This is a genomic window from Xanthobacter oligotrophicus, assembly GCF_008364685.1.
In the GTDB taxonomy this organism is placed as follows: Bacteria; Pseudomonadota; Alphaproteobacteria; order Rhizobiales; family Xanthobacteraceae; genus Xanthobacter; species Xanthobacter oligotrophicus.
Genome location: NZ_VTTL01000014.1, coordinates 1 through 57,671, shown reverse-complemented (window position 1 = coordinate 57,671; position 57,671 = coordinate 1). Strand labels below are relative to the sequence as shown.

General features: G+C 70.6%; 24 protein-coding genes. 15 read left to right on the top strand and 9 right to left on the bottom strand.

All coding sequences use genetic code 11. The features are described 5' to 3' along the window. Positions 1–449 precede the first annotated feature (449 nt). Positions 450–1,061 (top strand): hypothetical protein, encoded by a 612-nt coding sequence (locus FZ033_RS21445; RefSeq protein ID WP_149578106.1) that lies wholly within the window; start codon positions 450–452, stop codon positions 1,059–1,061. A gap of 73 nt (positions 1,062–1,134) precedes the next feature. Here the strand turns inward: FZ033_RS21445 and FZ033_RS21440 are convergent, their stop codons facing one another. The 4 genes from FZ033_RS21440 to FZ033_RS21425 form a co-directional block, all read right to left on the bottom strand. Continuing rightward, positions 1,135–2,880, bottom strand: a complete 1,746-nt coding sequence (locus tag FZ033_RS21440; RefSeq protein ID WP_149578105.1) for a serine/threonine-protein kinase — start codon at positions 2,878–2,880, stop codon at positions 1,135–1,137. A gap of 7 nt (positions 2,881–2,887) precedes the next feature. After that, complete coding sequence (locus tag FZ033_RS21435) at positions 2,888–3,790, bottom strand: protein phosphatase 2C domain-containing protein (RefSeq protein WP_149578104.1); 903 nt, start codon at positions 3,788–3,790, stop codon at positions 2,888–2,890. Between the two features lie 13 nt (positions 3,791–3,803). Continuing rightward, on the bottom strand, positions 3,804–5,615 hold the full coding sequence (locus FZ033_RS21430) for a trypsin-like peptidase domain-containing protein (protein WP_149578103.1): 1,812 nt from the start codon (positions 5,613–5,615) through the stop codon (positions 3,804–3,806). Positions 5,616–6,016: 401 nt separating this feature from the next. Next, positions 6,017–6,388 carry an STAS domain-containing protein gene (locus tag FZ033_RS21425; RefSeq protein WP_149578102.1) on the bottom strand — a complete coding sequence of 124 codons (372 nt, stop codon included), beginning with the start codon at positions 6,386–6,388 and terminating at the stop codon, positions 6,017–6,019. A 246-nt stretch (positions 6,389–6,634) separates the two neighbouring features. Between FZ033_RS21425 and FZ033_RS21420 the strand changes: the two genes are divergently transcribed. Then, the gene (locus tag FZ033_RS21420) at positions 6,635–7,639 is read left to right on the top strand and encodes a patatin-like phospholipase family protein (RefSeq protein ID WP_149578101.1); all 1,005 of its coding nucleotides are present in this window, start codon (positions 6,635–6,637) and stop codon (positions 7,637–7,639) included. Here FZ033_RS21420 and FZ033_RS21415 read toward each other — a convergent pair. Together FZ033_RS21415 and FZ033_RS21410 are read right to left on the bottom strand one after the other, a co-directional pair. Beyond that, on the bottom strand, positions 7,634–9,178 hold the full coding sequence (locus tag FZ033_RS21415) for an MDR family MFS transporter (protein ID WP_188079618.1): 1,545 nt from the start codon (positions 9,176–9,178) through the stop codon (positions 7,634–7,636). The genes FZ033_RS21420 and FZ033_RS21415 overlap by 6 nt on opposite strands. Further along, on the bottom strand, positions 9,175–9,996 hold the full coding sequence (locus FZ033_RS21410; RefSeq protein ID WP_149578099.1) for an alpha/beta fold hydrolase: 822 nt from the start codon (positions 9,994–9,996) through the stop codon (positions 9,175–9,177). The genes FZ033_RS21415 and FZ033_RS21410 overlap by 4 nt, the downstream gene beginning before the upstream one ends. Before the next feature lie 142 nt (positions 9,997–10,138). Here FZ033_RS21410 and FZ033_RS21405 point away from each other — a divergent pair, with 142 nt between their 5' ends. Beyond that, positions 10,139–11,431 carry a nucleotide disphospho-sugar-binding domain-containing protein gene (locus tag FZ033_RS21405; RefSeq protein ID WP_149578098.1) on the top strand — a complete coding sequence of 431 codons (1,293 nt, stop codon included), beginning with the start codon at positions 10,139–10,141 and terminating at the stop codon, positions 11,429–11,431. A 17-nt stretch (positions 11,432–11,448) separates the two neighbouring features. Here FZ033_RS21405 and FZ033_RS21400 read toward each other — a convergent pair whose 3' ends face one another. Together FZ033_RS21400 and FZ033_RS21395 are read right to left on the bottom strand one after the other, a co-directional pair. After that, complete coding sequence (locus tag FZ033_RS21400; RefSeq protein ID WP_149578097.1) at positions 11,449–13,191, bottom strand: ABC1 kinase family protein; 1,743 nt, start codon at positions 13,189–13,191, stop codon at positions 11,449–11,451. Further along, positions 13,191–14,726: an HAL/PAL/TAL family ammonia-lyase gene (locus FZ033_RS21395; RefSeq protein ID WP_149578096.1), complete on the bottom strand. Its 1,536-nt coding sequence runs from the start codon at positions 14,724–14,726 to the stop codon at positions 13,191–13,193. The genes FZ033_RS21400 and FZ033_RS21395 overlap by 1 nt, the downstream gene beginning before the upstream one ends. 302 nt (positions 14,727–15,028) lie before the next feature. Between FZ033_RS21395 and FZ033_RS21390 the strand changes: the two genes are divergently transcribed. The 10 genes from FZ033_RS21390 to FZ033_RS21345 all read left to right on the top strand — a co-directional run bounded on the left by FZ033_RS21390 (position 15,029) and on the right by FZ033_RS21345 (position 53,962). Further along, on the top strand, positions 15,029–15,805 hold the full coding sequence (locus FZ033_RS21390) for a thioesterase II family protein (protein WP_149578095.1): 777 nt from the start codon (positions 15,029–15,031) through the stop codon (positions 15,803–15,805). Positions 15,806–16,042: 237 nt separating this feature from the next. Beyond that, positions 16,043–17,788 (top strand): AMP-binding protein, encoded by a 1,746-nt coding sequence (locus tag FZ033_RS21385; RefSeq protein WP_149578094.1) that lies wholly within the window; start codon positions 16,043–16,045, stop codon positions 17,786–17,788. A gap of 7 nt (positions 17,789–17,795) precedes the next feature. Continuing rightward, on the top strand, positions 17,796–23,639 hold the full coding sequence (locus FZ033_RS21380) for a type I polyketide synthase (RefSeq protein ID WP_149578093.1): 5,844 nt from the start codon (positions 17,796–17,798) through the stop codon (positions 23,637–23,639). A gap of 10 nt (positions 23,640–23,649) precedes the next feature. Next, positions 23,650–29,145, top strand: a complete 5,496-nt coding sequence (locus FZ033_RS21375) for a type I polyketide synthase (RefSeq protein ID WP_149578092.1) — start codon at positions 23,650–23,652, stop codon at positions 29,143–29,145. 3 nt (positions 29,146–29,148) lie between these two features. Then, positions 29,149–37,302: a non-ribosomal peptide synthetase gene (locus tag FZ033_RS21370; protein WP_149578091.1), complete on the top strand. Its 8,154-nt coding sequence runs from the start codon at positions 29,149–29,151 to the stop codon at positions 37,300–37,302. Beyond that, entirely contained in the window at positions 37,299–45,101 is a 7,803-nt protein-coding gene (locus tag FZ033_RS21365; protein ID WP_149578090.1) for a type I polyketide synthase, read from the top strand. The genes FZ033_RS21370 and FZ033_RS21365 overlap by 4 nt, the downstream gene beginning before the upstream one ends. A 38-nt stretch (positions 45,102–45,139) precedes the next feature. Then, entirely contained in the window at positions 45,140–51,121 is a 5,982-nt protein-coding gene (locus tag FZ033_RS21360; protein WP_149578089.1) for an SDR family NAD(P)-dependent oxidoreductase, read from the top strand. Next, complete coding sequence (locus FZ033_RS21355; protein WP_149578088.1) at positions 51,118–52,104, top strand: patatin-like phospholipase family protein; 987 nt, start codon at positions 51,118–51,120, stop codon at positions 52,102–52,104. Before FZ033_RS21360 ends, FZ033_RS21355 begins: the two co-directional genes overlap by 4 nt. Positions 52,105–52,208: 104 nt before the next feature. Further along, the gene (locus FZ033_RS21350) at positions 52,209–53,132 is read left to right on the top strand and encodes an alpha/beta fold hydrolase (RefSeq protein WP_149578087.1); all 924 of its coding nucleotides are present in this window, start codon (positions 52,209–52,211) and stop codon (positions 53,130–53,132) included. A 32-nt stretch (positions 53,133–53,164) separates the two neighbouring features. Further along, on the top strand, positions 53,165–53,962 hold the full coding sequence (locus tag FZ033_RS21345; protein WP_149578086.1) for a 4'-phosphopantetheinyl transferase family protein: 798 nt from the start codon (positions 53,165–53,167) through the stop codon (positions 53,960–53,962). On the opposite strand, the gene FZ033_RS21340 is transcribed toward FZ033_RS21345, so the two are convergent. Continuing rightward, positions 53,934–54,836, bottom strand: a complete 903-nt coding sequence (locus tag FZ033_RS21340) for a LysR family transcriptional regulator (RefSeq protein WP_149578085.1) — start codon at positions 54,834–54,836, stop codon at positions 53,934–53,936. The two genes, FZ033_RS21345 and FZ033_RS21340, sit on opposite strands and share 29 nt — an antisense overlap. A gap of 115 nt (positions 54,837–54,951) precedes the next feature. Between FZ033_RS21340 and FZ033_RS21335 the strand changes: the two genes are divergently transcribed. Both FZ033_RS21335 and zwf read left to right on the top strand, forming a co-directional pair. Then, on the top strand, positions 54,952–55,692 hold the full coding sequence (locus FZ033_RS21335) for an SDR family oxidoreductase (protein ID WP_149578084.1): 741 nt from the start codon (positions 54,952–54,954) through the stop codon (positions 55,690–55,692). A gap of 220 nt (positions 55,693–55,912) precedes the next feature. Beyond that, a complete protein-coding gene (gene zwf, locus FZ033_RS21330; protein ID WP_149578083.1) occupies positions 55,913–57,388 on the top strand; it encodes a glucose-6-phosphate dehydrogenase in 1,476 nt (491 codons plus the stop codon). Positions 57,389–57,671 lie beyond the last annotated feature (283 nt).

The following is a 57,671-nucleotide window of genomic DNA, read 5'->3' as shown; positions in this document are numbered from 1 at the left end:
TGCCGTTTATAGCACACATGCATCAAGTAAAGGATCAGTGCTGCGCGTACTGGATGAATAATCGTGATGGATCGGGGCGAATCATCGTCTGAAAACGAACGCCATCGCGAAAATAGAGGCACCATAATACGGTGCTCTATTCGCTTTCGGCCGGGCCGATGGTTTCAGCATGGAAGGTCATAGGACAGGTCGTAGGACGATCGGGCGGATTGCTGCCGGCGCGTCAAGGTCTACTCTATGCGCGCGAACGGTGCAGGAGGCGCTGCCGCCGGCGCGGATGTCGACGGAAGTCAGCCCGAGCGGGTGGCGACCGGTTTCGTGGCTCTCATCTCGAACGCTCCTTTCTCAAACGCTCCCTTGTCAGCCGCAAGAGGCACAAGCCGGTTCCCGGGTGGGCTTCCCTCAAGTCAGGGCCCGACACCCCAGGCAAGGTCGCATCGAGGATGAACATGACCGACCACACCCCCGGCCCGGCGCCACAATCGCCTCCTTCCGCTGAAGAAGAGCTGCTTCAGGAGAGCTTGCGGCCGGTCTCCCGGCGGGCCCTGCTGGGCGGTGGGGTGGTTCTCGCGCTGGCGGCTCTTGTCCCAGAGACGGCGCAGGCCCTGCGCATTCCGCGTGGCCTGATGATGGTGCCGGGCATGCTGCGCATTCCCGCGCCCTCGCGCCGCGCGCCCTCGGGCGGATCGAGTTCCGGGCGCAGCCGGTCGAGCGGCGGATCGGGGAGCGCGTCGAAGAAATCGGGCTCGGGCTCGCGCAAGAACAGGAAGGATCAGGACGCCCCCAGCGATACGGCGGCGCGCGAACCCGGCGCGGGTGCTCGCGATCCCAAGGCACCGGCGGCCCGGACCACGGAGCCCGCGGCAAGCGGAGGCGCGAGTGTCTCGACCGGCCCATCGGGTCCAAGCGCGGGTCCTGGTCCCGCTGGCGGAGGATCGCCGTCCTCCGGTCCGCCGCAGATCGCCGGTGGCGGGGTCCCGGCTGCTGCCGGAGCCGGTGCGGGCGGCGCGGCAGCCGCCGCGACGGGTGGCCGCCAGGTGATCACCGACGGCGACTATTGAGCTGGATACTCGCCCTGCCTGGTGTCAGGGGTGGATGGTCTTCACCGTCATGACGGACGTGGGTCGGCCCCCATCATTTGGCGGGACCGCCCAAAGCTTCCAGCGCCTGCCGGGCGCGGGCATTGCCCTGCGCGGCAGCGAGGTCATACCAATAGCGCGCGGCGTTGCGGTCCGGATCGATGCCCTGGCCGTTCTCGAAGATCACGCCGAGATTGTATTGGGCTTCCGCGATGCCTTGCTGCGCGGCCTTGAGATACCAAGCCCGCGCCTCCTTGTAGTCGGGGGCGCCGAACCCCTTGCCCGTATAATAGAGGTTGCCGAGGCGCCACTGGGCCTTCGCCAAGTCCTTTTCCGCCGCCTGGCGATACTTGTAGGCGGCGGAAACGAAGCTCTGGCCGACGCCTTCGCCCTTCTCCAGCAGGAAGCCCAGCGTGTACAGCGCCTCCGCATTACCGGTTTCGGCGAGGCGGGAGGCGAGTTCATAGGCCCGGCCGTAGTCGCGGCGCTCCATGGCCTCGCCCATGGCGGACCGCAGGTCCGCCGGCGTCATGGCCGGTGGCGCCGTGGCGACCTTGGCCTCCGTGGTGGTGGTCGCGGCAGTGGTCGAAGATCGCGTGTTGCGATCGAAATACATGTTCTCGATCCGCGCGGCATTGCTGGCGGCGGCGCCGGTCGCGGCATTTCCCGTCGTGGCACGCCGTTCGCCGGTCGGGCGTGCCATATCGGTGCGCGGGGCGGGGACCGGCGTGGGGTCGCGGAAGATGTCCGCGACCACCACGCCCGCCACTGCGATGGCCGCCACGCCGCCGATGGCGAGCCCGCGCAGTTCGATCGGCATGGCCTTGAAGCGAAGCCATGCGGCGTTGAGCGCCGCCCGCAGGCGGCCCATGGGGCCGGGCGCGGGAAGCGGATATGGCGCGATGGTCTTGGAGGCGCCGCCAGAGGTGCTGGAGATGAGGCGCGTATAGTTCTGGATCACCCCGGTGGCTTCGGCGCGCAGGCTGGTGGCGCCTAATGCATCGCTGAACGCCCGGACGGTCGGGAAGCGCTGTTCCGGCTTCTTGGCGAGCGCCTGCAGGATGGCGCCCTCGGCCTTCACCGAAAGGCCGGGCACCTTGGGGATGAGGCGCTGCGGCTTGGTATTCACATGCGCCTGGATCAAATCGTAGTCGGTGTCCGCCGCGAACGGCGGGGCGCCGGAAAGTATTTCGTAGATCACGATGGCCAGGCTGTAGAGGTCGGAGCGCTCGTCGCCGGGGCTGCCGCGCAATTGCTCGGGCGCGATATAGGCCAGGGTGCCGATGATGGAGCCGTCGCGCGTCAGCCGCTGGCTGCCGGCCACCCGGGCGATGCCGAAATCCATGATCTTCACCCGGCCGTCATCGGTGATCATGAGGTTGGACGGCTTGATGTCGCGATGGATCACGCCCATGGAATGGGCATAGGCGAGGCCGTCCGCCACCTGCGCCACGATGGCGAGGCATTCCTGGACCGGCAGCGGACCACCGCGCTGCTGGAGCATGCTCTCCAGGGTGCGCCCGCGCACCAGCTCCATGATCATGTAGAGGTTGCTGCCCTCCGGATGGAGGGCATAGAGCGTCGCGATATTGGGGTGGTTGAGCCGGGCGAGGCTGCTGGCCTCGGCGCGGAAGCGATCGAGGAAGCTCGCGTCGTTCATCAGCTCCGGGCGCAGCGACTTGATGGCCACCTCGCGGCCCAGCATGGTGTCGCGGGCGGCATGGACGCGGCCATTGCCGCCCGATCCGAGCAGCGCGGTGATTTCGTAGTGGCCGATGTGTTCGGTGGTCGCCGTGGTCATGGTGCCCTCACAGCTTGATGCGCCGCGTGGCTCCTCGTGCGTCGCTGTCTTCCGCCAGGATCTCCTGCGGCACGATGCGCCGCGTGGTGCGGGCCGAGCCTCCGCGATCCGCACCTGCGCGATCCGACGCCGCCGGGGCCTCGATGGCGAAGACGCCGACCGAGATATTGTCGTAGCCACCCGCTGCCAGCGCCTGTTCCACCAGAGCGTCGCAGGCGTCGGTGGGGGGCAGGCGCTGCAGCACGGCGGCGATCTCGCTATCGGAGACGAGGTTCGACAGCCCGTCCGAGCACAGCAGCACCCGGTCGCCGTCCGCCAGCGGCAGCCCCTCGCTCCAGACCGCCGGATCGAGTTCCGCCCGCGAGCCGAGCGCCTTGACGATGACGTTGCCGTTGGGACTGGTCTCGGCTTCCTCCTTCGTCATCACGCCCTCGCGCACCAGCTGGGCGTTGAGGGAATGGTCCTCGCTGAGCTGGGTGAGTACGTCGCCGCGCAGGAGGTAGGCGCGGCTGTCCCCCGCATGGGCGAGGTAGAGCTTGCCGCCCACCATGGCCACGGCGGTGCAGGTGGTGCCCATGCCGCGGCATTCAGGATGGGCGTCCGCGTGCTCGATCACCGCCGTGTTGGCGGCCTCGAACGCCATGCGCAGGGTTTCCGGCACCGGCAGGCTGCTGCCGCAATAGATGCGCCGCACCACTTCGGCCGCGAGCGCGCTCGCCACCTCGCCCGCCGCATGGCCGCCCATTCCGTCGGCGACAAGGGCCAGCGTGCCCCATTGGTCCGACGAGCGCTCCTCCGGCGACGAGACGAAGACGACGCTGTCCTCGTTGCTGCTGCGCACCCGGCCCACATGGGTCAGCATGGCGCCGCGCGCGCGCAGGGCTGGGGCGGCATCGACGCGGGCAGTCATGGCGCGCCTCCCGTCACTGCGCGGCGCGCTGCGGCTGGAGCAGGTCGCGGCCATAGCGGATCGGAACGCCGAGGGTCACCCGCGCATCGCCGACCTTGCGGCCGTAGGTGTGCAGCCCGATCACCTTGCCCTCGGCATTGAACACCGGCCCGCCGCTGTTGCCGGGGCCGCTGGTGTTGATGCTCATCTGGAACACGTCGCCGCCGCTGGAGCGCGTGGTCTGGTCGCCCTCCCGCCGCGAGGCGCTGCCGAGGGCGGAGATGATGCCCTCGTTCACGCTGGGCTGCGGCACCAACTCGTCATGGACCCGCGAGGGCCCGCCGGCTTCGCGGGTGGTGAACTGGGTGTAGGTCTCCACCGACACCGCCGGATAGCCGAGGTCGATCACCTTCTGGCCCACCCGCAGCTCGTCGTTGGCGGAGATGTCGATCTTGTTCAGGGGCTGCGGGGAATCGATCTTGATGAGCGCCGCGTCGGCGTCGGACGAGGGCCGCACCAGGCTGGCGTTGATGCTCAGCCGGCTGCCGGCGAAGCGCGCCTCCAGATACTCGTTGCGGCCGATGAACACGCGCTTGGCGATGGAATTGTCGAGGCCGTCGATGGAGCCGATGGGGATGGCCACGTTAGGGTGGAACACCACGCCTCCCGCCTCCGGCACCCAGCGCCGCAGCCGGGAGGCTTCGTCGGAGGCTCCCTCGAGATTGATCATGGTCGCCTTGTCGCGCTTCTTGAAGGCGGCCGGCTGCTTGAGGTCGAACACGATGCCGTACTGGCCGACGGAGGCGTCGTAGGGAACCATCCAGCCGGCGGCCACGTGCTTGTTGGTGAGGATGAAGCCCTGCTCGCTGACCACGAAGCCGCTGCCCTCGCCGGCCTCGCCGATGCTCGGATTGCTGCGGTTCTCGTCGTCCAGCGTCAGCCAGCGCACCACGCCGAGGTCGCCGGGGAGGCGCACATAGGCGGGATAGGTCCGCCCGTCATAGACCACCGTCTTGTGGAAGATGGGCTTGCCGGTCTCCTGGTCGAAGACGCGCCATTGCAGGTAGATCTTCAGCACGGCATCGCCATACCGGCTGACGATCTGCTGCGCCGACATGCCGAGCTGCTGGGACAGGTTGGTGGAGGCTTCGGTCGCCACGCGCGCGTTGTCGCGGGCCTGGGCCTCGCGGATTTCGCCGAGTTCGTTGAGGTGGCGCCAGTAGAAGGCGCCGCCTACCAGCGCCACGAAGGCGACCACGCCGGCGAGCGAGGCCGCCCAGACCCGGCTGGTGCTGCGCCGCTCCTCGCCGAGCATGCGCATCACCGTTTCCTTACCGACGCCGGATTTGGGCGGCTCAGCGGTCGCGGCGGTGCTCGCCGTCACCTGTCCGGTCCTGTCGCCGTCGATCTGCCCGGTGGCGCCCACCGCGTTCACCACCCGCGTCGCGGTGGTGTCAACGGCGCTGATGACACGGGTGCGCGCGCTCATGGCCGGCGGGCGGGGCTGCACGTCGAACACGAATTTCGGCCCGTTCTTGCCGAGCTCTATGGTGTCCTCGGGCAGGAGTTCGGCATCCTCCTTCACCGGCTGGCCGTTGAGGAGCGTGCCGTTGCTGGAGTTGAGATCCACCAGCCGGAACGCGCTGTCGTCGTTGGCCGGGATGCGGATAGCGGCATGGTGGCGGCTGACCACGTCGTCGCGCTTGGCGTCGAAGGCGATGGTCGAGGCCGGATCGCGCCCGATGGTCACCTCCTGAAGGTCCTGGACCGGGATCTGCTCGATCTGATTGGCCTTGGAGCCGGACAGATGCCGGATGATGATCCGGTCGATGGATGCCGCGCTCATGCTGCCCCCCTTTCCTGTATGCCGGGCCGGGCTCCGCCGAAACGGCGAGATGACACCCTCGGCCAAGGCCATTGCTTACGCAGACAAGAATGGTCCGCAGGCGCCTTGCGCACTGGCCACGGCCGCAGCCTACGAGATGCAGGGTCAAGCTTGTAAAGCTGGACTGAGACCCTAGGACTGGTCCTAGGACTGAGGTGAAATGCGGCGTTATCGGAAGAATAGGAGGCGATGGTCACTTCATCGACGCGAAAAATAGACTGTGCTACCTCTTCCATCCTGCTTGGGCGCAGTGCAATCCTCCGCACGCGGCCTTTCCGCCGTGCGCGCGGCGGCCGTCCCATCGGGAAAATTTCCCGGCGATCCGCAAAAGTGCGTGATGATGAGGACGCCCGGCGCTTGCCTTATGCGGTCTGGGCGGGTCCGTCCGCAGGCGGCGGCTGGAAGCGGCCGAGGGCTTCGTCGAAGGTGTTGGCGAACTGGAACAGGTGCGCCAGTCCGCTGATGTCGAAGACCTGAAAGATGGTGTAGTGGACGGAGGAAAATACCACCTGCCCATTCTTGCCGGTGACGAGGCTGTGGTGGCGCCACAGCAGCCTGAGGCCGGAGCTGTTGATGTAGGTGACGCCGGCAAAGTCGATCAGCGTGTTGCTTCCGCCGGTCGCGAGCCAGCCGTCGAGCACCTCGCCCAGCTGGCCGCAGCCCAGCGTGTTCAGCTGGCCAGTCAGGTTCACGGTCAGGATGTCGCCGAGGGTGGCATGCTTGATGTCGAGCATCAGGCCTGGTCCTCCTTGCCCGGATACAAGCCAAGCGAGGGCGTGGGCCGTAGCGATACACCGTTGCGCAGGCCCATCCTCATTTCGTCCCTGTCACCTTGCGCCACCTTGGAGCCATGACACCTCGCAGGATGGCCCATCCCAAATCGCTCCCGCTCCATGACATGCTAACGTGAACCGACACGGAATCGGCAGGTTCAGGCCAGCCTCCGGGGGTTGTTAGCACAGACGGGGTTTCTCGGCTCCATGGCGCCTCTCAAGATCCTTTCGCTCGATGGCGGGACCCGGCCGCTGATCACCTGCCACCTGCTGCGGCGGCTGCTGGACCAGCAGCCCGGATTGCTGGAGGACGTGGATGCCTTCGCCGGGACCTCCGCCGGCGCCGTCACCTGCGCCATCATCGGCGTGTCCGATACGGTCCGCGAGGGGATCGAGCGCGCCATCGCATTCTGGCAGCTCTGGCACCCGTTCGAGGGGGCCGGGCCGTTCAGCCCGCGCACATTGGCGGCCATGTCCGGCCTGTCCGCCTTCCTGACCCACGAGAAGCTCTACCAGCACCTGCGGGAGCTTCTGGGCGAGGTGCGCCTGCGCGATGTCCGGCGCCGACTGCTGATGCCGGCGGTGGCCATCGACAACAAGGTAGGGCTGAAGGAATATCGCCACTGGTCCATCGAGATTCATCACAATCTCGGGGCGCAGGAGCTGCCGGTTTCGCCGCTGCTGGCCGACATCGCGCTTCACTCCAGTTCCATCCCGGTGCTGCATCCGGTGTTCCAGGGGCGGGTGGACGGCGGCCTTTATGCCAACAATCCCAGCATGTGCGCCCTCACCATGGCCATGGACTTCCTGACCGCCGACATCGCCACCACCATGATCCTCTCGGTCGGCCAGGGGCAGGCCAACAGCTACATGGCGCTGCCCGGCGGCGACGTGGGATACGGGGGCTGGCTGCTGAACATGGAGCGGCCGCTCGCCCTCATCAAGCTGGTGATGGAAGCCAATCTGCAGGCCACCACCTACCAGGCCAGCCGGATCCTGGAAGACCGGTTCGTGCGCCTCGATCCGTTTCTCGCCACCGACCTGGAGCCGGAGGCCTCCGTCCCGCCCGAGATCTTCAACCAGCGGCAGGAGGAGATGGCGGAACAGGCCGATATCACCGCCGCGCTTGCGCAACTGGAGGAGATCGGCTGGATCGAGGCTCCGGGGCCGGCTGAAACGGCAGCGCCGGGGGCCGGCGGGCCCGGTTCATGACTTGGGCCCGGGCAGGTTGGCCCCCAGCCGGTTGGCCACGTCGGACAATTCCTGCTCCGGCAGCAGCCGGATGAGCGCGAACGCCAGGGTAGCCACCACGCCGGCGGCGGCGAAGATGGTGACCATGGCGGACTGGTAGTCCGAAAGCACGACCAACTGCTCCGCCACGCTTAGCTGGGACAATTGCCCGAGCCCGATATTGTCCATGTCCTGCCGCCCGCCGCCGGTCGGCAATAGTCCACCCGCCTGCATGGCGAGGATGGCGCCTGCCACCGCGATGCCGAAGGCGCCTCCGAGGGAGCGGAAGAAGCCCGCGGTGGAGGTGGCGGTGCCGATGTCCTCGTGGGCCACCGCGTTCTGGTAGGCCACCGTCAGGCCGGGCATCAGCAGCCCGAGCCCGGTGCCGAGGGGGAACAAAAGCGCGCCAAGGAGGTAGGGGGAGGGCAGGGCATAGGCCGCGAGCGCCAGCGCGAACAGCGTCACGGTCGCGACGCCGACGCCGGTGACCGCGAACACCTTGTAGCGCCCGGTGCGCGTGATGGCCCGGCCGCCATACAGCAGCGACAGCATCAGCCCGGCGGCCGAGGGCACCATGGCGATGCCGGAGGCGGTGGGCGAGAGGCCACCGGCGAGTTGCAGGTACAGGGGCATGAAGGCGAGCGCGCCGAACACCGCGATGGTGACCAGCGTTGCGACGCTGGTGGCGATCAGCCAGACCCTGTTGCGCACCATGGCAAGGGGGATGAGGGGCTCCTTCACCTTGGCTTCGATCGGCCCCAGCAGCAGCGCCAGCACCACGGCGGCGACGGCGAGGCCGATGACAAGGGGGGAGGTCCAGCTGCCGTGGCTGCCCTGGTTCAGCGCCAGCAGCACGCAGCTGGTGGCGGCCATGATGACGACGAAGCCGAGAACATCGATGCGGTGGCTGGTGGTGCGTACGCCCGGCGGCAGGCCCATCCACAACAGGGTCAGGGCGGCGGCGCCCAGCGGCAGGTTCACGTAGAAGATCCAGCGCCAGGACCAGAATTCGGCGATGACGCCGCCCAGCGGCGGGCCGGCGAGGCTGGCGATGGTGAACACCGCGCCGAACAGGCCCTGGTAGCTGCCGCGCCGCCGCGGCGACACCAGGTCCGACATGGTGATCTGGGTGAGCGTCATCAGCCCGCCGGCGCCGATGCCCTGGATGGCGCGGCCGAGGATCAGCTGGTTCATGCTCTGGGCGAGCCCGCTGAAGGCCGATCCGGCGAGGAACAGCAGCACCGCGACGGTGAGCAGGGGCCGGCGGCCATACATGTCGCTCAGCTTGCCGTAGAGCGGGGTCGCGGCGGTACTGGTGAGAAGGAAGATGGTCAGCACCCAGGTCAGGCTGTCGAGGGCGCCGAACTCGCTGGAGATCAGCGGCAGGGCGGGCCCGACGATGTTGGCGTCGAGCGAACTCAGTGCCAGCACCAGCAGCAGCCCGGCCAGCACGCGGTGGAATTTTTCCGGCGGCAGCGCGATGGCGGCGTCGTCGCTTGCAGCGTAAGGCGGGCCGCTCACGAGAATGATCCTGTGGGCGATCCCGCCACCTCGGTCGGCGCCGTTGCGCCGGGGGCGGGAGAGGACCCGTCGCAGGCGGCACCGTCCGCTGCCGCAGCATCCGCCGCCTCGGCGCATGCGAGGAGCAGGCCGGCGACATCCTGCGGAACGTCGATCATGGCATCATGCCCGCTCGCCAGTTCCCGGATGGTGAAGCGCGGGTCCTTGGCGAGCTGTGCCGCCAGGTCCCGGAAGTCGGGCGCCGGGAAGCGCAGGGTGCAGGCATAGGCCAGCACCTCGATCTGCATCCAGGCGCCGGTCAGCACCGCCGGCTCGGTATAGGTGCGTAGGGCCTGGGGCACACAGCGCCGGTCGACCCAGGCCACGTCCTCGGGCGCGGCCAGGGCATAGAGGGCGGCGGGGGCCGGGGGCAGCACCGGGCCGCGCGGCGTCTCCACCACGCGGGAGACGATGGCCTCGCGGCGTTCGGGGCTATCGAGATCGAGCAGCGAGCGGCCATCCTGCGGCAGCAGGGCATCAAGGAAGACGAGGGCGCCGATCTTTTCCGGCACACGGTCCGCCACCTGTGTCGCCACCGCGCCGCCATAGCTGTGGGCGCACAGGATGACGCGGCTCAGCTCCTCGGCCTCGATCACCGCCAGCACGTCGGCCACATGGGTGGCGAGGCCCACGTCGGGTGAGAGCAGGTGGGCACGGTCGCCGAGGCCGGTGAGGGAGGGCGCGAACACGCAGTGCCCCTGGCCGGCCAGGATCGCGACCACGCGCCGCCAGCACCATCCGCCGTGCCAGGCACCGTGGACGAGGAGAAAATCAGCCATTGTCAGGATCTCGCCGGCAGCGATGATGTCGGGGCTAGGGTGGTTGCTATAGTCACACCAGTTGGGCCGCTTTCTCAAGGTGGGTTCGGGGGGCGCCGCGGCGTCATGTGCTGCGGACAGGGGCTGGAGCGGGGAGGGGGAGATGACGCCGCATATTCTGCTGATGGGTGAGGCAGTGACTCTGACCCATGTGGTCCGCCCCACCTTGCTCGCCGATGCGCTCCATGCTGCCGGCTATGGGGTGACGCTGGCGTGCGATCCGCGCTTCAACGCCCTCATAGGCCCGCGCCCCTACCGCACCATTGCCCTGAAATCCTCCATCGATCCCACGACCAGCACCGCGCTGCTGAAGCAGAACCAGCCGCTGTTCAGCGTCGAGACCTTCAACGCCTATGTGCGCGAGGACGTGCGCCTGATGCGGCTGGTGCAGCCGCAACTGGTGGTCGGTGACATGCGCCAGTCCCTCGCCATCAGCGCGCAGCTCACCAAGGTGCCTTATGTGAACATCATCAACGCCCACTGGAGCCCGTGGTCGGACGAGCCGTTCGCCCTGGTGAACCATCCGCTCTACAAGGTGCTGGGCCGCGAGACCGGGGACCGGCTGCTGTCGCTGCTGACGCCCGTCGGCTCCCTGATGATGGCGCTGCCAATCAACATCGCCGCCCTCAACAACGGGGTCACCCCCATCGGGGCGGGGCTCAGGGAGACCTTCTGCGCCGGGGACTATGTGGTCTATCCCGACATTCCGGAGCTGAGCCCCACCCGCGCCCTGCCGCCGAACCACCGCTACATCGGCCCCCTCGACTTCAGCCCGCAGATCGCGCCGCCGCCGTGGTGGGAGACGGTGCCGGACGACAAGCCGATCATCTATGTCAATCTCGGCAGCTCGGGCGAGCCGGCCCTCTTGGAGGCCATCCTGGCCGGGCTTGCCGACCTTCCGGTGACGGTGATCGCGGCGACCGCCCACCCCGGCGCCGCGCTGGCCGTGCCGGCCAATACCTTCGTCGCCGACTATCTGCCGGGGGATACGGCGGCCGCCCGTGCGGCGCTGGTGATCTGCAACGGCGGCGCCTCCAGCGGATGCCAGGCCCTGGTGGCGGGCACGCCCTTCCTCGGCATCGCCAGCAACACCGATCAATTGTCCTATTGCAAGATGGTGGCCAAGACCGGCGCAGCGGAAAACCTGCGGGAAGACGAGGTGACCGCCGAGCGCGTGCGCGAGACGGTGGCGCGCATGCTGGCGGCGCCGGGATACCGCGAGGCGGCCCAGCGCCTGAAGCAGGATTTCGCCCGCTATGATGCCAAGGCGAATTTCGTAGCCTTCGTAGGGGAGATTCTGGCGGCGCCGCTCAAAGCGTTTTCGAGCGAAGTGGGGACCGGTCCGCGTGAAGAAGACGCGTCAACGCAAGACTCAAGAGCGGCTTCCGTGAGCTGAGACGAACGGAAGTTGCTCTAGGAACGCTGGCTGATCAGCACCCCGGCCGCCACCACGGCGATGGCCAGCACCGCGAGCCCGGTGGGGGTGGTGACGATCTCGCCCTGCCGTCCCAGCAGCACCGCGCAGATCATGGCGCTGCCGGCCAGCACCGCGACGCCCAGCCGGTTGGCTGCGCGGGTGAGCTGGCGGATGTCGTCGCGGCGGCGGTCTGCGCCGTCGGTGCGGATGCGCAGCTTGCCGCGCTCCAGCGCGGTCAGAAGATTGTCGAGCCGCATGGGCAGCCGGACGGTGGCCGAGACGAGGCGCTTGAGCCGGTCTGAATCCGGCTTCAGTTCGTCCGCCACCAGCCGCTGGGCCAGCGGCATGAAGCGCTCGGCGGGATCGAAGGCGGCATCGATGCCCGCCACCGTCCCCGAGCAGATGCCCATGGCGCGGAAGACGAACAAAAGCTCCGCCTTCATCTTCATGGGCGAGTTATAGAGCAGGGTCTGGTATTCCTCGGACAGCTCGGCGAACGGCGTCAGGTCGCGCTTGCGCACCTGCCCCACCAAGGCGTGGGGAAACTTGTTGATCAGCGCCGCGGTCATGCGCTCCAGTTCGTCGAGGTCGGTGTCGGGCAACAGCAGGTCGCCCTCCACATAGGACTGGACGATGGTGTAGGCGTCGCGCGCCACCATGCCGGTGGCATAGGTGGTGAGCGACTGGCGCAGCCGCGCGGGGATCTCCACCGCCATGCCGAAATCGATGAACACCACCTGGAACGGCCGGTTGGTGACGTGCGGAATGTGCACCCGCCCCGAGGCGAGGCTGGAGGGCGACCAGTGCGCCGCGCTCTCGCCGTCTGCCGCCAGCGGCCGCACGAACAAATTGCCCGGGTGCGGATCGGCATGGACGAAGCCGTGCCGGAACACCTGGTCGAGATAGCAATCCATCAGCTTGCTGGCGACGCGACGGCGGTCGATGCCGGCGGCCTCAAAGCCCAGCACGTCGTGGATAGGGAAATAGGACACATCCTCCATGGTCAGGGTGCGCCGGCCGCTGCGGGACCAGTAGATGGTGGGGGTGTGGATGGCGGGGTCGTGGGCGAACTCGCGGGCGAAGCGCTCGCAGTTGCGGGCCTCCGCGACGAGGTCCAGCTCGCGATAGGTCACCGCCGAGAATTCGCTGGCCAGAAGGTCGAGATCCACCCGGCGGCGGATGCTCTCCAGCCGCTTCAACTGGCGGATGAACTGGCCGACGATTTCCAGGTCGCTGGCGACGATGGCCTCGATGCCCGGCCGCAGCACCTTCACCACCACCGGCTGGCCCTCCGGCAGCACCGCCCGGTGCGCCTGGCCGAGCGAGGCCGCGCCGATGGGTACCGGCTCGAAGCTGCGGTAGAGGCCGGTGATGGGGAGGAGAAAGTCCGCCTCGATCTGCGCGATGATCTGAGGGCCGGGCACGGGGGGCACCGCGTCGCGCAGGTCCGCCATCACGTGGGTGACCTCCTCGGGCAGGAGGTCGACGCGGGCGCTGACATACTGGCCGAGCTTGATGAGCACGCCGCCGAGGCGCTCGGCCTCGCGGCGATATTGGCGGGCGAGGGCGGCCCAGCGTGGGGCCGGCGGGCGGCGGAACCGCTTCAGCGGTCCCCGCGTCATCACGATGTCCCAGAAGAAGATGTGGAGCGCGATGCGCAGGAACAGCCGCCGGACCGCGCGGGCCCGCTGCTGGTTGGTCAAGGCGGGCGCGGCCGGGGACAGCGTCGGCTGGGGCATCAGTTGAAGTCCAGGGGCAGGGTGCGCCGCTGGATCATCTCCTTGACCATGGCGATGTCGCCGTCCTGCCGCCGGTCGCGATCGTTGAAGGACACCTTTGCCCGCACCGCGTCGCGCAGCAGCCGGCTGCGGACATGGCAGCCCTCGCCCCGGCGCAGGTCCACCGCCTGCACCAGCGCCAAGAGGCAGATGGCCGCCACCGTCTCGGTCAGCTCCAGCACGCGCAGGCTGTCACGGGCAGCGATCGTGCTCATGCTGACCTTGTCCTGGTTGTGGTTCTCGGTGCTGCGGCTGAAGACGCTGGCCGGCATGGTTGCCTTCAACGCTTCCGCGGTCAATGCGGACGCCGCGATCTGCATAGCCTTGAAGCCATGGTGCGCCCGGTGCCCATCGCCGTCGGCGCCCACCAGGTTTTCCGGCAGCCCGTTGCTGGTGACGGCGGAACAGATGAGCGCGAGCTGGCGGTCCAGGAGATCGGCGATGTTGGCGGTGGCGTTCTTCAGACCATCGGCCACGAAGCAGGCGTGGCCGCCATAGAAATTGCCGCCGAACAGCGGGTCGCCGGTCTCCGGATCGATCAGCGGGTTGTCTGAGGCGCCGTTCAGCTCGGTCTCGATCCAGGGCTTCATCCAGTCCAGCGCGTCGATCAGCACCCCCACCACATGGGGCGCGCAGCGGATGGAATAGCGATCCTGCAGCCGGCCCTGGTGCACTGTGCCGGGCTGGTACTCGATATCCTGGGCGATCCAGGAGGCGCACAGCATCTGGCCGGGATGGGGCTTGGCGGCGAAGATGCGCGGATCGAAATGGGCGGGGTTGCCTTGCGTCACGTCGCTGGCGAGCGCGGTGAGCGCCGCCGCCAGCCGGGCCAGCCAGCGGGCGCGCTCGAAGGCGAGGGCCGTCAGCGCCACCGAGACGCTGGTGCCGTTCATGATGGCGAGGCTTTCCTTGGGCGCCAGCGCGATGGGGGTGATGCCCGCCGCGCGCATGGCCTCGGCCGCCGGAACGATCTGGGCGCCGCTGTAGACCTCGCGCTCGCCCATGACCATGGCCGCCACATAGGAGAGGGGGGTCAGGTCGCCGCTCGCCCCCACCGAGCCCTCGCTGGGGATGACCGGGAGAATGCGGTGGTCGAGCAGGGTCGCGAGGCGCTCCACCACCTCGAACCGCACCCCCGACCAGCCCGCGGACAAGGAGGCGATGCGCGCCAGCAGTACGGCCGCCGCCTCGGTTTCCGAGAACAGGGCCCCGGTGCCGCAGCCGTGGAAGCGCACGAGGTTCAACGACAATTCATCGGTCAGGTGCACCGGCACCTCGGTGACCACCGATTCGCCAAATCCCGTCGTCACGCCGTAGATCCGTTCGCCCGAGGCGATCCGCTGCCGGAGCAGGTCGGAGCCGGCCTCGATGCGCTGGCGGAATGCAGCAGAGCCATCCAGCGTAACGCGGCTCGTGCCCTGGGCCACCGCCCAGACATCAGCCGGCGAAAGGCGCTGCGCGCCGACGAGGATCACAGGGGTCCGGTGAACGTTCATAGGGCTTGATTCACTCGATGCGGCGCGGCCTGGGGCGCGAGACTAGAGCGCGATCCGAGCAAATTGAACCAGTTTGCGCGGTGAATCGCGCTCTAAATCAGAGATGGAGAACGCGACATCGGGCGGCCGGGGCCAAGATTGCGTTGCGGTGTGATCGGCGGCGGGGATATCTGTTCATCTGTGGGCAAATCGGTGGCACCGAAGGGCCGTCCGAGCCGCAGGATTTGCGATGACCGTCCGGAAAGCCAGGGGCTCGCGTTGCAATATTATACCGCCGTCACCCTCCCTTCTGTTGCCGTCAGATGACTGCCGAACCGTCACCCTGGTTTCTGGGGGGCACGACGCGGGGCGTGCGTCGGCTTCGCCTGTTCTGCCTTCCCTTCGCGGGCGGCAATGCAAGCGCTTATTCTTCATGGCAGGCGGCCATCGATCCCGCCATCGAGGTGGTGCCGGTCCAACTGCCGGGCCACGGCGGGCGGATCCGCGAGGCGCCGTTCCAGACCATGGACGAGATGGCGCAGGGGCTGGCCGATGCGATGGTGCGTCGGCTCGATTTGCCTTACGCCTTGTTCGGCCACAGCATGGGCGCGCTCCTCGCCTTTGAAACCCTGCGGCGGCTGAGGGCGCGGGGGGCCTTGATGCCGGCGGCGCTGTTCGTGTCGGCGCGCCGCGCGCCCCATTTGCCGCCGTCCCGTCCACCGCTGCACCTGCTGTCCGAGGCCGAGCTCATCGGCGAACTGCGCGCCCTGAACGGGACGCCCGACGTGGTGCTGGGGGATCGCGAACTGCTGGACCTGCTGCTGCCGGTGATCCGAGCCGATCTCAAGGCGGTTGAAACCTACCGTTTCCGGGAGGCGCAGGCTTTCGATTGTCCCATCCATGCCTTCGGCGGCGTGGGGGATTCGATCCCGGAAGAGGATTTGCGGGCTTGGTCGCGACACTCGACCTCCGGGTTCAGCCTGAGGATGTATGCGGGTGATCATTTTTATTTGAATGACCATCGCATGCCGCTGCTGCGGGCCCTGGAATCTGTGTGTCAGATGACCCATCGAGCGACTCATGGGGAAGCCCTGTCTTGACCCGCCGGGGCGTGTCGATGGCGCGCCCACGCCTTGACATTCGTCCTCATCCCAAAGGGGGCACGGGCGGGGTAGACAGAGCTGGTCCGCCAGGATGGAACAGGCGTGGTGCGGTCTGTGCACGATGTGTGTCGCTTGACGCCGGCGTGGCCGGTTTGTAGCGTTGCTGTAAAATGATAACAACTTGAGTTAAAAGACATTTTCTTGGGATCGAACGTCTAGATCGGGGGCGATTTCTTGAACGTCGCCAGCATTTTCGCCCACATGCCCGGCGACAGGCCCTGCCTGTTGTTCGACGGCGCGACTCAGTCCTATGCCCATGTCCGGGCCCGGGCCGCCGGCGTGCGCGCCCGGCTTCAGGCCGAAGGCATCGGGCGCGGGGATTTCGTCGCGCTGGTGCTGCCCAATGGGCCAGACTTCGTCGCCAGCTACCTTGGCGTGCTGAGCCTCGGGGCCGTGGCGGTCTGCATCAATCCCATGCTCGCGGAAGCCGAAACCGCCTTCATCCTCGCCGACAGCGCATGCCGGCTTGCCCTGGCGGAGGGGGATGTGGCCGCGCGGCTGTCCCTCAGCGGCCTGCCCGTGCTCGATGCCGGGACCGCCGCCGCCGGGGCATGGGCGGTGGAGGATGTGGCGGACGAGCATCCCGCCGTCGTCGTCTATTCCTCCGGCACATCGGGGCGGCCCAAGGGGGTGATGCTGTCGCACGGCAACGTGGCGTTCACCGCCCGCTCCAAGGTGCGCTACATGGGTGTCACCGGCGCCGACCGGCTGCTCTTGTTCCTGCCGCTGCACCATTGCTTCGGTCAGAACGCCATCCTTTTGCCGGGCCTCTTCGCCGGCGCCTGCGTGGTGCTCCAGCGCCGGTTCGACCGCGCGGCGGTGCTTCAATCGCTGCGCACGGATGGCGTGACCATGGTGTTCGGCGTCCCCACCACCTTCCTCGCGCTGGAAGGCCGCATCACGCCGGCCGACTGTCCCGCCGTGCGCTACTGGTTTTCCGCCGCCGCCCCCCTGCCGCTGGAGGTGGAGGGGCGCTGGCACCGGCACATGGGCCTACCCATCCATCAAGGCTACGGCCAGACCGAGTGCTCGCCCTTCGCCACCTACAACCACACCCACAATCTGCGGCGCGGCAAGGTCGGCACCGCCATCGAAGGCGTGGACCTGCGCATCGTCGATCCCGCCGATGGCCGCGAGCTGCCGCCGGGCGAGGCGGGGGAGATCGTGCTGCGCGGCCGCAACGTCATGCTGGGCTACCTGAACCGACCGGAGGATACTGCGAAGGCCATCCGTCAGGGCTGGCTGCACACCGGCGACATCGGCCGGCTGGATGCCGACGGCTATCTCTCAGTGGAGGACCGGCTGACGGACCTCATCATCGTCGGCGGCCGCAATGTCTATCCCGCCGAGGTGGAGAATGCGCTGTACAGCCACCCCGCCGTGGCCGAGGCGGCGGTGTATGGCGTCGCCGACCCGTTCCTCGGCGAGGAGGTCTGGGCCAATGTGGTCCTGAAGCCCGGCGCCGCTGTCGGCGCGCAGGAGCTGGAGGCGATCTGCCGGCGCACCCTCGCAGCCTACAAAGTGCCCACCGCCTTCGCCTTTGTGGATGCCCTGCCGCGCAACCCCACGGGCAAGATCCTGAAGCGCGAGCTGCGCGCCGCCGCCGCCCGGCCGGCGGCTCAAGACCAGGCGCGCGGCGCGGATCTCGAAGGGTTCCGCCTTGAAGCCTGGGTGCGCGACTGGCTCGGCCGTCATCTCAACCTGTCCCCCGGCGCCATCGAGCGCGATCGCGCTTTCGCCGAATACGGGCTGGATTCGGTGCTGGGCGTCGCGCTGGCGCGGGAGCTGGCCGCGCCGCTCGGTCGTCCCGTGGACCTGACCGTGGTGTGGGAGGCGTCCACCCTCGCCGGGCTACTGGCGCGCCTGAGCGAACCCGTCGCCGCCTCCGCCGGGGCCTGCGCCGTTCCCGTGGCGACATAGCCAGGCCATGGCGGAGCCCCTGACATTGCGCGACGGCCTCTCGCAGGCTCGGGCTTCCGCCCAGGGGGAGCCTATCGCCATTGTCGCCGCCGGCTGCCGTTTTCCCGGTGGCGCCAACGATCTGGACGCTTACTGGCGTCTGCTGCACGAGGGGCGCGACGCGGTGCGCCCCGTGCCCGCCGACCGCTGGGACGTGGACGATCCCAGTGCCGGCCGGGCCTATGCGCGGGACATGGCCAGCCTCGACGACATCGCGGGCTTCGACGCCAGCTTCTTCGGCATCTCACCGCGCGAGGCGGCGTCCATGGACCCGCAGCACCGCTTGCTGCTGGAAGTGGCATGGGAGGCGGTGGAGCGCGCCGCCTGGTCGCCGCAGGCTTTGGCCGGGTCGAGCACCGGCGTGTTCGTCGGCATCTATTCCGACGATTATACCCAGGAGCGGCTCTATCGCCGCGCGGCGGACCAGATCGACGGCCATGCCGGCCTTGCCATGATGCGCAGCCTCGCCGCCGGCCGCATCGCCTATGCGCTGGACCTTCACGGCCCCGCCATGGCGCTGGATGCGGCCTGCGCTTCCTCCTTGCTCGCCATCCATCTTGCCTGCCGCAGCCTGCGGGCGGGGGAGTGCGACCGGGCGCTGGCGGGCGGGGTCAACCTCATCCTGTCGCCACAGATCACGCTGGGGCTGTGCCAGATGAAGGCGCTCTCGCCCACCGGGCGCTGCCGTACCTTCAGCGCCGATGCCGATGGCTTCGTGCGGGGCGAGGGCTGTGGCGTGGTGGCCCTGCGCCGGCTTGATGACGCGGTGCGCGACGGCGATCCTGTCCTGGCGGTGATCCGGGGCTCGGCGGTGAATCATGACGGGCGCAGCAACGGCATTTCCGCGCCCAACGGTGCCGCACAGCAGGCGGTGATCCGCGCCGCGCTGGCAGACGCCGGCATCCCCGCCCGCTCGGTCGGCTTCGTGGAGGCCCACGGCACCGGGACCATTCTGGGCGACCCTATCGAATTGCGCGCGCTGGGCGCCGTCTATGGGGCGGATCGCGCCGCGCCGTTGCTGGTGGGATCGGCGAAGACCAATTTCGGCCATCTGGAAGCGGCCGCCGGGGTGGCGGGCTTCCTCAAGGTGGTACTGGCGCTGTGTCATGGGGAAGTGCCGCCGAACCTGCATTTCTCGGCCCCCAACCCTTATGTCCCGTGGGACGCCCTCGGCCTCTGCGTGCCCACCGCACCCGTCGCTTTCTCGGCCGATGGGCCGTTGCGCGGCGCGGTGAGCGCCTTCGGCATGAGCGGCACCAATGCCCATGTGATCCTGGAAGCCGCGCCGGCGTTGGCGGAAGCGCCCGTACCGCGCCGGTCCGGCTACATCGCCGCCCTGTCCGCCAAGAGCGAGTCGGCGCTGCGGGCGCTGGCGGCCCGGCAGGCGCAGGGTCTCGCGAGGCGGCCTGAGGCCGATCCCGGCGCGGTGGCGCTGACCCTGAATGCCGGGCGCGGCCGCTTTCCGGTGCGCGCCGCCGTGGCGTTCGCCGGCATTGGAGAACTGGCCGGCAAGCTGGAGCATTTGGCGGACATCGCCATCGCGCCGGCGCGCCGGCCGCAGGTGCTGTTTGCCTGCGCCGATGGCGACGGCCTGCCTTCCGATGGCGCTCGCGCCCTGATGGCGAGCGATCCGGCCTTCGCCGCCGCGGTCGCGTCCTGCACTGAAGCGGGCCTTCCGCCTGCGCCGTCCGGCCCGGTGGCGGCTTTCGTGAGGGCCTATGCGCTGGCTGCCCTGTGGCGCAGCTGGGGCGTGGTTCCCGACCGCATCGTCGGACAGGGGGCCGGCGAGGTGGTCGCCGCATGCCTTGCTGACGTCCTCTCGCTGGCAGATGCCGGCGTCCTGCTGCGCGCCCGGCAGGCGGCGCTGGGGCGCGCCGATGTGGAGGCAGGGCGGCTCGATTTCATCGCCGCCGCGCGCGGCCTCGCCCTGAAGCCGCCCACGGTGCCCCTGGTGTCGGGCCTGCTCGGCCGCGAGGTTGCCGCCGAGGTCACCAGCCCTGCTTACTGGTGGGCCCAGCTGACGAGCGCCCCCGCCCAGGCGGCGGAAGCGGCGCCGGACACGTTCGTGATCCCCATCGCGCCCTCCGGAGCCGTTTGGGCGGACATTGCCCCGCGTCTTGCCGCCGCGCATCTGGCGGGGCTCGATCCGGATTGGGCGGCGGTGGACGCGCCGCTCCGGCGGCTGTCGCTGCCCACATATCCGTTCGAGCGCGCCACCTGTTTCATCCCCCGCCCTGATACGGTTTCGGCGCATGCGCCACGCGGCCTTGCCGGCAGCCGCGTTGACCTCGCCGGACGCGACGAGGTGCGCTTCAATCTTACCCTCGGCGGCGAACGGCTGTGCTTCCTGCTCGACCACCGGTTCGGCGGCCGGGCGACCTTCCCCATGGCCGCCTTCGCCGAGGTCGCGCTGCAGAACGGGTGGGCCGCTCTGGGGTCCGGCGCCGGGGTAGAGGATCTGGCGATCCTTCGGCCGCTGCTGCTGCCCGACCGGGGCGGGGTGGAGGTGCAGACTGTCGTCGGCGCCGATGGGGCATGGCAGGTGTTCGCGCGCGACCCGGACGGCGTCTGGACCCTTCATGCAACTGCAAACATCGCCTCCGCGCCGACGCCTGAACCGGCATGGGACGCCGGCCTGTCCGCCTCCACCGCCCCCACGCCGGGCGCGGCCATCTATGGCGGGCTGACGCAGTTCGGCTTCGACTATCGCCCGGCCTTTCGCGGCCTGAAGGACCTCGCGATGATCGCGGAGGGCGTCATTGCCCATGCGGAGCTGCCGAAGGAAAGCGGCAGCGCCGCCGACTATCTCATCCACCCCGCGCTTCTCGATGCGTGCCTCGTCGCCTCAAGCGCGATCCTGCCGCAACTGGGGCCGGGCGTGACCTGGATGCCGAGGGGCATCGGGCGGGTGGCGGTGTTCGCCCCGGCCGGCGCTGCGGTTACCTCGACGCTGCGCTTGAGAGATGATCCCGCCGCGCGGACCTGCCATGTGGATCTGATCCTGCGCGATGGCGCGGGGCAACTGGTAGCGCAGCTCGACGGTGTGGCTTTCGCCCGGATCGCCCATGGCGCCGCCGTGGAGGACGAAGGCCTCGCCACCCAACCGGAACTGCTGCGCCTGCGCTGGCAACGGGCGGACCTGTCCGGCATGCCTGCGCCGCGCCTGTTCGCGCTTATGGGCGACGATGCGGCGCTGGTGCGCCAACTGGCGGATGCGCTGGCGGCACGTGGGCAGGTGGTGGCGGATCATCCAACCCCATGGGCCTCCAGCGCGGATGCCCTCGCCGGCTGGATTTCCGACGTACGGGCAAGGGCGCCGGACGGCTGCTGCCATATGGTCTATCTCGCGACCACGCCGGCCGATCCCGGCGCGGCGGAGGTGCCGGCCTCCCACATCGGCCTGCTGCGGTTGGTTCAGGCGGCGGGCCGCTCGGTCCATCGCGCCACGCTGCGGTTGGATGTGGTGACGTACGGCACCCAGCGCGTGGCGGGAGAGCCGGTGACCGGCGTGGCGGAGGCCGGCCTGTGGGGCCTGTCGCGGGTGGCGGCGGCGGAATATCCCGACCTCGGCCAGACCCGCATCGATCTCGACCCCGAGGCGGGGGAGGCGGAGCTTGCCGATCTCGCCGCCTGCCTCGTCGCCGCGCCGCCGGGCGAGGACCTGGCTCTGCGCCGGGGCGCGTGCTTCACGGCACGGCTGGTGGCCGATCGCCCGGCCGAGCCGGAGCATCCCATTGAACTCCCGCAGTTCGACGGCCGTCCGCCCGGCGACGGCGAAGTCATCATCGACGTGGTGGCGAGCGGTCTCAATTTCCGCGACGTGCTGCACGGCATGGGCCTGTTGCCCGACAGCGCCGACAACATGCCCTATGGGCTGGAATGCGCCGGCGTCATCGCCGCCGTGGGGCCGGGCGTCGATGGCCTTGCCGTGAACATGCCGGTGATGGCCGGCCTCACCGTGGGCAGCCTTGCCGGGCGTGTGCGGGTGCCGGCGGCGTTCGTGGTGCCGAAGCCGGAGAGCCTGTCGTTCCGCGATGCGGCCACCTTGCCGCTGGCCTTCCTCACGGCCCATTACGCCCTCGACCGCCTGGCCGGGCTGAAGCGCGGCGAGCGGGTGCTGATCCACGCGGCGGCGGGTGGCGTCGGGCAGGCGGCGATCCAGGTGGCGCAACGGGCCGGGGCGGAAATCTTCGCCACCGCCAGCCCCGCCAAATGGGGCCATCTGCGCCGCCATGGCGTGACCCACCTGTTCAACTCGCGCACCGCCGACTTCGCCGATGAGATCCGCCGTCGCACCGGCGGGCGGGGCGTGGACGTGGTGCTGAACAGCCTTTCCGGCGAAGCCATCGCCGAGAGTTTCGCGGCGCTGGCCGATGGCGGCCGCTTCGTCGAGATCGGCAAGATGGGCATCTGGAACGCGGCCGATGTGGCGGCGCTCGGCCGGAACATCGCCTACCACCCCTTCGACCTATGGGATATCAAGCAGGACCAAGGCCTTATCGCGCAGATGATGGGTGAGATGCTCGCTCGCCTTGCCGATGGCACGCTGGTGCCGCTGCGCTCCGAGCTGTTCGGTATTGAGGATGCCGGCGCGGCGTTCCAGCACATGGCCCGGGCGCGGCACATGGGCAAGATCGTGCTGTGGCAGGCGGCGGCGCCGGCCGGCGACATGGTGCGGGGTGACGCGACCTTCCTCGTCACCGGTGGGCTTGGCGCACTTGGCCTTCATGCGGCGTCCTGGCTGGTGCGCCATGGCGCGCGCAGCATCGCCCTGGTGGGCCGCAGCGCGCCGGGCGAGGCGGCGCGGGAGGCCGTGGAGGCGTTGCGCCGGACCGGGGCGCGGGTGGAGGTCTTCCGGGCGGACGTGGGTGAGCCGGCAGAGGTGGACCGTCTGCTGGCGGCCGTGCGGGAAAAAATGCCGCCCCTGCGCGGACTTATCCATGCCGCCGGCGTGCTCGACGACGCCTTGCTGGTGAACCAGAGCCCGGCGCATTTCGCTCGCGTGCTCCCGCCCAAGCTGCGGGCGGCGTGGCTGCTGCACCGGGCGACCCTCGACGAGCCCCTGGAAATGTTCATTCTCTATGCTTCTGCGTCCGGCCTGCTGGGGCTGCCGGGGCAGGCCAATTACGCCGCCGCCAACACCGCCCTGGACGCCCTCGCCGAGCATCGCGCCAGCCTTGGCCTGCCCGCGCAAGCCATCGACTGGGGGCCGTGGGAGGGGGCGGGAATGGCTCAAACGCTGGATTCCGACGGCATGGGCCGGATCTCGCCCGCCGCCGGGGCGGCGGTGCTGGGGCAGCTCATGGCACGCCGCCCCGGGCATGTGGCGGTGCTGCCCACCGGCTGGCAGGCCGGGCTGAGGAAAGGCCTTGCTCCAACAGGACTTTTGGCAGGGTTCGCCGCCGCCATGCCGGCACAGGATGGGGGGCCGGCGGCCCCGCCGTTCCGCGCCCGGCTGGAGGCGGCGGGGACGGAGGAACGGGCGCGCCTGCTGCGCGCTCATGTCCGGCAACTTGTTGCCACAGCACTCGAATTTCCCGCGCCAGAGGCGGTGGACCCGGCGCGGCCGCTGGAGGACATGGGCTTTGATTCCCTCATGAACATGGAACTCAAGGCGGCGCTGGAGAAGGATCTGGGCGTCTTGCTCAAGGCCACCCTTGCCTACGATTATCCGAGCATCGACGCCCTGGTGCGCCACCTTGCCGAGGAGGTGCTGGCCTGGCGCGAGGAGGCCTCCGCCGCGCCCCCCGCCGAGCCGCAGGACGATGCCGAAAGCGCGCTCCTCGCCGAGCTCAACGCGTTGAAATATTGAGGCTTCATCCATGCCCGACCGCACCGCCGGCAGCTCTGCGACCACCACCGAACGGGCGTTGCGCGCGATCCGCGACCTGCGCGCCAAGGTGGATGTGCTGGAGCGCCGCCAGGGCGAGCCGGTGGCCATCGTGGGCATGGGATGCCGCTTCCCCGGCGCCGCAGACCTCTCCGGGTTCTGGGACCTTCTGGTTCGGGGCGAAGATCCCCTCGGCCCGGTGCCGCAGGACCGCTGGAACATCGACAGCCTCTACAATCCCGACCCTCAGGCGCGCGGCAAGACGGTGAGCCGCGAGGGCGGCTATCTGCCGAACCTCGACAGGTTCGACGCCGACTTCTTCGGCATCACCCCGCGCGAGGCGCCGTTCATCGATCCGCGCCAGCGGCTGGTGCTGGAAACCGCCTGGGAGGCGCTGGAGGACGCCGGCATTCCGGCCGACCGCATCGCCGGCTCGCCCACCTCCGTGGTGGTGGGCACGCTGACCAACGACTACAACCAGCTGATCACGGCGGACGACCGCTGGGTGTCCGCCGCCACCGGCACCGGCACGTCGAATTCCATCATCGCCAATCGCCTGTCCTATGTGCTGGACCTCCACGGCCCCAGCCTGACGGTGGACACCGCCTGCTCGGGCTCGCTGCTGGCGCTGCACCTCGCCTGCCAGACCCTGCGCACCGGAGAGGCGACGCTCGCTTTGTGCGGCGGGGTGGCGGTGAATCTGGTGCCGGCGCCGGACATCTGCTTCTCGCGCATGGGCGCGCTGTCGCCGCGCGGACGCTGCCATACCTTCGATGCCGCTTCCGACGGCATGGCGCGGTCGGAGGGCGCTGGCATGGTGGTGCTGAAGCTGCTGTCGCAGGCTGAGGCGGACGGCGACCGCATCTATGCCCTGATCCGCGCCAGCGCGGTCAATCACGACGGGCGCAGCAACGGCATCGCCGCGCCCAATGGGCAGGCGCAGGAGAAGCTGCTGCGCGAGGCCTATGGCAAGGCCGGCATCGCGCCCGGCCGGGTGCAATATGTGGAGGCCCACGGCACCGGCACCATCGTCGGCGACCGCATCGAGCTTCAGGCCCTCGCGCAGGTGCTGGGCACCGATCGCGCGCCGGGGCGCGGCTGCGTGGTGGGCTCGGTGAAGAGCAATATCGGCCACACCGAATCCGCCGCCGGCATCGCCGGCATCATCAAGACCGCGCTGGCCCTGAAGCATCGGCTGCTGCCGGGAAACCTGCATTTCGAGACCCCCCATCCGGCCCTGTCGGAAGCGCCCTTCGCGCTGGAGGTGCGCACCGCCGCCGGACCGTTTCCCGCGCCGGAGGAACCGATCGTCGCCGGGGTGAGCGCCTTCTCGTTCGGCGGGGCCAATGTGCATGTGGTGCTGGAGCAGGCGCCGGCCGCCATCGCCCCGCCCTCCGTCTCCTCACCTGCCGTCGCAGCCTCCGCCGCAGGCGCGGCCGCTTATGTGCTGCCCCTGTCGGCGAAATCTCCGGATGCGCTCACGGCGCTTGCCCGGTCCTATGCGGCCTTCCTGCGCGCGCCCGATGCGCCGGGGCTCGCCGACATCTGCGCCACCGCTACCCTGCGCCGCACGCCCCACGCCTTTCGCCTCGCGGTGGCCGGCACCAGCCGGGAGGAGATGGCCGCCCGGCTGGAGGCGCATCTCGCGGGCGACGACGCGCGCCATGTGGCCACCGGTACCGCGCTGGATGGCGAGGCGGGGATGTCGCTGGCCTTCGTCTTCTCCGGGCAGGGCTCCCACTGGCTGGGCATGGGCCGCGACCTTTATGCCATCGCGCCCGCCTTCCGCGCTGTGATCGACCGGCTGGACGGGCTGGTGCGCGCCGAGGCCGGCTGGTCGCTGATCGAGGAGCTGAACGCGGCAACCGACGCCTCGCGCCTCGACGACATCGACGTGGTGCAGCCCGTCCTCTTCGCCATGCAGGCCGGCCTTGTGGCCCTGTGGCGGGAGCTTGGCGTGGTGCCGAACGTGGTGATCGGCCAGAGCATGGGCGAGATCCCCGCGGCCTTCGCCGCCGGCATCCTCTCGCTGGAGGATGCGGCGCGGGTCATCCTCGCCCGCAGCCGGCTTTTGCGCACCAAGCGCGGGGTGGGCGCCACCGCCGTGGTGGGCCTGCCGGCGGCGGAGGTGGAAGCCGCGCTGGCGCCGCAGGCCGACAGGCTCGCCGTGGCCGGCATCACCAGCTTCGCCTCCACCCTCATCGCGGGGGAGAGCGAGCCGCTCAAGGCCTATCTGGCGGAGCTGGAGGCGGCGGGCATCTTTGCCCGGCTGCTGGAGAATGTGGACGTACCGGCCCACAGCCCGGCCATGGACAGCCTGCGCCCGGCGCTGGAGTCAGCCCTCGCCGCGATCGCGCCACGGCCGGCGCAACTGCGCTTCCTCTCCACCGTGACGCTCAAGGACGAGCCCGGCCCGAATCTCGATGCCGCCTATTGGAGCCGCAACCTGCGCGACCCGTTCCGCGTGGCCGATGCGGTGGCGAAGCTTTCCCGCGAGCGGGCGCATCTGTTCCTCGAAATCAGCCCCCATCCGGTGCTGGCGGGGGCGCTGCGCCAGATCCTCCAGCATGTGGGCGCCGATGGCGTCGCACTGGACAGCCTGACACGGGAGGGGGACGGCGCCCTCGATCTCGCCACCGCGCTCGGCGGCCTGTGGGCAAACGGTTTCGCGGTGGACTGGCGGCGCGTGCTGCCGGCGGGGCGCTGCGTGTCCCTGCCGGCCTATCCCTGGCAGCGCGTGCATTTCTGGGTGGACCAGATCGCCGCCACCACCGGCGGTTCGGCCGGCGCGCGCAAGGCGGGCAGCCATCCCCTGCTCGGCGCGCCGTTCGCGGCGGCGCAGGGCGGCGCGCACTTCTGGGACGGGGAGATCGACATTTCGAGCCTGCCGTGGCTGCGCGACCATGCCCTCTCCGGCGTGCCCGTATTGCCCGGCGCGGCCTATCTGGAGATGGCGCTGGCGGCGGCGCGGCAAGTGATGGCGCGAGAGGCGCTGCCGGGGCAGGGCCTCGTGCTGGAAGACGCCCGCTTCGAGAAGATGCTGCTGTTGCCCGAGGGCGAGGCGCGCCGCCTGCAGGTGATGCTGACCCGTACCGGCGGGGATGGGGCACAGGTGGACGTGCTGAGCCGCCCGGTTCAGGGCGAGGATGACTGGACGCTGCACGCCCGCATCGGCGTGCGGAAGGCTGTTCCGGAGGCGCCGGACGGGCCTGTGCCGGCGGTGGATGAGGGCGCTGCGCCCGTCGATCTCGCCGGCTTCTACGGCCAGTTTGCCGCCGGGGGGCTCGACTACGGCCCGGCGTTCCGGGGCGTGCGGGCGCTGCGGGCCGGTGCCACCGATGCGTGGGCGGAAGTGGCGCTGCCCGAGGGCCCGTCAGATACCGCCTTCGGCCTCCATCCCGCCCTGCTCGACGGGGCGTTCCAGGTGGTGGCCGCCATCGGGACAGAGGGGGACGGCGCGCGGCCGGTCTACCTGCCGCAAGGGGTGGGCGTGCTGGCGCAGCTTGCGGCGGTGCCGGCGCGGGTGTTCGTCCATGCGCGGCTCGCTGCCGATGCGGTGCCCGGCGCGCCGCGTCTTGCCGCCGACCTCACCCTGAGCGATGCCGACGGCACGGTGGTGGCGCGCGTCACCGGCCTTGCCCTGCGCCGGGTGGACGAGATGCGGCCGAGAGCCAGCGCGTCCCTGCGCGACAGCCTCTATCATCTGGAGTGGCACGAGCGCCCGCGCGTGCCCCGCGTGGCGCCGGCGGATGCCGCCGGCCTGTGGCTGCTTTCAGGGGCGCCGGGCGCCGTTCCCGACAGCCTCGCCGAGGCCCTGCGCCAGCGCGGAGGGGAGGTGCGATTGCTCGCGCCCGGTGCAGACCTTGCGGCCGGGATAACTGCCGCCGGCGCCGCCCTGCGCGGCGTGCTGCTGCTGGAGGCCGGGGCGGGCGGCACGGATGTGCCCGACGCCGTATTCGAGGCGGTGGCGGGACGCGCCCTTCCGGCCGTGAAGGCGCTGGCGGAAGGGGCGGCGGGTGCGCGGCTGTTCATCGTCACGGGCGGGGCGGTCGCCTGCGATGTGGCGGACCCGGCCCCCGATCTGGTCGCGGCGCCGCTCTGGGGCTTCGGCCGGGTGGTGGGCATGGAGCATGCCGAGATCTGGGGCGCGCAGATCGACCTTGATCCCGCCGACCCCGCCGGCTCCTGCCCGGCGGCGGCAGACGAGATGCTGGACCTTGCCGACGACCGGGAGATCACCTTGCGCGACGACCGGCGGTGGGTCAGCCGCCTTGCGCGCCTGCCGAAGCCGGCGGTTGCGGCCGGGCCGGTCCTGCTGCGGCCGGATGCGAGCTATCTCGTCACCGGCGGCCTCACCGGCCTCGGGCTGGAGACGGCGCGCTTCCTGGTGGCGCGTGGCGCCCGGCGGCTGATCCTCATCGGCCGCACGCCCTTGCCGCCGCGCGCGGACTGGGCGGCGCTGCCCCCCGAAAGCGAGGCCGGCCAGCGCGTCGCCGCCGTGCGGGGGCTGGAACAGCTGGGCGCCTCCGTGCGTGTGGAGGCGTTCGACGTGGCGGATGAGGCGCGCCTCGCCGCCTTCCTCGCCGCCTATCGGGCCGAGGCGCACCCGCCCATCCGCGGCGTGGTGCATGCGGCGGGGGTGATCCAGGACGCCCTGCTGCTGCGCATGACCGGCGACGACATCGCCGCCGTCATGCGGCCAAAGGTGGCCGGCGCCCTCGCGCTGCACCGGCAGACGGCAGACCTGCCGCTCGATCATTTCGTGCTGTTCTCCTCCGCCTCCTCGGTGCTGGGGCAGGTGGGGCAGGCCGGCTATGGCGCCGCCAACGCCTTCGAGGATGCGCTGGCCGCTCATCGCCGCGCGGCGGGCCTGCCGGCCACCGCCATCAATTGGGGGCCATGGGCGGACATCGGCCTGTTCGCACGCCTTGGCCTTGCCGAGCGGGCGGGGCTTTCGGGCGTGGAGCCCATCGCTCCGGAACAGGGCATGGCGGCCCTCGACCACCTCATGGCCCGGGGGGAGACGCAGGCGCTGGTGCTGAACGCCGACTGGGCGCTGGTGCCCGCCTCGGCGCGGCTGGAGCTGCTTCAGGCGGCGGCCGCGCCCGACGCCCCCTCCACCGCCGGCATCGCCGACCTGCTGCTGATGGCCCCCGCCGAGCGCAAGGCCGAGCTGCGCGCGCGCCTCGGCGCCATCGTCGCCGCCGTGCTGCGCTTCGATGCGGACAAGCTCGACCACCGGCGGGCGCTGACCACCTTGGGCATGGATTCCATCATGGCGGTGGAAATCCGCAACCGCATCAAGCGGCAGTTCGACCTGACGCCCAGCATCGTGGACCTGTTCACCGGCTCGGTGGCGCGCCTTGCGGACTGGCTGGACGGGGAACTGGCCGCCGACGACCGCCTCAAGGCGCTGCTGGACGAGATCGAGGACCTGCCGGAAGCGGAAGTCGAGGCGCTGCTCGCGTCCGGGCAGAAGGTGGCGTAACCCATGAATATCGAAGAGCGCCTCGCCCAATTGTCCCCCCAGCAGCGGGAATTGCTGGCGCGCCGGCTGGAGCAGCGGGCGCAGGCCCCGGCCGCGCCGCGCATCCCGCCCCAGCCGCGCGACGGGCGGGGCTTTCCCCTGTCGTTCGCGCAGGAGCGGCTGTGGTTCGAGCACCAGATCGACCCTTCGAGCCCGGCCTATAACGAGGCGGTGGTGCTGCGCGTGCGCGGCCCGCTCCGGCTCGACTTCATCGGCGAGGCCCTCGACGACCTGATCACCCGGCACGAGATCCTGCGCACCGGCATCGTCCCGGCCGGTGGCACGGCGGAGCAGGTCATCGCCCCGCCGGCGCCGCTGCCGCTGGAGCGGCGCGATCTTGCGGGGCAGGGCGAAGAGGCGCTGGACGAGGCGATCCGCGAGGCCATCCGCCGCCCGTTCGCCCTCGCCACGCCGCCGCTGCTGCGGCTTTCGGCGCTGGCGCTGGGGCCGAATGAGCAGGTGCTGGTGTTCGTGGTCCACCACATCGTGCTCGACGGCTGGTCCGCCGCCGGCCTGTTCCGGGAGATCTTCGCCGCCTATGGCGCCCGCCAGCGGGGCGAGCGAGTGCCGGCCCCCGCGGCGCCGATGCAATATGCCGATTATGCGGTGTGGGAGCGCGCGCGCTTTGCCAGCGGCGCGCTGGATACCGAGCGCGCGTACTGGACGCGGACGCTGGCCCATGCGCCGCCGCCCCCCGCCCTGCCGCTGGACCGGCCGCGCCCGGCCCTGCGCGGCACCGCCGGCGGGCGCGTGGTGTTCCGCTGCGATGTGGACTTAAGCGCGGCGCTGCGCGCGCTGGCCCAGAGCTGCGAGACCACGGTGTTTGCGACGCTGGCGGCCGCCTATGGCGTGCTCTTGTCGCGCCATGGCGGCACCGACGACGTGCTCCTCGCCGTGCCCTCTACCACCCGCGACCTGCCGGAGCTGGAAAGCGCGGTGGGCCTGTTCATCAACACGCTGGTGCTGCGCCTGAAGCTGGACGGACAGGCCTCGTTCAAGGCTGCGCTGGGCGCTGTGAGCGCGGTGGCGACCCAGGCGCGGGCGCACCAGCTTTATCCCCACGAGCGGCTGGTGGAGCATCTGCGCCGGGAGCGCGATCTGGGTCCGGTGCCGCTGACGGCGCTGATGTTCGACGTGCAGAAGCTGCCGGCGGGCATCGCGCCGGAGGGGCTTGATGTCGACTATCTCGACGTGGACCCCGGCACCAGCAAGTTCGATCTCGGCCTCTCCATCAAGGATGACGGCGCCGATCTGGTGGGCACCTTCGAGTATTCAGCCGACCTGTTCGACCGTGCGAGCGTGGAGGCCATGGCGCGGCAGTTCCAGGCGCTGCTGGCGGATATCGCCGCCCGGCCGGAGGCGGCGCTGGCCGACCTCGCCCTCATGTCCGGGGAAGAGGCGCGGAAGGCGCTGGCCGCCGGCCTCGGCCCACGGCTGGAGATCGGCGCCGAGCGGCGGCTGCATGTTCGCTTCGCCGCCGTGGCCGCGCGCCAGCCGGAGGCCATCGCCGTCACCTGCGGGGCGGAGAGCCTCACCTATGGCGCGCTGGACGCCGCCGCCAACCGGCTGGCCCACCGCCTCGCCAGGCTCGGCGCCGGGCCGGGGCAGGCGGTGGCGCTGCGGATGCAGCGCTCGGTGGAACTGATGGTGGGCCTCCTCGGCGTCCTGAAGGCCGGGGCGGCCTATGTGCCGCTGGATCCCCATTGGCCGCCGGCGCGGCAGGCGGAAATCCTCGCCCAGAGCGGCGCCCGCATCGCGGTGGCGCGTGTGGCGGATGGCGAATTGGGGGAGGGGATCGCCCTGTGCGACCCCGTCATTTCCGATGAGCCTTCCACGGCGCCCGACGTGGCGCCCGACATGGCAGAGGGGCCGGACGACCCGGCCTATATCCTCTACACCTCCGGCTCCACGGGGCGCCCGCGCGGGGTGGTGGTGTCCCATGGCGCGGTGGTGAACCTGTTCTACGCGCTCAATGCCAGCGTCCATGCCGGCCTCGGCGCCGGGCCGCTGCGGGTGGCGGTGAACGGGCCGGTGGTGTTCGACACCTCGGTCAAGCAGATCATCCAACTGCTCGGCGGCCACACGCTGGACGTGATCCCCGATGCTGCGCGGGAGGACCCGGCGGCGTTGGTCGCCTATCTGCGCGCCCAGGCCATCGACGTGCTGGACGTGACGCCCACCCATCTCTCCATGCTGCTGGCCGAAGGCCTGCTGGCGCCCAGCCACTTGCGGCCGAAGGCGGTGCTGGTGGGCGGTGAGCCCATCGACGGGGCCCTGTGGGCGCAGCTTGCGGCGCAGTCCGGCGTGTGCTTCTTCAACCTCTACGGGCCGACGGAGTGCACCGTCGATGCCACGGCCACCGAGATCACCGGCCCGGTGCCCCACATGGGCCGGGCCCTGCCGAACGTGCGCACCTATGTGCTGGACGGCGCCGGCCGCCCGGTGCCGCAGGGCATGGCGGGGGAGCTTTATATCGGCGGCGCCGGGGTGGCGCGGGGCTATCTGGGCGAGCCGGAGCTGACTGCCCGGCGCTTCGTTTCGCTGCCGTTCGATGACGGACCGGTCTATCGCACCGGCGATCTCGTGCGCCGCCGGGCCGACGGCAGCCTCGTCTTCCTCGGCCGGGCCGACGCGCAGGTGAAGCTGCGCGGCTATCGCATCGAGCCGGGAGAGATCGCCGCCGCGCTGAAGGCGGTGGCGGGCGTGCGCGATGCCGCCGTGGTGCTGCACGGGGAGGGCGCAGTGCAGCGGCTGGTGGCCTATGTGGTGGCCGATCCCGCCCGCGCGCCTCTGGTGAACGGCGCGCCGCGCCATGTGCTGCCCAACGGCCTTGCGGTGGCTCATCTCAACCGCAACGAGACCGACTTCCTCTATGAGGAAATGTTCGAGCTGGAAGCCTATTTCCGCCACGGGGTGGAGCTGCGCGCCGGCGACACGGTGTTCGACGTGGGGGCCAATATCGGCCTCTTCACCCTCGCGGCCCATCTCGCCGCGCCGGATGTGCGGGTGCATGCCTTCGAGCCCAACCCCACCGTCTGCGCGCTGGCGCGGGCCAATGCGGCGCTCTATGGCGTCGCCGCGACCCTCCACAATACGGGGCTCGCCGCCGCGCCGGGGCGGGCCGCCTTCACCTTCTATCCCGGCTTCTCCTTCCTCTCCGGCCTTCATGCCGACCGGGCGGCGGATGCGGACGTGGTGCGCTCCTTCGTGCGCAAGCATGAGGGCGAGGGCGGGGCGGGCTTTGCCCCCGCCCTGCTGGAGGAATTGCTGGAGGACCGCCTCGCCAGCCGCACTCTTGATGTGGCGCTGGACACCCTCTCGGATGTCATGGCGCGGGAGAGGGTTGAGACCATCGACCTCCTGAAGATCAATGTGGAGAAGAGCGAGGCGCAGGTCCTTGCCGGCATCCGCGCCGAAGACTGGCCGAAGATCCGGCAGGTGGCGCTGGAGCTGCACGACATGGACGGGCGGCTGGACGCAGTAGTGGCGCTGCTGAAGGCGCAGGGCTTCACCGTGAGCGTGGAGCAGGACTGGCGGCTGGAGGAGAGCGCCAAGACCAATTACTACCTCTACGCCCATCGCGTCCCGCGTCCCGGCCCCCGCCCGCCCCGCGCCGCCATCCCTCCCATGCTCGATGCCGAAGGGCTGCGCTCGGCGCTCGCCCGCCGCCTGCCGGACTACATGGTGCCGGCCGACATGGTGTTCCTCGATGCGCTGCCTCTCACCCCGAACGGCAAGCTGGACACGCGCGCACTGCCCGCGCCCTTAGCCCCCGCCGCGCCGGAGGCCGCCGCCCCGCGCACTGAGACCGAGCGGCGCCTCGCCGCCCTGTGGGCCGAGGTGCTGCACCGCGAGGCCGTGGACATAAACGATGATTTCTTCCGTATCGGCGGGCATTCGCTACTGGCCACCCTGCTGATGGCGCAGCTGCGTGCCCGCTTCGACGTGGCCCTGCCGCTGCGCGCTTTGTTCGAGGCGCCCACGGTGGCGCGGCTCGCCGCGCGCATCGATGCCGAGCCGGCGGTGGCGGATGGCGCGGACGCCGTCGCCGGCCTGCCGCAGCTGACGCCGGACCCGGCGGCGTGGCATGAGCCGTTCCCGCTCACCCCCATCCAGGAAGCCTATTGGATGGGGCGCACCGCCACCTTCGAGCTGGGGCAGGCGGCGACCCAGATCTATCTGGAGCTGGAGCAGGTGGGCTGGGACCTGCCGCGGATCGAGGCGGCGTGGAACCGGCTGGTGAAGCGCCACGACATGCTGCGCGCAATCATCCTCAGCGAGGATCGCCAGCAGGTGCTGGCGGACGTTCCCTATTATCCCATCGCCTTCGAGGACCAGCGCGGCCGCCCCGCCGACGCGGTGGCGCGCCATCTCGCGGCGGTGCGCGAGGCCATGAGTGGGCAGACCCTGCCGGCCGATCGCTGGCCCCTGTTCCAGATCCGCGCCACCCTCATGGACGGAGGCAAGGTGCGGCTGCATGTGGGCGTGGACGCGCTGATCGCCGATGCCGCCAGCCTGTTCCTGCTGTTCGACGAATGGCGCCGGAGTTACGAGGCGGACGGCGACACCCGCCCGCCGCTTTCCATTGGCTTCCGCGACTATGTGCTGGCCGAGCGCGGCCTGCACCAGGGCGTGCTCTACCAGGCCGCGCAGCGCTACTGGTTCGACCGGCTGGATACCCTGCCGCCGGCGCCGGAGCTGCCGGTGGACCGGGCAGCGGCCGCCGCGCTGGACAAGCCGCATTTCGTGCGCCGCACCCGCCGGCTCTCCCCCGCCCTGTGGCAGGCGCTGAAGGAGCGCGCCGCCACGGCCGGGCTGACGCCGTCGCTGGTGCTCATCGCCGCCTATGCGCAGGCGCTGGGCGATTGGAGCGCGAGCCCGCGCTTCACCCTGAACCTCACCACCTTCAACCGCCTGCCGCTGCACCCCGACGTGACCGGCCTGATGGGCGACTTCACCACCCTCACCTTGCTGGAGGCGGACCACAGCCAGCCGGCCTCGTTCCTCGATCGGGCGCGGGCGCTGCAGGCCCGGCTGTGGGACGATCTGGAGCATCGCACCATCAGCGGCATCGACGTGCTGCGCGCGCTGGCGCAACGCCGCCGCAGCGGCGTCTCGGCGCTGATGCCGGTGGTGTTCACCAGCGCCCTCGACATCGACCCCGCCGGCCAGAAGGCCCAGCGCTTCGGCGAGGTGGTGGAGAGCGTGTCGCAGACCCCGCAGGTCTGGCTCGACCATCAGGTGATGGAGTGGAACGGCGCGCTGGTGCTCAACTGGGACGCGGTGGAGGCCATCTTCCCGCCCGGCCTGCTGGATGATTTCGCCACCGCCCATGGCGATCTGGTGGAACGCCTCGCCACCTCCGACAGCGCGTGGAGCGAAGCGCAGGGCAGCCTTGCCCCCGCCGACCAGATCGCCCGCCGCGCCGCCATCAACCGCACCCATGAGGACTTTCCGCCGCGCCGGCTGGAAGCGGCCTTCCGCGCCCACGCCGCCGCTCATCCCGAAGCCGTGGCCGTCCTCACCAGCCGCCGCGCCGTGAGCTATGGCGAATTGCACCGGCGCGCCGCCGAGATCGCCGGCCTGTTGCGGGCGCGGGGCGAAGGGCCGGGCCGCCTCGTCGCCGTGGTGATGCGCAAGGACTGGGAGCAGGTGGCCGCCGTGCTCGGCATCCTCATGGCGGGCGCGGCCTATCTGCCGGTGGATCCCGACCTGCCGGGTGAGCGCCGGGCCTATCTCTTGACCCATTGCGATGTCACCACCGCCCTCACCCAGTCCGCCGTGGACGCGGCGCTGGACTGGCCGGACGGCATCGCGCGCATCGCCGTGGACCTGCTGGAGGGGACGGGCGGAGACGCCAGCGCGCTCTCCCTCGACGACCTCTCCCTTGGTGACCTCTCCCTCGACGATCTCGCCTATGTGCTCTTCACCTCCGGCTCCACCGGGGTGCCGAAGGGCGTGATGATCAGCCAGCGGGCCATCGCCAATTCCATCGCGGACTTCACCCGCCGCTACGGCTTTGGCCCCCGCGATCGCACGCTCGGCCTTTCGGCGCTGGGCTTCGACCTCTCGGTGTTCGACATGTTCTGCCCGCTCTCCGCCGGCGGCGCCATCGTACTGCCGGACGCGGATCGGCTGCGCGATCCCGAGCATTGGGCGGACCTTGCCCGCCGCCACACCGTCACGGTCTGGCAGTCGGTGCCGGTGCTGATGCAGATGATGGTGGAGGCGCTGGAGCCGCGCCGCGACCTGTGGCCGGCGTCCCTGCGCTGCGTGGTCATGAGCGGCGACTGGATCCCGGTGTCCCTGCCCGATCGCATCCGCGCCTTCGATCCCGCCATCGCGCTCCACGGCCAGGGCGGCGCGACGGAAACCTCCATCAATGCGGTGGTCTATCCCATCGGCGCGGTGGACCCGGCGTGGCGCTCCATTCCCTACGGCAAGCCCTTCGCCAACCAGACCGCCCACATTCTCAACGCCCAGCTGGAGCCCGCCCCGGACTACGTGCCCGGCGAGCTGTACATCGGCGGCACCGGCCTTGCGGACGGCTATTGGAAGGACGAGGCGAAGACACGCGCCGCCTTCATCCGCCATCCCCGCACCGGCGAGCGGCTCTACCGCACCGGCGATTACGGGCGCGTCCTGCCCGATGGCAACATCGAGTTTCTCGGCCGGCGCGACACCCAGATCAAGGTGAACGGCCACCGCATCGAGCTGGGCGAGATCGAGGCCGTTCTGGCGCAGCATCCCAACGTGGAGCATGCGGTGGCGGCGGCGCCGGGGGATGGGCTCGGCCATCGCCGGCTGGTGGCCTATGTGGTGCTCAAGCCGCAGGCTGACGCCGAGGAGGAGCCGGGCGGGGACCTGAGCACGGACAATGTGCTCGCCGATCCCATGGCGCGGGTCGCCTTCAAGCTCGATCGCCACGGCCTTCGCCCGGAGGAGGCGGATGCGCAGACCGTGCCGCTGCCCGGCGGCAGCTTCGATGCGGCGCGCCGCGCGGCATGGCTGGCGCGCCAGAGCTTCCGCCATTTCCAGGGCGGGACCGTCGCCATGGAGCGGCTCGGCGCGCTCCTGGGGGCGTTGCAGGAGCTGCCCATGGAGGGCGCGCCGCTGCCGAAGTTCCGCTATCCCTCGGCCGGCAGCCTCTATCCCGTGCAGGCCTATGTGGTGGCAAAGCCCGGCCGCGTCGCCGGCCTTGCGGGCGGGGCCTATTATTACGACCCGAGAAGCCATCGCCTCGTCGCGGTGGGGCCGGGGGCGGAGATGACAAAGCTTTATCCCGGCCCCAACCGGCCTTTGGTGGAGGCCTCGGCCTTCTCCCTCGTGCTGGTGGGGCGGCGGGCGGCGGTGGAGCCCCTTTATGGCCCGCTGTGGCGCGACTTCTGCCTGCTGGAGGCCGGCTACATGGGCCAGCTGCTCTGCGCCGCCGCGCCCGAGCAGAAGCTCGGCCTGTGCCCACTGGGCTTCCTCGCCGAGGGGCCGGCGCACGCGCTGCTCGGGCTCGATGAGGCGGACGTGGTGCTGCACAGCTTCGCCGGCGGGGCCATCACCGAGGCCCAGCTGGAAAGCTGGTCGCCAGAGGAGGTGCCCCAGCAGCCAAGCCCCGTGGACGAGCTGCGCGCCCACCTGCGCCGCAAGCTGCCCGACTACATGCTGCCGTCGAGCATCATCCTGCTGGATGCCCTGCCCTTGAGCGCCAACGGCAAGGTCGACCGCGACGCCCTGCCGTCGCCCGACGCCATCCTGCCCGTGGCGGACGCGGGCGCGGCGCCCGCCACCGACGTGGAGAAGACCATCGCGCAAGTGGTGGAGGCGGTGCTGCAACTGCCGGCGCTGGGGCTCGACAGCAACTTCTTCGACCTCGGCGCCAATTCGGTGCATCTGGTGCAGATCCACCGCCGGCTGCAGGAGCAGCTGGAGCGCACCTTCCCGCTGGTGGACCTGTTCCAGAACCCCTCCATCCGTCGCCTCGCCCTGTTCCTCGACGGCGGCGCGGTGGCGCTTGAGACCGACGACATCGTCGCGCGCGTCGAGCGCGCGAAGCAGGACCGCGCGAGACGGCTCGCCCGCCGGCGCACCGGCGGTACATCGACAGAAGCGGAAGCGGCATCATGAGCAACGCGTCCCTCAGCGCCCCCTTGGACGGCATCGCTATCATCGGCATGAGCGGGCGGTTTCCCGGCAGCGGCGACATCGCCGCCTTCTGGCGCGCGCTGGTGGAAGGCCGCGAGTGCATCACGCGCTTCACCGATGAGGAGCTTCTGGAGGCGGGCATTCCCGCCGCCGTTCTGCGCCAGCCCAATTATGTGAAGGCCGGCTCCTATCTCGACGCCATCGACCTGTTCGACGCCGCCTTCTTCGGCATCAGCCCCCGCGAGGCGGAGCTGATGGACCCGCAGCAGCGCCTGTTCCTGGAGCATGCGTGGCTGGCGCTGGAAGACGCCGGCATCGTGCCGGAGCGCTTTGCCGGCGAGATCGCGGTGTTCGGCGGCGCCAGCTTCTCCACCTACGGCCTGCTGCACCTGCGCGCGGAGATCGGCTCGGTGGGCAGCCTTGAGACCGTGCTGGGCAACGACAAGGATTATCTGGCCACCCGCGTCTCCTACAAGCTGGGCCTCAGGGGCCCGAGCGTGAGCGTGCAGACCGCCTGCTCCACCTCGCTCACCGCCGTGGCCATGGCCTGCGACAGCCTCTTGAATCTGCAGGCGGACGTGGCGCTGGCGGGCGGCGTCACGGTGAAGCTGCCGCTGAAGAGCGGCTATCTGTTCGAGGACGGCAGCATCCTGTCACCGGATGGCCATTGCCGGGCGTTCGACGCCAAGGCGCGGGGCACCATCTTCGGCAGCGGCGTGGGCGTGGTGGCGCTGAAGCGGCTGGAGGATGCGGTGGCCGATGGCGATCCCATCCATGCGGTGATCCGCGGCTGGGGTATCAACAATGATGGCGACCACAAGGTGGGCTTCTCCGCCCCCAGCGTGGACGGGCAGGCTCGCGTCATCGCCACCGCGCTGGCGCAGGCGGGCATTGCGCCGGACACCATCTCCTATGTGGAGGCCCACGGCACCGGCACGCCGCTTGGCGACCCAATAGAGGTGCGGGCGCTCACCCGCGCCTATGGTTCGGGGGCACGGCGCGCCGACAAGTGCGGCATCGGCTCGGTGAAGACCAATGTGGGCCACCTGGAATCGGCGGCGGGCATCACCGGCCTCATCAAGGCGGCGCTGGCGGTGAAGCACGGGGTGATCCCGCCAAGCCTGAATTTCGAGACGCCCAATCCCGAGATCGACTTCCCCGCCACCCCGTTCCGGGTGGTGGACCAGCTGACGCGGTGGCCAGCGGAAGGCCATCCCCGCCGTGCCGGGGTGAATTCCTTCGGCATGGGCGGCACCAATGTGCACATGGTGCTGGAGCAGGCCCCCGCCGTGCCGGCGGTGGAGCGGCAGGTGGAGCGGCCCGAGCATCTCCTCGTCCTCTCCGCTCGCAGCGCGGCCGCCCTGCGTGATCTGGCGCGGTCCTATGCCGGGGCCGTGGCGGAGGCGGGCGCCGGGCAACTGGGAGATATCGCTTTCACCGCCGCCACCGCGCGGCGGCACTTTCCGCACCGGCTGGCTGTGACGGCGCGCGCGGCGGAGGAACTGGCCGTGCAGCTTGCCGCCTTCGCCGATGGCGGCGCGCCGGACATGTCCGGCGAGGCGGCAGGGGCGGCGCCCGAGGTGGCGTTCCTGTTCTCCGGCCAGGGCTCCCAATATGCCGGCATGGGCCGCGCGCTGTACGAGGCCTCGCCGCGCTTCCGCCGCACGCTGGATCGGTGCGACGCCATCCTCCGGCCGCTCATGGACCGGCCGCTGCTCAGCGTGCTGTTTCCCGCAACCGGCGACGAGGGGCTGATCGACGAGACCATCTACACCCAACCGGCCCTGTTCAGCCTCGGCTATGCGCTGGGGGACCTGTGGCGCTCATGGGGCGTGAAGCCCTCGGTGATGCTGGGCCACAGCGTCGGCGAATATGCCGCCGCGACGCTCGCCGGCGTGTTCACGCTGGAAGAGGGGCTGAAGCTCATCGCCGCCCGCGGCCGCCTCATGCAGGCGCTGCCCCGCGACGGGGTGATGATGACCATTTTCGCCGCCGAGGCCGAGGTGGCGGCGGCGGTGGCGCCTTATGCGTCCGAGGTCTCCATCGCCGCCGTCAACGCCCCGCGCAGCACGGTGATTTCCGGCCGGCGCACCGCCGTGGAGGCCATCGCCGCCGGCTTCGAGGCGAAGGGTGTGAAGGCGCGGGCGCTCACCACGTCCCATGCGTTCCACTCGCCCCTGATGCAGCCCATGATGGCGGCATTCCGCGCGCTGGCGGAAAGCATCGCCTATGGCGCGCCGAACATTCCCATCCTCTCCAATCTCACCGGCCGGCTGGAGACCACCGCGCTGGCGAGCGCCGACTATTGGTGCCGCCACGTGCTGGCGCCGGTGCGCTTTCTCGATGGCATCAGCGCCGCCGCCGCGCGGGGCATAAGCCTGTTCGTGGAGATCGGGCCGCGCCCGGTTCTGTGCGCCCTCGGCCGCGAGACGCTGGATGGGGCGCCTGACGCGGACGGCCGGCAGTGGCTGGCGAGCCTGCGCCGGCCCGGCACCGACTGGCGCACCATGCTCGACAGCCTCGGCCGGCTTCATGTGGCCGGCGTCGAGATCGACTGGGCCGGGTTCGACGCGGACTATGCGCGCCGCCGCTTGCGGCTGCCGGGCTATGCCTTCCAACGCCGCAGCTTCTGGGCCGCGCCCCGGCCCGGCGGCGCTGCCGGCGGCAAGGTGCGCGGCGTCGCCACCGGCGCCGACCATCCGCTGCTGGGCCAGCGGCTGCGGCAGGCCGGCACCCGCGAGGTGCGGTTCGAGGCGGCGCTGAACGCCACCGATCCCGCCTTCCTCACCGACCATCGGGTGTTCGATGCGGTGGTGTTGCCGGCCACCGGCTATCTGGAGATGGCGCTGGCCGGCGGCGCGCACCTGTTCGCCACCGACGAGCTGACGCTGGAGGACATTTCCTTCAAGCAGGTAATGACCCTGCCGGATGCGGGCGAACGCATCGTGCAGGCGGTGTTCGTGCCCTCTTCTGCAAAGGCTTATGCCTTCGAGATCTTCGGCGGCGATGCGGCGGGGGAAGAGTGGACGCTCCACTGTTCCGGCACCGTGAAGCCGGCGGCGGACGACGTCGACCTGCCCGCCGATGACGAGACCCTTGAAGCCGCCCGCAGCCGGTGCGACGCGCCGGTGCCGGTGGCCGCGGTCTATGAGAATTATCTCAAGCGCGGGCTCGCCTACGGCCCCGCCTTCCGCGGCATCGCCGCGCTTTCCGCCGGGGAGGGGGAGACGCTGGCCCATATCGTGCTGCCCGACGCGGCGCGGGACGGGAGCGACACCTACCGCCTGCATCCGGCGCTGATGGATGCCTGCTTCCAGGCGCTGGGCGCCGCCTTCGGCGCCATGAACGACGCCGACACCTATCTGCCGGTGAGCCTCGACCGCCTCACCGTGCACGGCGTCGTGCCGGGCGACATCTTCAGCCATTCCCGCCTGCACGGCGGGGAGGGGGAAGGCGTCGCCGACCACATCTCGACGCTGCGCCTGTTCGACGCGCAGGGCGCGGTGGCGGCGGAGGCGGTGGGGCTGAAGTCGCGCCGCGTCACCCGCGACGTGGTGCTGCCGCAGGATGCCGGCGGCATCGACACCTGGCTCTATGACCTCGCGTGGGAGCCCGCCGAAACGCCTTCGGGCGTCGAGGGGCCCGGGGCGGGGCCGTGGCTTCTTGTCGGCGGCGACGGGTTGGCGAGCGCCGTCGCCGCGCGGCTGGAAGTGCTGGGCGGGTCCGCGCTGCTTCTGCCGGCGGGGGAGGTGGGACGCCTGCCGGACCTTCTCGCCACCGGCACCGTTGCCGGCCTTGTGGATCTGCGCGCTCTGGACCTGCGCGCGCTCGCTTCAAGTGATGCCGATATCCCCGAAGCGGCGGAGCGCGCCGGCGCCGACCTCCTGGCCCTCGTGCAGGCCATGATCGCCGCCGGCCGCACAAGCGATCTGCCGCTGGTCGTGCTCACGCGTGGCGCCCAGGGCGGCGTCGTGCCGGAGGAGGCGCCGGCCGATGAGGGCCTGGCCGCCGCCCCGCTCTGGGGCCTGGTGCGCACCGTGTGGCACGAATATCCCGACCTGCCCGCCACCGTCCTCGACCTTGCTCCCGAAGCTGCGGCGGATGAAGCGGAGACCATCGCCGCCGAGCTCACCGGCGGCGATGGCGAGCAGCAGGTGGCCTATCGTGCCGGCGCCCGCTTCGTGGCGCGGTTGAAGCGCCACCAGAGCACGGCGGCGCAGAACCGGCTGGAGATCCCCGATACCCCCTATCGCATCGACCGGACGCCCGAGGGCGGCCTCGACCGGCTGCTGGTGGTGCCCCATGCCCGCCGACGCCCGCAGGCCGGGGAGGTGGAGCTGGAAGTGCTGGGCATGGGCCTCAACTTCCGCGACGTGCTCAACGCCATGGGCCTTTATCCCGGCGAGGCCGGCCCGTTCGGCGGCGAGTGCTCCGGGCGGGTGCTGCGGGTGGGGCCGGGCGTCACCGGCCTTGCGCCCGGCGACGAGGTGGTCGCCATGCATTTCGGCACCTTCGCCAGCCACGTCACCCTGCCGGCGGCGGTGGTCTTCAAGGTGCCGCAGGGCATGCCGGTGGTGGAGGCGGCGGGCCTGCCCATCGTCTATCTCACCACCTGGTACGGGCTTCACCACCTCGCCGGCATCAAGGCCGGGGACAGGGTGCTGATCCATTCCGCCTCGGGGGGTGTGGGCATCGCCGCCATTCGCGTCGCGCAGATGGTGGGCGCGGAGATCTTCGCCACCGCCAGCCCCCACAAGCACGATTTCCTGCGCGCGCTGGGTGTCACCCACGTCATGAACTCGCGCGACACTGCCTTCGCCGACGAAATCATGCGGCTGACCGGCGGGCGCGGCGTGGACATGGTGCTCAACAGCCTCGGTGGCGAAGCCATTCCCGCCAGCCTCTCGGTGGTGACGCCGGGCGGGCATTTCATCGAGATCGGCAAGCGCGACATCTGGAGCGTGGACGAGGCCCGCGCGGCGCGGGGCGACATCTCCTATTCCATCGTCAATTTCGACATCACCGCCGTGGAAGAACCCGAGCTGGTGCGCGCGCTGCTCGCCGAGGCGCTGGAGCTGATGTCCTCCGGCGCGCTGGGCCAGCCCGTCACCACCGTCTATGGGGTGGAGGACGCGCTCGACGCCATGGCGGCCATGCAGAAGGCGCGGCACACCGGCAAGCTGGTGCTGGCGACGCCTGCCGCAGGCGCCCGCCGGGGCGATTTTGCCGCCGACGCCACCTATCTGGTCACCGGCGCTTTCGGCGGCATCGGCCGGCTGGTGGCGGGCTGGATGGTGGAGCGCGGCGCCCGCAATCTCGCCCTCGTCGGCCGCCGCCCGCCGGACCGGGAGGCCGAGGCTGCCATCGCGGCGCTGCGGGCCGCCGGGGCACGGGTGGAGGTGTTTGCCGCCGACGTGGGGGACGAGGCCGCGCTCGCGCAAGTGCTCGCCGCCTTGGATGCCGGCATGCCGGCGCTGCGCGGCGTCATTCATGCCGCCGGGGTGCTGGATGACGGCGTTCTCACCGCGCTCGATCCGGCGCGGCTTTCAAGCGTGTTCGCCGCCAAGGTGCGCGGCGCCTTCGCTTTGCACCGGGCCACGGCGCATCGCCCGCTGGACCTGTTCGTGATGTTCTCCTCCCTCGGCTCCGTGCTCGGCGCGCCGGGGCAGGCCAATTATGCCGCCGCAAACGCCTTCCTCGACCGGCTGGCCCACGCCCGTCGTGCCAAGGGCCTGCCCGCCCTCGCCATCAACTGGGGCGGCTGGCAGGACACCGGCATGACCGCCGGCGGCGCGGTGGCCGCCAGCCTTGCCTATGGCGGCAGCATCCCGCCGCTGAAGGGGCTGACGATCCTCGGCCAGCTGATGCGGGAGAGCGCCGCCGAGGTGGGCGTCGCCCCCTTCGACTGGCGGCTTTATTTCGAGGGCTTGCCGCGCCGCCTCTCGGTGCTCGCCCATGTGGAGCGGGAGCTGGAGCAGGCGGCCGCTGCCGCGGAAACCTTCGCCGTTTTGCGCACCGCCCTGCGCAGCGCCGATGCCGCCCGCCGCGACGGCCTGCTGCTGGATTACCTGCGCGGCGTCGTCGGCCGCCTGCTGCGGCTGGAGGGTGGGGAGGTGCTGTCCGAGACCCAGCCGCTGCAGGAATTGGGGCTGGATTCCCTCGTCAGCATCCAGCTGCGCAACCGCATCCGTTCCGAGCTGGAGATCGACCTGCCGGTGGCAGAGATGATGGAGGCGGGCAGCCTCGCCCAGCTGGTGGCGGTGGCCTCCGGCAAGATCGCGCCGGTGGCGGGGGAGGGCGCGGCGCCACCCGCCGGCATCGTGCCGCTTCACCTGGCCGAGGCGCCGGCCTCGTTCGCGCAGCAGCGCCTGTGGTTCCTGTCGCGGCTTGATCCGGGGTCGGCCTTCTACACCGTCACCTTCTCCCTGTTCCTGGAAGGGCCGTTCGAGCCCGACGCCTTTGGCCGCGCCGTGGCGGAGATCGTCCGCCGCCACGGTGCGCTGCGCACCTCTTTCCCGGAGGTGGACGGCGCGCCGGTGCAGCGCATCCGCGATGATCTTGCGCTGCCGCTGGAGTGGGTGGATCTCTCCGGTCTGAACGAGGCGGAGCGCGAGCGCCAGATGGCGCGCCGGGTGGAGGAGGAATCCCGCCGCACCTTCGATCTCGCCGAAGGGCCGCTGTTCAAGCTCACGGTGCTGAAGCTGGGCGCTGAGCTGCAGCGGGCCATCGTCGCCATCCACCACATCGTCACCGACGGTTGGTCGGCGGTGGTGTTCATCCAGGAGCTGGGGGCGCTCTACCGGGCCTTCTCCCGGGGCGAGGCCACTCCCCTGCCCGAGCTGCCGGTGCAATACACCGACTTTTCCGTGTGGCAGCGCGACTGGCTCAGCGGGCCGCGCCTTGCGGCGGAGCTGGACTATTGGCGCGGGCAGCTCGCGGCGCCCTTGCCGGTGCTGGACCTGCCCACCGACCGGCCGCGCACCAGCGCCGTCATGCACCGCGGCGGCGCCTTCACGGTGATGCTACCGAAGGAGCTGGCGGATGGCCTCAAAGCGCTGGGCCGCAGCGCCGGGGCGGGCCTGTTCGCCACGCTTTTGGCCGGCTTCCGGATCCTGCTGCACCGCCTCACCGAGGCGCAGGATATTGTCGTGGGCTCGCTGGTGGCCAATCGCGACCGGCCGGAGATCGAGGGGCTCATCGGTTTCTTCGCCAACATGGTGGTGTTCCGCGGCGATCTTTCGGGCGACCCCACCGTGCGCGCGGCCCTCGCCCGCGAGGCGGAGACCGTGCGCGGCGGCCTTGCCCACCAGGACGTGCCGTTCGAGAAGCTGGTGGAGGAGCTGAAGCCGGAGCGCCAGAGCGGCCGCAATCCCCTCTGCGACGTGATCCTCGTGCTCCAGCGCGGCGTGCCGAAGCCCGACCTCGATGCGCGGGATCTGAAGATCGGACCGGTGTGGGACCTCGACAACGGCACCGTGCGCTTCGACCTGGAGGTGCATGTCTGGGAGACCGACCAGGGCCTCTCCACCTCCTTCATCTACAACGCCGACCTGTTCGACGCCGCCAGCGTGGAGCAGCTGGAGCGCCAGTTCGCGGCGGTGCTCGCGGCCATGGTGGAGGCCCCCGACCTGCCGGTGTCGCGGCTGCCCTTGGCGTCGGCCGCGCCGGATGGGGGAGATGCGCTGGCGCAGACGCTCCAGCAGATCGAAAACCTCAGCGACGCCGAGGTGGATGCGCTCTTGCGCGAGATGATGGACGAGGGCGTCGGCGACACACCATGAGACAGGTTTTATGAGACAGGCGCCATGAGGCAGGCCGCATGAGCATCGCCCGGGACGATGGCCCCGCTGGGGCCGGCACCGGCCTTTCCGCCGCCCAGAAGCGCGCTTTGCTGGCGCGGCTGATGGCGGAAGGGAAAGGCCGTGCCGTCGCCCGGGCCGAGGGCTTCGTGGCGCTGTTCGAGCGCCAGGCGGGGCTGACTCCCGACGCCCCGGCGGTGTCCGATGGCAGCGACGGGCTGACCTATAGCGAACTGAACGCCCGCGCGACGGAGTGGGAGCAGGCCCTGCGTGCGTGCGGCGCAAGGCCGGGGAATGGGGTGGGGCTCGCCCTTGCGCGCGGCCCCGCGCTTGTCGCCGGCCTCATCGGCATCCTGAAGGCCGGCTGCGCTTTCCTGCCGCTGGAACCGGAGGATGCGCCGGCGCGGCTCGACCGCTTGCGGGCATCGGCCCGGTTCGTGCTGACGCAGGAGGGGGGCACAGAGGCAAGTCTGGTTGAGGCAAGTCTCGCGGCGGAAGGTCTCGCAGCGGGAGATCTTGCAAAGGCTGGTACCGCCTCCGCCGACACATCCGCCTTTGCCCTGATCGCGCCGGAACGGGCGCTCCTCGCCGTGCCGGAGCGGGCGGTGGCGGAGCGGTTGGCGTGGCTGCGGCAGGCGTTCCGGCTCGGGGCTGGCGATGTCAGCCTCTGCGCTGCCTCCCTCCACGATATATCGGCCGTCACCAGCCTGTTCTGGCCGCTGACGGTTGGCGCGAAGGTGGCGCTGGCGCCGGTGGAGCGTGAGCCGGCCGCGCTGGCGGCGCTTGCGCACGCCACGGGAGCAACGTGCGCGCTGCTGCCGGCCGCCGCCCTGCCGCTGCTGGACGAAACCGCGCTGCGGCTGCTGTTCCTCGACGGCGATCCGCCCCCCGGTATCGCCGGCCCGGCGGGGGCCGATACCTTCACCCTGTGGCAGGTCGCCGAAGCCGGCGGCCCGGTGCTGGCGCAGCCGGTGGGCGAGGGTGCGCCGCTGACGGGTGCGCCCCTGCGCATCCTCGATCGCCATGGTCAGCCGGTGCCGCTGGGCGGTGTGGGCAATCTCGCGGTGACCCCCGCGCCGGGACTGCCGGAGGTGATGCCGGGCGCGCGGGCACGGCAGCGCGCCGATGGCCGCTTCGAGCGCCGGCTCGATGGCGGGCGTCGCGTGGAGGCGGGCGGCCTGCGCTTCAGCCTCGCCGCCATCGAGGCGGAGCTGCGCGGGCAGGCCGGCATCGCCGAATGCCGGGTTCTGGAACGGGTGGATACGGCGGGCGCACCCCGCCTCGTTGCTTACATCGCGCCGCAGGGCCATGCGACGCCGGAGGCATGGGCGCCTTATTCTGCCAGCGTGCTGCCGCTGTGGCAGCGGCCGGCGGCCTTCGTTGCCGTGGCGGCCCTGCCGCTCACCGAGGCCGGGGCGGTGGACGACGCGGCGCTGGCCCGCCTGCCGGTGCCCGATGCCTTTGCCGCCGCGCTGTGGCGCCAGCGGCTGGAACATATGGACGGTATCGCGGAAGCCGCCGTGGTGGTGCATACGCTGGCGCCGGAGCCGGCATTCGTCACGCTGCCGCCGGTGGCGCTGCTCCCGCCCTCCGCGACTGCCCTGCCAGAGTCGCCGCCCGCCCCCGAAGGCCCGTGGGCGCTGGCGGATGGCGGACCTCTGGACTTGCCGGCCGACGCTCCCCGCACCCTCACCGACGCCCTGCTGCGCACGGCGGAGCGGGCCGGCGACAAGGGCATCCTGTTCCACGGCTCGGGACCTTCCCGGCAGCTGACTTATGTAGCGCTGTTCGAGGAGGCGCGGCGCATCGCCGGCGGGCTCAGGGCGGCGGGGCTTGAGCCCGGCGACACCGCCATCCTGCAGGTGCCGGACCTGCGGGCGCACCTGCCGACCTTCTGGGGTTGCGTGCTGGCCGGGGTGCAGCCGGTGACGGTGGCGGTGAGCGCCACCTTCGCGGAACGCACCGCGCTGGTGGCCAAGCTTATCAATGCCTGGGAATTGCTGGGGCGCCCGGTGGTGCTGGCGCCGGCCGCCCTAGCGGCGCCGCTTGCGGGGCTGGCGCGCTTTGCCGATGCCGCGCCCCATGTGCTGGCGCTGGAACAACTCACGGACCACGCGCCCCTCGAAACGGTGCATGCGGGGGCGCCGGAGGACGTGCTGTTCCTCCAGCTCAGCTCCGGCAGCACCGGCACGCCGAAATGCATCCAGATCACCCATGGCGGGGTGGTGGCGCACATCCATGCCACGGTGCGCGTTAACGGCTACGGTGCCGACGACGTGGCGCTGAACTGGCTGCCCATGGACCATGTGGTGCCCATGCTGACCTGGCACCTGCGCGACGTGTATCTGGGGTGCGCCCAGATCCAGGTGGAGACGGCGGCGGTGCTGACCGATCCGCTGCTGTGGCTCGACCTGATGGACCGCCACCGCGTGACCCGCAGCTGGTCGCCGAATTTCGGCTTCAAGCTGGTGTCGGACGCACTGCGGCAAGACCCCGGCCGCCGCTTCGCGCTCGGTCATGTGCGGACCCTCATGAATGCGGGGGAGCAGGCGACACTGCCGGTGATCGCCGAATTCCTCGCCCTCGCGGCGCCCTTCGGCATCCGGCCGGAGGTGATGCAGCCGGCCTTCGGCATGGCCGAGGCCTGCACCTGCATGACCTACGAGACCGGCTTTGACCCCGCCCGCTCGGTGCACTGGATCCACAAGGGCTCCCTCGGCGGCCGGTTGCGGCCGGTTGCGGCGGACGTGCCCGAGGCGGTGAGCTTCATCAGGCTCGGCCCGCCGGTGCCGGGGGTGGCCATCCGCATCGTGGACAGCGCCGGCGCGCTGGTGCCGGAGGGCGTCATCGGGCGGTTCCAGATCAAGGGCGGCGTGATCACCCCCGGCTATCTGCGCAACGCCGCCGCCAACGCCGAGGCCTTCGTGGGCGACGGCTGGTTTAACAGCGGCGACCTCGGCTTCATCCGCGACGGCAACCTCGCCCTCACCGGCCGCGAGAAAGAGCTGATCATCGTCAACGGCGCCAATTTCTACTGCTACGAGATCGAGGATCTGGTGAATGCGGTGGACGGCGTCCAGCCCACTTTCGCGGCGGCCTGCGCCGTGCCGGATGCCGCCACCGGCAGCGAGGCGCTGGCCCTGTTCTTCTCCCCCCGGCCGGAGGCGGACGCACCGGCGGTGGCCGATGCCATCCGCGCGGCGGTGACGGGCCGGCTCGGTATCGCCCCGGCGCATGTGACGGCAATCCCCCAGCCGGATTTTCCCAAGACCACCAGCGGCAAGATCCAGCGCATGCAGCTGCGCGCGGGTCTCATGGCGCAACTGGCGCAGGGCGCGGGCGCGCGCACCGTGCCGGCGTGGTTCCATGCGGAAGCCTGGGTGCGGCGCGAACTGGATGCGGAGCCGGCGCCGCCACGCGGCGTGGTGCTTCTGGGCGGGCCGGATGCGCTCGCCGCCGCGCTGGTGCAGGCGCTGGAACGGGAGGGGGTGCCGGTGGTGTCGGCGGGTGCCGAGGCGTGCGGAGCTGTTCCGGCGGCTCTTGGCGAGGCCGGTGCCGAGCACGGCGCGCGGGCGGACATGGTAGTGGACCTGCGCCCGCTTGTTCCTGCTCCCGCCGGCGAGACGCTGGATGCGTTCCGGACGCGGGCCGGCTCCGAACTGGCGGCCACCTTCGCTTTGCTCCAGCAGATGGGGCGGGAGGGGCGGCCGGTGACGCTCACGCTGGTGACGCGCGGCGGGGCCGGGAGCGGGGAGGGGATCGACCCCGCCCGCGCCGCCCTGCGCGGCCTGCTGCGCACCGCCGCGCAGGAGATGCCCGGCCTCTCTTGCCGGCAGATCGATGTCGGCGGACTGGATGCCGCCCCCGACCTGATGGCCCGGCTGGCCCCCGAGATCCGCGCGCCCGATGGCGAGGCCGAGGTTGCGCTGCGGCCCGCCGGCCGCTTCGTGCCCCGGCTGGAGGCGGTGGACCCAAGCCGCTCGCCCCGCGATCCCGCACTCCGGCTGAAGACCGGCGGGCGCTATCTCGTCACCGGCGGTACCGGCGGCATCGGGCGAGCGCTGGTGAAACATCTGGCGGCGCGCTGCCGGGCCAAGCTCCTCGTCGTCGGGCGCTCCGCTGCGGGTGGCGAACGGGATAGCCCGGACCTGCTCACCCGCGCCGTGGATGTCACCGACGCCGACGCGCTGGAAGCCGCCGTCGTCGAGGCGGAGGCGCGCTTCGGTGGCCCCCTCGATGGCGCCTTCCACCTCGCCGGCATCGCCCCGGCCGGAGCGCTGGCGCAGGAGACGGCCGAGGGGCTGGCGGCGGCCTTCGCGCCGAAGGCGGTGGGCGCGCGGGTGGTGGTTGAGGCCATGGGGCGCCGGCCCGGCGGGTTCGTCGTGCTGTGGTCGTCGGTGAATGCCATCTTCGGCGGTGCCGAGGCGGGGGCCTATGCCGCCGCCAATGCCGCGCTCGCGGGGATGGCGGGGGAAGGAACACGCGTGCTCTGCCTCCACTGGAGCCGCTGGCAAGACCTCGGCATGAGCGCGCCGGCGGGCGGCGACAGCGGCGCGGCGGAATTTGCCGCCGCGCGCGGCTTCCGCACCCTGCCGGTGGAGGACGCTCTCGCCAGCTTTGAGGCGGCGCTGGCGCTGGGGACTTCACCGCTGTCCATCGGCCTCGACGGTGCCTCGCCTTTTGTCCGCCCACGAGTGCGCCAGCCGGTTCGGCCGCTGCACGGGTTGGCGGGCTTCGTGGTGCCGCGCCCCGGCGCCGTCCCGACGGCGCCCGCGAACGACGATGTGGCCGACCGCTTCGGCACGCCGATCCCGTGCCCGCTGCGCGTGCTCGATGCCTTGCCCCGGTCGGCGGACGGCACCCTCGACACCGAAGCCCTGTCGCGCCATGACGGAACCGCGCTGGCCGTCGAGGGTGGACAGGACGGGGTGGAGGCGCAGCTGGCCACCATCTGGAGTGCGCTGCTGAAGCGCCCTGCCATTGCCCCGGACGACAATTTCTTCACCTCCGGTGGCCATTCGCTGGTGGCGGCCGGCCTTGTCCACCGGGTCCGCGAGGCGTTCGGGATGGACCTGCCCCTGCGCATCCTGTTCGAGGCCCCCACCCTGCGCGGCATGGCCCGCTGGATCGCCGCCAACGCGTCCGCTGAGGCGGATCGCCGGCCGCTGCCGGATTGCCTGGTGCCGGTGCAGCCGGAAGGCGGGCGGCCGCCCCTGTTCTGCGTCCATCCCGCAGGCGGCAGCCCGTGGTGCTACCTGTTCCTCGCCGATCACCTTGGCCGCGACCAGCCGCTCTACGGCTTCCAGGCGCCGGGGCTGATCGACGATACGCCGCCCTTGTCCACCGTGGAGGAGATGGCGCGGCTTTATGTGGAGGCCATGCGGCTGCGCCAGCCCGCGGGGCCCTACCACGTTGCCGCATGGTCCTCCGGCGGGCCGGTGGTGTTCGAGATGGCGCGGCTGCTGGAAGAGGGCGGCGAATGCGTGGCGACGCTGGCCTTCCTCGACTGCGCGGTGATGGAAACCGAGAATTTCGTGCGCTCGCGCGATCCCCTGCGCCATGTGAAGGCGCTGTGGCGCATGGGCACGTTCGTGACGCAGGTGCGCCTGCCGCGCTCCTATGGCGACCTTGCGGCCCTCGCGCGCCTCATCGGGCTGAGCCTGCCGGCCAGCTTCCGCGACCTCAGGCTCGACCGTGCCTTCTGGACGGGGGTCGGGCGCTCCCTGCGCATCTTCAATCTCAACACGACGATGGGATACCGCTATTGTCCCTCCCGCATCGCCGCAGGCGCGGTGCTGTTCCGCGCGGGTTCCTCGCAAGGGGCGGACGATCCGCTGGAGGCGGAGTTGCGGACCCATGTTGCCGGCGGTGTGGTGCGCGTGGATCTTCCGGGCAACCACATGTCGATCATTCTCGATCCCGAGGGGGCAGCGGCACTTGCCGCCCGCTTGAAGCCGTTTCTCGATGGTGAGGCCGGAGCACGAAAGGGAGAAGGGGTATGACGTATCGCATCCTGTCTTTGGACGGCGGCAACGGCGGCAAGGCCGGCGTGTTCCTCTCGACGCTGGAGCGCCGGGCCGAGGTGCTCGGCTTCAGCGTCCTGCGCCAGATCGACCTGTTCGCCGGCACCTCGAACGGCGCCGTCAACGCCCTGCTGATGGCGTGGTTCGACGATCCGGTGCTGGCCTTCGAGGCGGTGCTGCGCTTCGATGACGAGGTGCGCGAAAGCCAGACGCCGTGGTCCATCGCCGGCACCGTGCTGGGCAACAATGCCGCCATGACCACCGGGCGCATCAAGGCGTTCTGCGACGAGGTGTTCGGCGCCGGCGCCATCCTCGCCGACGTGAAGCGGCCGGTGCTGGTCAACACGGTGCAGCTCGACAATGCCCTTTCCGACGGGCAGCGCAGCTGGCTGCCGCGCACCTTCTCCAATTTTCCCGGCGATCTCGGCCGGGTGGAGTTGATCGCGGACGTGGTGCTGCGCACCATGGCCATGCCGCTGCAATATCCCATCTACCAGAGCGGGGCGCAGACTGGTCCGGCCTATGTGGACGGGGCGGTCGCCTCCAACAATCCGGCGCTGACGGCGATCACCGGCGCGCTGGGCCAGCAGAAGGCGCTGGAGGACATCGCCCTGCTGTCCATCGGAACGCCGCGCAACCTCGCCGGTCAGTCCCGTTATCTGACGCCCGGCCTCTCCGAGGGCAGCGCCGACTGGGGCTATCGCCAGTGGCTGCTGGATCCGTTCAACCCGCTGGTGCTGGTGGACCTGTTCCTGCAGGCGGGCGCCGCCGCCACCAGCGCCCAGTGTGCCCAGCTTCTGGGCTCGCGCTTCCAGCGCGTCGATCCGCCGGTGTTCACCGGGCCGGCGTGGGATGCGCCGGAGACCAATGTGGTGCTGGACACCACGGTGGACTGGCTCAACGCCCACGGCTGGAACGATCCCGCCGCCGCCGTGAAGGCGCCCGCCGCTCCCGTCTCGTGACGGGAGCTTCACGGCGGTGCCGGAGCGGTTCGCAGCCCGGCGGCAGCCGCTGAGGGGAGCCGGCGTCAAGGGATGCCGGCAATGGACGGCCGGAAGGGGGAAGCATGGACCAGCCAGACGGGAAACAGGGCGGCGGGGAACAGGCCTTCGAGGAACAGACAAGCGCGGCCCCGGCCCGCTTCTTCGCCTATCCGAGCGCGGACGGCGTCGCCCTGTTCGGGCGCGAATGGGGCGATCCTGCCGCGCCCTTGCCGGTGGTGCTTCTGTCCGGCCTCACCCGCAATTCGCGGGACTATGAGGCCCTGGCGCAGGCGCTGGTGGCCGATGTTTCCCATCCCACCCGCGTGGTGGCGTTCGATTATCGCGGGCGCGGCGGCTCGGGCCATGCGCCCTACACCACCTACACGCCCATCCAGGAGGCGCAGGACATCCTCGCCGGCCTCGCCGTGCTGGGCATCTCCCGGGCGGTGCTGGCCGGCACCTCGCGCGGCGGCCTCGTCATGTTCGTGCTGGCCATCCTGCGACCCGACCTGTTCGCCGGCGCCATCTTCAACGACATCGGTCCGGTGGTGGAAGTGGCCGGCATCCTGCGCATCGGCAGCTATGTGGGCGCGCCGCTGCGGGCGAGCTGGCCGGAGGCCGTCGCTGACCTGAAGGCGACACAGGGCTTCATGTTCCCGGCCCTGAGCGATGCGGAGTGGGAACGCTTCGCCCGCCAGATTCATGGCGATGCCGGCGGCAAGCCGTGCCTCTCCTATGATCCGGCCTTGGGCGAGGCGTTCAAGGCCATCGACCCCGGCAAGCCCCTGCCGGACCTGTGGCCCGGCTTCGATGCCCTCGCGCAAGTCCCGGCCATGGTGGTGCGCGGCGCGCTGTCGGACGTGCTCTCGGCCAAGACGGTGGCGGACATGGCGGCCCGCCATCCGGGCCTCGTGATCCATGAGGTGGCGGAGCAGGGCCATGCGCCGCTGCTGTGGGACGCGCCCGCCCAGCAGGCGATCATCGCCTTCATCCGCTCGGTGTCGTAAGGCACGGCCGGCGCGCGTGGGGAGAGATCGCGATGGGGCTTGAGGACGGAGCGTCCGGCCACGGGCCTGCGCCCGGCGAGGTGCTGGTTCTGCACGGCTTCACCCGCGTGCTGGCGCAGGAGGATGTGCGCCCGCGCCTGATGGCCTGCCTCAGCCCGGAGGAGGAAGCCCGTCGCCAGGCCTTCGCCTTCCCCCGCGACCGCGACATGTTTCTTCTGGCCCATGCGGTGATGCGTCTGGCGCTCGGCCGCGCCATGGGGGTTGGTCCGCTCGATCTCGCCTTCACCCGCGATGCCTATGGCAAGCCTTTCCTCGCCGGCCCCTTTCAGGCCGCGCCGGGGTTCAGCCTGTCGCACTCCGGGGAGGCCGTTGCCATCGCCATCGCCGGCGCGTCGCTGGTGGGCGTCGATGTGGAGGCGCATGCCCGCGAGGTTCCGCTGGAGGCCATGGCCATGGTCATGGCCGATGCGGAGGTCGCGGACCTCGCCGCCTCCGGCGGGGTCGCCCGGCGCAAGGCGTTCGCCTACTGGACCCTGCGCGAGGCCTTCGCCAAGGCGGTGGGCCTGGGCCTGTCGCTGCCGCGCAACGACGTGTCCTTCCGCCTCGCCGGGGAAGGCCCCGCCGGCGATGGGGCCCCGGTTGTCGCCCATCTGGCCGGGCAGTTCGGGGCTGCCGGCTACTGGCACCTCCACCAATGCGACCTTGGCCCGGACCATATTCTGGCCGTCGCCGCGCGTGCCCCGGGACCGGTGGCCTGGCGGCTGATGCCGATCGAGAGTGTTCTCCCTTGCGCGGGTGGTGTCAGAGCGCCGGCCCGGCCCGTTCCCTGAACTGGGCGGCCATCCAGTCGATGAGCACGCGCAGCCGCGGCGAGAGCTGGCGGGTGTGCGAATACAGCACATGGACCGGCAGGGCGGCGGGCGGGAAGTCCGCGAGGACCTCCACCAGGGCGCCGCCCGCAAGCTCTGCGGCGACGCGGTAGCGCGGCACCTGGATCAGTCCGATGCCGAGGCAGGCGGCGGCCACGTTGGTCTCGGGCCCTGTCACCGTGAGCGGGGCGGGCAACGTCAGCTGTCGCACTTTTCCAGCCACCGTGAACAGCAGGGGCGAGATCTTGGCGGTATCGGTGGCCAGGAGGCCGACCATCTCGTGCCCTTCAAGCTCCTCCGGCGTGCGCGGCGTGCCGAAGCGCCGGAGATAACCGGGGCTCGCGAAGGTACCCCGCTCAAGGGTCGCCAGGCGCCGCCGGATCAACGGGCTGTCGGCGAGTTCGCCGGCGCGCAGGATGCAGTCGAAGCCCTCGCGGATCAGGTCCAGCGGTTGGTGGGTCTCGCTCATGTGCAGCCGGATGCCGGGATAGGCGGCGAGGAAGCGCGGCAGGCCGGGCAGCAGGAAATGCCGCGCCTGGGTGCCGTGGACATCCATGCGGATGAGGCCCGAGGGCCTGGCGCCGACGAAGGCGCCCTCGGCATCCTCGAGGTCGGCGAGCAGGCTGACGCAGCGCTGGTAATAGGCCTCGCCATCCAAAGTCGGGCTGACATGCCGCGTGGTCCGCTGCAGCAGCCGCACCCCCAGCCGCGCCTCCAGTCCCTTCACCGCGTCGGTGACCGAGGAGCGCGGCAGGCCGAGATCCTCGGCCGCCTGGGTGAAGCTCCGGCGTTCGACAATCCGGGTGAAGACCCGCATGGCATCGAAACGATCCATTGTTCGCAGTCTCGAATAATGATGCCGGATCATGGGTGATTATCTGGTGCAGGGAAATGGGCATTGTCTCCACCAACGCGCCGCCACACCGGCGGTCGGCACAGGAGCGAAGACCATGACCTCTCACACCAGCAAGGTTGCGATCGTGACCGGAGCCGCGGGCGGCATCGGTGCGGCGGTGGCCGAGCGCCTCGCGCGCGACGGCTTCACCGTGGTGGTGAACTATGCGGGCAAGACCGCGCCGGCCGACGCCCTGGTGGCGAAAATCGTGGCGGCGGGCGGCCATGCCCTCACCGCCCAGGCCGATGTTTCCAATGCAGATTCCGTGCGCCGCATGTTCGACAGCGCGGAAACCGCCTTTGGCGGCGTCGACGTGCTGATCAACACGGCCGGCATCATGGCCCTCGCGCCCATCGCCGACAGCGACGATGCGCTGTTCGACCGCCATATTGCGGTCAACCTGAAGGGCACCTTCAACACCCTGCGCGAAGCGGCGCGGCGGCTGCGCGATGGCGGGCGGATCGTGAACTTCTCGTCCAGCGTGGTCGGCCTGCTGCAGCCCACGTACGGCGTTTACGCCGCCACTAAGGCTGCCGTGGAGGCCATGACCAGCATCCTCGCCAAGGAGCTGCGCGGCCGCAGCATTACGGTCAACGCCATCGCGCCGGGGCCCACGGCGACGCGGCTGTTTCTCGACGGCAAGCCGCAGGAGGTGGTGGACCGCCTCGCCAGGCTCGCGCCGCTGGAACGTCTCGGCCAGCCCGAGGATATCGCTGCCGCCGTCGGCTTCCTGGTGGGGCCGGACGGCGCCTGGATCAACGGCCAGACCCTGCGGGCCAACGGCGGTATCATCTGATCGCGGCGGTTGCCGCAGCCCAGAGGCCGGCTGTGCCCACGTTCCGGCGCGGCCGATTCCCATGCGATTCGACGCCAATATATAAATCATATGAAGTTATTAATTGACGCAGGCGGGGTCAGCCGCATAAATCTCGCCGAGCCTCCCCGGCTCGTGCCGCCACCCAGGCGTCGGACCCGCAGTTCCGGCCTGGCGGGCCTCACTGCAAGGCGAATTTGTGATGTCGAGTCGCGTCATTCCGGTGCAACCCTTCGTCCTCACGGTGTTCGGCGCCACCGGGGACCTTGCCCGCCGCAAGCTTCTGCCCGCGCTCTACCAGCGCGACCGGGCCGGCCAATTGCCCGAGCGCGCCGCCATCGTCGGTGCCTCGCGCCAGCAGATGACGCCGGAGGCGTTCGTCGCCTTCGCCCGCGCCGCCATCACCGAATATGTGCCGGCCGGCGATCTGGAGGATGCGGACGTGGCCCGCTTCCTTGCCCGCCTCACCTATGTGCCGGTGGAGGCCGAAGGCGAGGGCGGATGGCCGGAGCTTGCGGCCCTCATCGCCGCCCATACGGACATGATCCGGGTGTTCTATCTCGCCACCGGGCCGGCCCTGTTCGGCCCCATCTGCACCCGCCTCGGCGCCCACGGCATCGCCGTCGATGGCGCGCGGGTGGTGGTGGAGAAGCCGCTAGGCAAGAGCCTGGAGAGCGCCGTCGCCCTCAACAAGGCCATCGGCGAGGTATTCGAGGAGCGCAACGTCTACCGCATCGATCATTATCTCGGCAAGGAGACGGTGCAGAACCTGATGGCGCTCAGGTTCGCCAACACCCTGTTCGAGCCGGTGTGGAACAATGCCCACGTCGACCATGTGCAAATCACGGTCGCGGAAGACATCGGCACCGCCGGCCGCGCCGGTTACTACGATACCGCCGGCGCACTGCGCGACATGGTGCAGAACCACATTCTCCAGCTGCTCTGCCTCGTTGCCATGGAACCTCCGGTGTCGCTGGACGCGGATGCGGTGCGCGACGAGAAGCTGAAGGTGCTGAAAGCCCTCCTGCCCATCACCGAGGCCAATGCCGCCCAGTCCACCGTGCGCGGCCAGTATCGCGCCGGCGCCTCGGCGGGCGGGGCGGTGCCGGGCTATCTGGAGGAACTGGGCTCTTCCACGTCCGAGACCGAGACCTTCGTGGCCTTGAAGGCGGAAATCGGCAACTGGCGCTGGTCCGGCGTGCCGTTCTACCTGCGCACCGGCAAGAGGCTGGCCTCGCGGGTGTCGGAGATCGTCATCACCTTCCGCCCGGTGCCCCATTCGGTGTTCGACGCCTCCGCCGGTACGCTGCGGGCTAACGTGCTGGTGCTGCGGCTCCAGCCGGAGGAGGGCGTGAAGCTGTGGCTGATGATCAAGGATCCCGGTCCCGGCGGCATGCGGCTTGAGCATGTGCCGCTCGACATGAGCTTCGCCAGCGTGTTCGGCGTGCGCAATCCCGACGCTTACGAGCGCCTGCTCATGGACGTGGTGCGCGGCAACCAGACCCTGTTCATGCGCCGCGACGAGGTGGAGGCGGCCTGGCGCTGGGTGGACCCGATCCTCGACGCGTGGCGCGCCTCCCGCGAGCCGCCCAAGCCCTATACCGCCGGAACCTGGGGTCCCGCCGCCGCCATCGCCCTCATCGAGCGCGACGGCCGCACCTGGTCCGGCGACGACTGACAACTCTGTGTTGACGGGTTCCCCTACCGGCATCGCCCGGCAGGGTCGCGCCAAAAGCTGGCTCGCGCCAACAGATGGTCGCAAGATGCGCGTATAAGAGCCGACCATAAGAGACCAATTGCCGGAAGAGCCGCCACACGATTGGCGGATGCCCTCCGGGAGGAGACCGCCAATGTCCGCCGAAACCCCGTCCACCACTGCCCCCTCCGCCCCCCTCAATGCCCGCGTGGGGGAGGTGACGGAGCGGATCGCGCAGCGTAGCCGCGACCAGAGACAGCGCTAT

Excerpts from the sequence above, each read along its gene's own strand:
- FZ033_RS21445 (WP_149578106.1), top strand. The coding sequence starts at position 450 with ATGACCGACCACACCCCCGGCCCGGCGCCACAATCGCCTCCTTCCGCT.
- FZ033_RS21440 (WP_149578105.1), bottom strand. The coding sequence starts at position 2,880 with ATGACCACGGCGACCACCGAACACATCGGCCACTACGAAATCACCGCG.
- FZ033_RS21435 (WP_149578104.1), bottom strand. The coding sequence starts at position 3,790 with ATGACTGCCCGCGTCGATGCCGCCCCAGCCCTGCGCGCGCGCGGCGCC.
- FZ033_RS21430 (WP_149578103.1), bottom strand. The coding sequence starts at position 5,615 with ATGAGCGCGGCATCCATCGACCGGATCATCATCCGGCATCTGTCCGGC.
- FZ033_RS21425 (WP_149578102.1), bottom strand. The coding sequence starts at position 6,388 with ATGCTCGACATCAAGCATGCCACCCTCGGCGACATCCTGACCGTGAAC.
- FZ033_RS21420 (WP_149578101.1), top strand. The coding sequence starts at position 6,635 with ATGGCGCCTCTCAAGATCCTTTCGCTCGATGGCGGGACCCGGCCGCTG.
- FZ033_RS21410 (WP_149578099.1), bottom strand. The coding sequence starts at position 9,996 with ATGGCTGATTTTCTCCTCGTCCACGGTGCCTGGCACGGCGGATGGTGC.
- FZ033_RS21405 (WP_149578098.1), top strand. The coding sequence starts at position 10,139 with ATGACGCCGCATATTCTGCTGATGGGTGAGGCAGTGACTCTGACCCAT.
- FZ033_RS21400 (WP_149578097.1), bottom strand. The coding sequence starts at position 13,191 with ATGCCCCAGCCGACGCTGTCCCCGGCCGCGCCCGCCTTGACCAACCAG.
- FZ033_RS21395 (WP_149578096.1), bottom strand. The coding sequence starts at position 14,726 with ATGAACGTTCACCGGACCCCTGTGATCCTCGTCGGCGCGCAGCGCCTT.
- FZ033_RS21390 (WP_149578095.1), top strand. The coding sequence starts at position 15,029 with ATGACTGCCGAACCGTCACCCTGGTTTCTGGGGGGCACGACGCGGGGC.
- FZ033_RS21380 (WP_149578093.1), top strand. The coding sequence starts at position 17,796 with ATGGCGGAGCCCCTGACATTGCGCGACGGCCTCTCGCAGGCTCGGGCT.
- FZ033_RS21375 (WP_149578092.1), top strand. The coding sequence starts at position 23,650 with ATGCCCGACCGCACCGCCGGCAGCTCTGCGACCACCACCGAACGGGCG.
- FZ033_RS21370 (WP_149578091.1), top strand. The coding sequence starts at position 29,149 with ATGAATATCGAAGAGCGCCTCGCCCAATTGTCCCCCCAGCAGCGGGAA.
- FZ033_RS21365 (WP_149578090.1), top strand. The coding sequence starts at position 37,299 with ATGAGCAACGCGTCCCTCAGCGCCCCCTTGGACGGCATCGCTATCATC.
- FZ033_RS21360 (WP_149578089.1), top strand. The coding sequence starts at position 45,140 with ATGAGCATCGCCCGGGACGATGGCCCCGCTGGGGCCGGCACCGGCCTT.
- FZ033_RS21355 (WP_149578088.1), top strand. The coding sequence starts at position 51,118 with ATGACGTATCGCATCCTGTCTTTGGACGGCGGCAACGGCGGCAAGGCC.
- FZ033_RS21350 (WP_149578087.1), top strand. The coding sequence starts at position 52,209 with ATGGACCAGCCAGACGGGAAACAGGGCGGCGGGGAACAGGCCTTCGAG.
- FZ033_RS21345 (WP_149578086.1), top strand. The coding sequence starts at position 53,165 with ATGGGGCTTGAGGACGGAGCGTCCGGCCACGGGCCTGCGCCCGGCGAG.
- FZ033_RS21340 (WP_149578085.1), bottom strand. The coding sequence starts at position 54,836 with ATGGATCGTTTCGATGCCATGCGGGTCTTCACCCGGATTGTCGAACGC.
- FZ033_RS21335 (WP_149578084.1), top strand. The coding sequence starts at position 54,952 with ATGACCTCTCACACCAGCAAGGTTGCGATCGTGACCGGAGCCGCGGGC.
- zwf (WP_149578083.1), top strand. The coding sequence starts at position 55,913 with ATGTCGAGTCGCGTCATTCCGGTGCAACCCTTCGTCCTCACGGTGTTC.